Annotated in this window: 36 protein-coding genes (1 of these 36 running past the window's edge); 22 read left to right on the forward strand and 14 right to left on the reverse strand. The window is 51.1% G+C overall.

Annotated features, from left to right (window positions below; translation table 11 throughout):
• Nucleotides 1–643: the 3' end of a sensor histidine kinase gene (locus ABDW72_RS10700; RefSeq protein WP_347158549.1), read on the forward strand. It extends 695 nt beyond the left edge of the window; 643 of the gene's 1,338 nt are visible here — the last part of the coding sequence; the start codon falls outside the window, past its left edge; its stop codon occupies nt 641–643.
• Between the two features lie 72 nt (nt 644–715).
• On the opposite strand, the gene trxA is transcribed toward ABDW72_RS10700, so the two are convergent.
• A complete protein-coding gene (gene trxA / locus ABDW72_RS10705; RefSeq protein ID WP_347158550.1) occupies nt 716–1,024 on the reverse strand; it encodes a thioredoxin in 309 nt (102 codons plus the stop codon).
• Nucleotides 1,025–1,225: 201 nt separating this feature from the next.
• On the opposite strand from trxA, the gene ABDW72_RS10710 reads away from it, so the two are divergent.
• The gene (locus ABDW72_RS10710) at nt 1,226–1,522 is read left to right on the forward strand and encodes an HNH endonuclease (protein WP_347158551.1); all 297 of its coding nucleotides are present in this window, start codon (nt 1,226–1,228) and stop codon (nt 1,520–1,522) included.
• Between the two features lie 26 nt (nt 1,523–1,548).
• Here the strand turns inward: ABDW72_RS10710 and ABDW72_RS10715 are convergent, their stop codons facing one another.
• A complete protein-coding gene (locus ABDW72_RS10715) occupies nt 1,549–3,027 on the reverse strand; it encodes a nicotinate phosphoribosyltransferase (RefSeq protein WP_347158552.1) in 1,479 nt (492 codons plus the stop codon).
• A gap of 207 nt (nt 3,028–3,234) precedes the next feature.
• On the opposite strand from ABDW72_RS10715, the gene ABDW72_RS10720 reads away from it, so the two are divergent.
• Nucleotides 3,235–4,293 (forward strand): DUF6687 family protein, encoded by a 1,059-nt coding sequence (locus tag ABDW72_RS10720; protein WP_347158553.1) that lies wholly within the window; start codon nt 3,235–3,237, stop codon nt 4,291–4,293.
• A 208-nt stretch (nt 4,294–4,501) separates the two neighbouring features.
• Nucleotides 4,502–5,362 (forward strand): universal stress protein, encoded by an 861-nt coding sequence (locus tag ABDW72_RS10725; RefSeq protein ID WP_347158554.1) that lies wholly within the window; start codon nt 4,502–4,504, stop codon nt 5,360–5,362.
• Nucleotides 5,363–5,366: 4 nt separating this feature from the next.
• On the opposite strand, the gene ABDW72_RS10730 is transcribed toward ABDW72_RS10725, so the two are convergent.
• From ABDW72_RS10730 to ABDW72_RS10755, 6 genes are all read right to left on the reverse strand, one after another.
• On the reverse strand, nt 5,367–5,780 hold the full coding sequence (locus tag ABDW72_RS10730) for a hypothetical protein (protein ID WP_347158555.1): 414 nt from the start codon (nt 5,778–5,780) through the stop codon (nt 5,367–5,369).
• Between the two features lie 42 nt (nt 5,781–5,822).
• Nucleotides 5,823–6,677, reverse strand: coding sequence for a thermonuclease family protein (locus ABDW72_RS10735; protein ID WP_347158556.1), 855 nt, complete (start codon nt 6,675–6,677; stop codon nt 5,823–5,825).
• Between the two features lie 146 nt (nt 6,678–6,823).
• Nucleotides 6,824–7,486 (reverse strand): hypothetical protein, encoded by a 663-nt coding sequence (locus ABDW72_RS10740; RefSeq protein ID WP_347158557.1) that lies wholly within the window; start codon nt 7,484–7,486, stop codon nt 6,824–6,826.
• 164 nt (nt 7,487–7,650) lie between these two features.
• On the reverse strand, nt 7,651–11,301 hold the full coding sequence (locus ABDW72_RS10745) for an AAA family ATPase (RefSeq protein ID WP_347158558.1): 3,651 nt from the start codon (nt 11,299–11,301) through the stop codon (nt 7,651–7,653).
• Between the two features lie 183 nt (nt 11,302–11,484).
• The gene (locus tag ABDW72_RS10750) at nt 11,485–12,717 is read right to left on the reverse strand and encodes an exonuclease SbcCD subunit D C-terminal domain-containing protein (protein ID WP_347158559.1); all 1,233 of its coding nucleotides are present in this window, start codon (nt 12,715–12,717) and stop codon (nt 11,485–11,487) included.
• A gap of 206 nt (nt 12,718–12,923) precedes the next feature.
• Nucleotides 12,924–14,354 (reverse strand): dicarboxylate/amino acid:cation symporter, encoded by a 1,431-nt coding sequence (locus tag ABDW72_RS10755; RefSeq protein ID WP_347158560.1) that lies wholly within the window; start codon nt 14,352–14,354, stop codon nt 12,924–12,926.
• A gap of 289 nt (nt 14,355–14,643) precedes the next feature.
• Here ABDW72_RS10755 and ABDW72_RS10760 point away from each other — a divergent pair, with 289 nt between their 5' ends.
• The 4 genes from ABDW72_RS10760 (at nt 14,644) to ABDW72_RS10775 (ending at nt 17,508) form a co-directional block, all read left to right on the forward strand.
• The gene (locus ABDW72_RS10760; RefSeq protein ID WP_347158561.1) at nt 14,644–15,633 is read left to right on the forward strand and encodes a dipeptide epimerase; all 990 of its coding nucleotides are present in this window, start codon (nt 14,644–14,646) and stop codon (nt 15,631–15,633) included.
• A gap of 146 nt (nt 15,634–15,779) precedes the next feature.
• Complete coding sequence (locus ABDW72_RS10765; RefSeq protein ID WP_347158562.1) at nt 15,780–16,232, forward strand: MarR family winged helix-turn-helix transcriptional regulator; 453 nt, start codon at nt 15,780–15,782, stop codon at nt 16,230–16,232.
• A 45-nt stretch (nt 16,233–16,277) separates the two neighbouring features.
• Nucleotides 16,278–16,937 carry a YceI family protein gene (locus ABDW72_RS10770; protein ID WP_347158563.1) on the forward strand — a complete coding sequence of 220 codons (660 nt, stop codon included), beginning with the start codon at nt 16,278–16,280 and terminating at the stop codon, nt 16,935–16,937.
• A gap of 445 nt (nt 16,938–17,382) precedes the next feature.
• A complete protein-coding gene (locus ABDW72_RS10775) occupies nt 17,383–17,508 on the forward strand; it encodes a hypothetical protein (protein ID WP_347158564.1) in 126 nt (41 codons plus the stop codon).
• A 103-nt stretch (nt 17,509–17,611) separates the two neighbouring features.
• Here ABDW72_RS10775 and ABDW72_RS10780 read toward each other — a convergent pair whose 3' ends face one another.
• The 3 genes from ABDW72_RS10780 to ABDW72_RS10790 form a co-directional block, all read right to left on the reverse strand.
• A complete protein-coding gene (locus ABDW72_RS10780) occupies nt 17,612–18,154 on the reverse strand; it encodes a hypothetical protein (protein ID WP_347158565.1) in 543 nt (180 codons plus the stop codon).
• A 3-nt stretch (nt 18,155–18,157) separates the two neighbouring features.
• Complete coding sequence (locus ABDW72_RS10785) at nt 18,158–18,772, reverse strand: hypothetical protein (protein ID WP_347158566.1); 615 nt, start codon at nt 18,770–18,772, stop codon at nt 18,158–18,160.
• Between the two features lie 95 nt (nt 18,773–18,867).
• On the reverse strand, nt 18,868–21,018 hold the full coding sequence (locus ABDW72_RS10790) for a S9 family peptidase (RefSeq protein ID WP_347158567.1): 2,151 nt from the start codon (nt 21,016–21,018) through the stop codon (nt 18,868–18,870).
• A 251-nt stretch (nt 21,019–21,269) separates the two neighbouring features.
• On the opposite strand from ABDW72_RS10790, the gene ABDW72_RS10795 reads away from it, so the two are divergent.
• The 11 genes from ABDW72_RS10795 (at nt 21,270) to ABDW72_RS10845 (ending at nt 36,564) form a co-directional block, all read left to right on the forward strand.
• A complete protein-coding gene (locus tag ABDW72_RS10795; RefSeq protein WP_347158568.1) occupies nt 21,270–21,551 on the forward strand; it encodes an ATP-dependent Clp protease adaptor ClpS in 282 nt (93 codons plus the stop codon).
• A 13-nt stretch (nt 21,552–21,564) separates the two neighbouring features.
• Complete coding sequence (gene recR / locus ABDW72_RS10800; RefSeq protein ID WP_347158569.1) at nt 21,565–22,173, forward strand: recombination mediator RecR; 609 nt, start codon at nt 21,565–21,567, stop codon at nt 22,171–22,173.
• Between the two features lie 229 nt (nt 22,174–22,402).
• Entirely contained in the window at nt 22,403–24,460 is a 2,058-nt protein-coding gene (locus ABDW72_RS10805; protein ID WP_347158570.1) for an Ig-like domain-containing protein, read from the forward strand.
• A 14-nt stretch (nt 24,461–24,474) separates the two neighbouring features.
• Complete coding sequence (locus ABDW72_RS10810) at nt 24,475–25,467, forward strand: PorP/SprF family type IX secretion system membrane protein (protein WP_347158571.1); 993 nt, start codon at nt 24,475–24,477, stop codon at nt 25,465–25,467.
• Between the two features lie 354 nt (nt 25,468–25,821).
• On the forward strand, nt 25,822–27,828 hold the full coding sequence (locus ABDW72_RS10815) for a lectin-like domain-containing protein (RefSeq protein ID WP_347158572.1): 2,007 nt from the start codon (nt 25,822–25,824) through the stop codon (nt 27,826–27,828).
• Nucleotides 27,829–27,831: 3 nt separating this feature from the next.
• Nucleotides 27,832–28,848 carry a PorP/SprF family type IX secretion system membrane protein gene (locus ABDW72_RS10820; RefSeq protein WP_347158573.1) on the forward strand — a complete coding sequence of 339 codons (1,017 nt, stop codon included), beginning with the start codon at nt 27,832–27,834 and terminating at the stop codon, nt 28,846–28,848.
• Between the two features lie 668 nt (nt 28,849–29,516).
• Nucleotides 29,517–31,370, forward strand: a complete 1,854-nt coding sequence (locus ABDW72_RS10825) for a T9SS type B sorting domain-containing protein (protein ID WP_347158574.1) — start codon at nt 29,517–29,519, stop codon at nt 31,368–31,370.
• A 17-nt stretch (nt 31,371–31,387) separates the two neighbouring features.
• Nucleotides 31,388–32,383, forward strand: a complete 996-nt coding sequence (locus ABDW72_RS10830) for a PorP/SprF family type IX secretion system membrane protein (RefSeq protein WP_347158575.1) — start codon at nt 31,388–31,390, stop codon at nt 32,381–32,383.
• A gap of 167 nt (nt 32,384–32,550) precedes the next feature.
• Nucleotides 32,551–33,765: a pyridoxal phosphate-dependent aminotransferase gene (locus ABDW72_RS10835; protein ID WP_347158576.1), complete on the forward strand. Its 1,215-nt coding sequence runs from the start codon at nt 32,551–32,553 to the stop codon at nt 33,763–33,765.
• On the forward strand, nt 33,765–34,784 hold the full coding sequence (locus ABDW72_RS10840; RefSeq protein ID WP_347158577.1) for a bifunctional heptose 7-phosphate kinase/heptose 1-phosphate adenyltransferase: 1,020 nt from the start codon (nt 33,765–33,767) through the stop codon (nt 34,782–34,784). Before ABDW72_RS10835 ends, ABDW72_RS10840 begins: the two co-directional genes overlap by 1 nt.
• A complete protein-coding gene (locus ABDW72_RS10845; RefSeq protein ID WP_347158578.1) occupies nt 34,765–36,564 on the forward strand; it encodes a TrkH family potassium uptake protein in 1,800 nt (599 codons plus the stop codon). The genes ABDW72_RS10840 and ABDW72_RS10845 overlap by 20 nt, the downstream gene beginning before the upstream one ends.
• A gap of 81 nt (nt 36,565–36,645) precedes the next feature.
• Here the strand turns inward: ABDW72_RS10845 and ABDW72_RS10850 are convergent, their stop codons facing one another.
• From ABDW72_RS10850 to hemE, 3 genes are all read right to left on the reverse strand, one after another.
• The gene (locus ABDW72_RS10850; RefSeq protein ID WP_347158579.1) at nt 36,646–38,730 is read right to left on the reverse strand and encodes a potassium transporter Kup; all 2,085 of its coding nucleotides are present in this window, start codon (nt 38,728–38,730) and stop codon (nt 36,646–36,648) included.
• Nucleotides 38,730–39,842 (reverse strand): porin, encoded by a 1,113-nt coding sequence (locus tag ABDW72_RS10855; protein WP_347158587.1) that lies wholly within the window; start codon nt 39,840–39,842, stop codon nt 38,730–38,732. The genes ABDW72_RS10850 and ABDW72_RS10855 overlap by 1 nt, the downstream gene beginning before the upstream one ends.
• A 76-nt stretch (nt 39,843–39,918) precedes the next feature.
• Nucleotides 39,919–40,962, reverse strand: a complete 1,044-nt coding sequence (gene hemE, locus ABDW72_RS10860) for a uroporphyrinogen decarboxylase (protein ID WP_347158580.1) — start codon at nt 40,960–40,962, stop codon at nt 39,919–39,921.
• A 256-nt stretch (nt 40,963–41,218) separates the two neighbouring features.
• On the opposite strand from hemE, the gene ABDW72_RS10865 reads away from it, so the two are divergent.
• The 3 genes from ABDW72_RS10865 (at nt 41,219) to ABDW72_RS10875 (ending at nt 43,098) form a co-directional block, all read left to right on the forward strand.
• Entirely contained in the window at nt 41,219–41,491 is a 273-nt protein-coding gene (locus ABDW72_RS10865) for a hypothetical protein (RefSeq protein WP_347158581.1), read from the forward strand.
• Between the two features lie 59 nt (nt 41,492–41,550).
• Complete coding sequence (locus ABDW72_RS10870; RefSeq protein WP_347158582.1) at nt 41,551–42,483, forward strand: hypothetical protein; 933 nt, start codon at nt 41,551–41,553, stop codon at nt 42,481–42,483.
• Nucleotides 42,484–42,687: 204 nt separating this feature from the next.
• On the forward strand, nt 42,688–43,098 hold the full coding sequence (locus ABDW72_RS10875; protein ID WP_347158583.1) for a hypothetical protein: 411 nt from the start codon (nt 42,688–42,690) through the stop codon (nt 43,096–43,098).
• The last annotated feature ends 356 nt before the right edge of the window (nt 43,099–43,454 follow it).

Below are 43,454 nucleotides of genomic sequence, written 5' to 3' on the forward strand. Positions count from 1 at the left end.
TACCGTAGCCGGCCTGCTGGATTCAGAGATTATTACCAGGTATAAAACAGGTGAGCCGCTGGAGGAGGAGACGCTGGAAGATATGCAGGCGGGTTTGCGCACCATTGAGCGGCGCAGCACCGGCATGCTGCACTTTGTGAAGAATTATCGCCGGTTAATGCGCTTGCCGGCTTCTGAACTGCGACCGGTGAAAGTACAGGAATTGATGCAGAACGTGCGTACCCTGCTGGCTCCTGAATTGGAAACGCACCAGGTGAACCTCTCCATCTACCTGCCCGAAGAGCGTGTGACCCTGCTGGCAGACGCCGAGCAACTCGAGCAGGTACTCATTAACCTGGTGAAGAACGGCATGGAAGCGTGCCAGCAGTCGGCGGAGCCCTGTGTGGAGATAGTGGCGTATATGGATGAGCAAGACAGAGAAAAGCTCCGCATCAACGTAACCGACAACGGCCCCGGCATTCCGGAAGATGTGCTGGATAAAATCTTTATCCCATTCTATACCACAAAAAAGCAAGGCTCCGGCATTGGCCTGAGCCTCTCCAAACAGATCATGCAGCAGCATGGCGGAAGCATCCGCGTCAGCAGTGAGCCGGGCGGCCCCACCACTTTTAGCCTGCAGCTGAAAGTAATGCTGAATGATTGACCTTTGACTAACTGAATAATTGCATGTGAAGCAGCTTTTTTATTCAATATTCAATTATTCAGTCATTCAAAATTAGCCAATCGATTGCTGTATAGCCTGCTTAAGCACATGGGCCGGCATTGCCCCAGACTGCCGCCATACTTGCTTGCCCTGGTGGAAGATGATAAAAGTAGGCACGCCCTGCACCCGGTATTGGGCGGCAGCGGCCTGGTTGTTATCTATGTTTATCTTGATCACTTTTAACTTGCCGTTATACTCGCCGGCTACCTGCTGCACAATCGGGCTCATGGCTTTGCAGGGGCCGCACCAATCAGCATAAAAGTCTACCAGCACCGGCATACCCGGGCTGCTGATCAGTTCCTGAAACGATTTCTTTGCCATAGTTCTGCGTTTGTTTACCTCCTTACATACGCATGGAAGCGGCACAGGTGTTGCTCTAAAGACCGCCCGGCAAGGTAGAAGAGAAGCCCTTTCCTTTATTTTTTCAGTTTTGAAGGTACTTTATACTTGCCCTGACTTGCCACTTAAGTATAAACTCTGCAGCTGGTTTTGATGTTACAGAATTAAAACCTGAGTTGAAAGATGGGGAAAAAGCAAAAGGAACTGGTATGCGAGCTTTGCGGACGGGAGGTGCTGAGCCTGTCTACCCACCACCTGGTGCCGCGCGAGGAGGGAGGCCGCTACGGGGCCACGGCCGAACTGTGCCAGCCTTGCCATAGCACCATTCACCTGCACCTGAGCAACCGGGAACTAGCTGTGTTCTATAATACCTTGGAGGCGCTACGGCAGGCAGAACCGCTGCAGAAGTACCTGCACTGGGTGCGCAATAAGCCCCTGGAGCGCATCTCTAACCGGCGCGGAAAAAACAAGCGGAAGTAGTTGCCGGCTTTTGTAAAATAATAGCGTTATACTTCCGGTGTTTGCTGGCGCAGTTTAAAAATAAGGTCTGTTTTATACTGATGCAAGCTTCCTTCCAGCCCTGCCGGGTAGCTATGCGGATTCAGGTAGCGGCGGATACTCTCGTGCAGGCGGTTTACTTCTTCTTTGGTTTTTGCCTGAATTGTTCGCAGGTCCGGTAAAGTATACACGCATTTTCCCTCTTTAAACACAGGTACCAGCAGCTCTTTTGAAGGAGTGCTGGCAGCAATTGTTTTGCGACGCGTGCTATCCAGCGGGTCCACGATCTGCAGTTTCTGGGGCAGCGGTTCTGCTTCGTTATAGATCATATCAGCCAAAAAGGTGCCGCTGCCGTCGTAAAAGCGCCGCACCTGCAGCAGGCCGGGGTTAGAAGTTTTATCGCGGCGCTCCGAGAGCTTGATCCGGTATTCCCAATCGCCTCCTTCTTTTCGGATAGCAGCCAGTTTGTACACGCCACCTAAGGCTGGCTGGTCGTAGGCTGTGACCATTTTCGTGCCCACGCCCCATACATTTATTTTAGCGCCCTCCTGCTTTAAGCTCGTGATCAGGTGTTCATCCAGGTCGTTGCTGGCAACAATGTTGGTGTTGGTGAAGCCGGCAGCGTCCAGGAGCTTACGCGCCTCCACGCTCAGGTAAGTCAAATCGCCGGAGTCGAGGCGGATGCCGCCAAACTGAAAGCCCTGCGGCTGTAGTTTCTGAGCGACGGCAATGGCATGCTGCACGCCTTCCAAGGTATCATAGGTGTCTACCAGAAAAACAGAGTCGGTCGGAAAAGCTTCGCCGTAAGCCGTAAACGCTTCTTCCTCCGAGTCGAAGGCCTGCACCCAACTGTGGGCATGGGTACCCCGAACGGGAATGCTGAACAACTTGCCAGCCAGCAGGTTGGAGGTCGCATCGGCCCCGCCTATAAAGGAAGCCCGGGTGGCCGAAAGGGCTCCGTCGATGCCCTGCGCACGGCGCATGCCAAACTCCATCAGTTGGTCTCCTTTTACGGCATCCTTTATGCGGGCGGCCTTGGTCGCGATCAGCGTCTGGAAATTGATAATAGTGAGCAGCGGTGTTTCGATGAGTTGCGCCTGCAGCAACGGTCCGCGCACCCGCACCAGCGGCTCGTTAGGAAACACCACTGTACCCTCAGGTATGGCATCTATGGTGCAGGAAAAACGCAGGTCGCGGAGGTAATCCAGGAAAGGCTGCTCAAATAGTGGCTGGCCCTGGCTCCCCTTTAATGAGGCGAGATAAGCGAGGTCTTCCGGCCGGAACTGTAGCTGCTCCAGGTAGTGCACCACATACTCCAGGCCTGCCGCTACAGTATAGCCGCCGCCAAACGGGTTTTTGCGGAAGTTCAGGTGAAATACGGCCTCCTGCTCCGCCATCCCCTGCTTCCAGTAGCCGTACGCCATGGTTACCTGGTATAGATCAGTGAGCAGGGTGAGGGAGGTGGCGTAAATATCTTTCAAGGTCATGGTTGTTGATTTGAGGACACGAGTTACGAAATACGTAGGAGAATCGGAAAAAGGTGGCAGCAGCGCGCTTTTGCCAGGATGTCGTGTTTGGTGCTGATCGCCTGCCAAACAGAAAGCACAGCTTTCCGGCAAGCAGTTTAAGTTGAACCCCGGCCTCAGACACAAAGTATAGCTTCTATACAAGCTTCTGCTTACCTTTAAATCCTTATGAAACGACACTTTATTCCTTTCTCCGAAGTGAAAGACCACAAAGCCCTGGTTGTAGACAGCACCCACGCCAACGGGTTCATGCTTTCGCATTGGCGGGGAGCACCAACGCCAGAAGCAATCCGCGCCGATACAAGTGCGGGCATTGTGCTGAATGCCTTACGTCAGCATTTGCCAGAACTGGAGCTGCCCTATGTCACCGCCAATCACTTTGATATTGACGGCTTTGTAGGCGTATGGGCGCTACTGCACCCGGAGCAGGCGCTGGAGCATGAAGAACTGCTGCGGCAAATGGCGCTGATCGGTGATTTCCGGGAGCTGGACCTGAACAACCCTGTGGCTGGCGAAGCGCTGAAGCTGGTGTGCTGGATCAATGCCAGAGAGCGGGAGCTATTTTATAAGCCCTTTGCCGCCGACGAAATGGAGGAGAAGGAGGCGGCCCAGTGTGCAGGTAAATTCGCTTACTTTTTGCGCGAGTTTGGCCGTGTGCTGCAGGACCCTGACTGGGAGCGCGGCGCCTGGGAAGACGAAGTAGGCGGCGTGCTGCTGGGTTACCGCGACATGTATAAACCGGAAACTAAGCTAACGCGGCACCCTGAGATCGGGCTGGTCGTCATTCAAACGCCCCATCCGCTGCATTATTATGCCTTATTTAGCCGCACCATCGGGTTCGATATTGTGCTGATGTGCTATGACCAGAACCGCTATGAACTGGAGTACAAGTATACCACCTGGGTCGATATTGCCTCACGGCCTACGCTGCCGCGGCTCAGCCTGGCCCCGTTGGCTCAAAGGCTCAACCAACTGGAAACTTCCGGCTACAGCTGGACCTCTGATTCTATAACGGAAACGGGGCCGCTGCTGCGCCTGGAGGGTGATGCCTTGAAACGTGTAGAAACATATGATAACCCCACTGCACGGGAAATTTATACTTCTTCTATACCGCCACAAGTGCTGCAGGAGGAGGTGGTGCAGTATTTCCGAAAGGCTTATGCCAACCTAAAGCCCAAGTATAACTGGACCTGGAAAGAGATAAAAGAACAGGCAACTGCTAGCTAAATAGCTGATAAAGTTGCTGCAGAAGGAGCGGGTGCACAGCATACCGCTCCTTCTGCGTTTATAAGGTTTGTAACGAAGGCCTGTACGTGTACAGAAAGGGGCATCGTTATAAGTTTTGAGTAAAATAATTATATTTTTCTGCCGCCCCACGTATGCAGGTGAAACTGCCCCAACCAGTTCCACAACACACACAACACAACCAATAGTTATGAAAAAAATTCTTTGTCCTACCGACTTCTCCCGGGCATCTGACAGGGCGCTGGAGTATGCGGTTTACATTGCGCAGCATGCCAATGCGCACCTCTCACTCCTGCATGTAGTGCATTTGCCGCTCACCGGCACCACAGCAACAGCCCTGTCTGCCTCGGAGATCCTGGGCGAGCAGATGCGCCTGGCCAGCGAAAATTTAAAAGCCAAATGCTTGTTCCTCGAACATGAATTTAATGCCAACCATGCCGGTAATTTTACCTGCGATTATGTTCTGAAAGAAGCGCTGCTAACTGACCTGGCTGCGCAGCTAACCGAAACGGAAGGCTATGATCTGATTGTAATGGGTACCACCGGCCATGGCAGCACTATAGAAGAGCTGCTGGTAGGCAGCAACACAGCGGCCGTAGCCGAAGAGGTAACATGCCCTTTGCTGTCGGTGCCGGCTACGGCTCCTGCTCCTGTCATCGAGCGGATTGTATATGCCACCGATTATACCCAGGAAGACCAGCGCGCCTTAGAGCAGGTGATTCGCCTCGGGAGCCTGTTTGGGGCAGATATACATGTGGTGCATGCCGTGAAGGAGGAAACGCAGGAAACAAACGTCCGGTCGCAGCAATTCTGGGCGGAGCTGAAGCGGACGTACCCGGATGTGCCGCTCCACTTCCAGGAAATTACCAGCCGCCACCAGGCAGAGGGCCTGAAACACTACTTCGAGAAAATAAACGGGAACACCATGGCTATCCTCCGCAAAGAGAAAAGCTTTTTGAAAGAGTTATTCTCCCAAAGCCTTGCCGAGCGCATGACCTACCAGGCCAAAGTACCCCTGCTGGTATTACATGCCAATAGTAAAGCAGCCTGAGGCGTTACCGCACCAGGTTTTCATCAAAAATGGAGCTCAGCTCTTTGCTGCATACCGGGCAGTTATAGCGGCCATACTCCTCTATAGCACGCTGCAGGGTCACATTGCGGAATGTGCCTTTGCCACGGCATTCCAACAGAACGGGACAATCATTTCTGGTGTGGAAAACGTCTGCTGCCGGGGCATCGCAGAGCCATACGCGCTTGCGGATCAGATCTGGTGGGATGATGTAGAAAGTAGGAGCAGGCCTTTTTTGCACCGTATCTGCGGGTGTGGCGGCACTGCTTACCTGGCTGGTTATTGTAGCTTTGTTTTCTGTTGATGGCTGACAGGAGGCGAGTAGCAGCAGCGTGAAAATTGCTGCGGAAATACAGTTTTGCAAAGGCTTGGCTTGTTTTATCGGGTAGAGGCTGATCATGAAAAAAGTAAATGCACGGATGCTCAAATATACTACTTAAAATTACTGGCCGCAGGACTTATCGGCGCGGCGGTGGTATTCGCGAATAGCTGCGGCTTCGGTTACAGTAACAACTTTTTCTTTGCAATGCTGCAGGTTGGCGCAGTCCTTTTTGTAATAATACACAGTGGCGCTGCCGCTGTTACAAAGGTATACCATGCGCTTGGTGGCTCCCGCCGGAAGCGGAGCTGCGGATGTTGAAGCAGTTGCAGCAGCCGTGTTGCTACCACTCCGTTTCACTTTGCGGTAGTCCCAGGGCGGCGTGGGGTTCGGGTCCTGCCACAGGCCGCGTTTAAAGCGGCGGGCATCGGCCTCCAGGTTCGCCAAATTCTTATCTTTAGAATAAGCGGTATAGTGCCAGGCATAGCCGTTCCGGACCAGCTCCGCGTTTAGGCTGCGGCCGTCAGCAAGTATGATCGTGCCCACGGTGCGGCCATATCGGTCCTTGTTCTTCACGATCAGCTGCACGGTTTTGCCGAATACCATATCAGACGTAAATTGTTTAGCCTTCTGCCCATAAGCCTGTGTCTTTTCGGGTGTGTCTACGCCATATAACCGCACGGTTTCCTCCTCTCCGTTGCGCAGCAGCACAATCGTGTCGCCGTCTTTTACCCCAACTACTTTGTCGCCTGCCGTAGAAGCAGGTTTTTGCGACGCCTTTTCAGCAGGTGGTGTAGCGGTTGTGTCATCTCTTTCGGCAGCAGGGGCAGGTGTAGCTGTAGCTGGTGCTTCTGCTGCCCGCTCCTGTATAGCTTGCTGCCGCTTTCGGAACTCCTCCCGTGCCTGCTCGTGGTTTTGCTTGCAGGCAAAGGTAAAGCAGGTGCTTAGCAGCAGGAATAGGATAAAGAGTCTCTTCATATTTATAAAACGTATGGTAGCCGTATTACAGTGCAACAATAGACAATCCTGTGCTGCCATGCAAAAGAGACAGAAGTTTGAAAGTATAAAAACAGAGAAATCGCCTGCACAGGCACACCGAAAACCTGCATATCAGCCTGGTATACCTATTCTCCGGTCTCCGCCACTTCTTCGCCAGCCTGAATGGTAATGGGATTGTAGCCGCTGTTGCTGATGGTTACAAGGCCGTAAAGCGTTTCGCCCGGCATGAGCTGGCGGTTAGCAATGTTGTAGCTTTGGAGGTCCCGCAGAAGCAGTTTATTCGCCGAACTGGCTCGCACGACATTAAAGAGGGTAAGCCCCGGGCCAAGTATAACGCCTAAAGGAAAGGTGTTCGTTTCGGGGGAAACGCCGTTTAGCCCACCGGTGGTAGTTGTTAACTGCATCGGGGTGAACAGCAGGTACAGCAGGTAGATGGGCACGCCTTGCTTGAGCTGACGTTGTGCCAATTCCGGAGCAATCGGAGCAAACTGGTTCTGGCCTGCGAAGAACTTCAAATCATTTGTGGCATCTATCACGTGATCCGAATTGTTGGTGATCTTCACGGCGACCACCTGCACAAAATGCTGTTTTTCTTTCTTCGCATACTTCTTATTACCCGCTTCGGCCAGCACATCATACTTGTACTGTAGTACAATGTCATTGCTCTCCACTTTAGCACCGTAATTAATGCTCTGCGGATGCACGGCATGGTAGCTGGAGGCACAGCTTGTGCAGCATAAAATAGCCGCCACCAGAAAAGACGCTGTTTTAGTAAAGTTTGTTTTCATCAGTTAAAGGTTGGATTAAGCAGGGAAAATAAGGAAAATTTATACTTGTACAATCTGGGCCGGGAGTAATATTTTATTTACTGTTTTAGTCTTTATCCTGCAGCCACTGAAACGCGTTTCTGCAACTGAGGCCGCAGTTTGTCCGATAGCCAGCAGGCCAGGTTTCAGCCTGTCACTTCTACTTTGCTTATACCACCCGCCTGTTTCTGCACTTTTATCTGTGTGCTGATGCGTTCTTTCAGCGCCTCTACGTGCGAGATGATGCCAATCATTTTGCCACCGGCCTGCAGGTTTTCCAAAGTGGAGATCGCTGCATCCAGCGTTTCGGCATCCAGTGTACCAAAGCCTTCGTCAATAAACAGCGAGTTGATCTGCGTGCGACGGCCGGCCAGGTCGGAGAGGCCCAGCGCCAGCGCCAGGCTCACCAGGAAACTCTCGCCGCCCGAAAGGGTGTTCATCGGGCGCACCGCCTCCGCCTGGTAGGTGTCCACGATCAGCAGCTCCAGATCTTCGTCAGCCGACTTGAGAATGCGGTAGCGGTCGTTGAGCTGGTGCAGGTGGCGGTTGGCCAGTTCTACCAGGCGCGCCAGCGTGAGCCCCTGTGCAAACCGGCTGAATTTGTTGCCATCTGCTGACCCGATCAGGTCAGAGAGCTGCGCCCAGCGGTGGTAAACCTGCTGCTGCACTCGCAGCTGCTCAGCCAAGGTTTTGTTCTTTTCACGCTGTTGCGTATCCTGCTCCAGCAGCTGCTCATGGCGGGCACGCTGTGCGATCAGCTCCCGTTGGCGCGTTATTTTCTCCTGCTGCTGCTGCTGCAGGCTGTCCATACTAGCTTGGGTGAGCTGCTTTGCCTGCACCTGCGCCAGTTCCTGCTGCGCATCACTGCAGCTTTTGCGCAACTCGGTCAGGTGCTTTTCGGCCTGCGCCTTGAGGTTGGCGAGGCGGTCGGCTTCGTCGCGCTCCAGCAACATTTGGCTCAATGCTTCTACGGTGGCAATGCCTTTTTGCTGCAGCACGCGCAGTAATCCTTCGCGCAACTCGTCCAGCACAGATTTATTTTGCTGATGACGGGCCAGGTACTCCGCTTGCCGTGTGCGGGCTTCCTGCAGCTCCTGTTGCTTTTGTTGCTGCCTGGTACGGGCTTCTTCGGCCTGGGTGGCGCATGCTTTTACCTCCTGGCGGGTGCGCAGCCGCTCCTGCTCCGGATCTTTCGCGCCAAACAGCTGCTGACGTTCTGCCTTTAGGGCGAGGAGCTGTTCGTGTGCTTCCTGCAGTGCCTGCCGGCGCTCCAGTAACTCCTTTGCTTTTTCCTGTACGCGCTCCTGCAGGTTTTTTACCTGCTCCCGCAACGCAGCATATTGCTCGCGCATGTTCTCCAGCGCCTGCTGCTTTTGCGTGTAATCATTTGCCAGTTGCTCCAGTTTTTGCTGCAACTGCCGCCGCTCCTCAGGCTTATACTTGAGTCCAAAGGTGGCGGCAAACGATTCGGCAGTTTCAGTGTGTGCCTGCTGTTGCTCCTGTTCATCAGCCAGCAAGTCATTCAGCTTCTGCAGTTGGGTTTGCCGGAGCTTTTCACTTTGCTGCAGCTGGTTATACCTGGCTTGCGCCTGTATCTGCTCCTCCCGAAGTTGTTGCAAGGTCTGTTTTATACTTTCCAGTTCCCGGCTTAATGCCCGTGCCTGCGCTAGTTGCTGCTGCAAAGCATTAGCCGCTGCCTGCTGCACCTGCAGCAGGGCCGTTAATTGTGCTGTTTCAGTAATGGCGACTTGTTGCGGCAGTCCTTCCAACAGTTGGGCATATGCCTGCTTCAGGCGCCCGGACTCTGTTTCCGTTTCTGTTTTAGCAGTGGTGGCCAGCTGTTGCTGTTGTGCCAGCGTGTTTAGCGTTACCTGCAGTTGTTGTATGCGGCTCTCCAGCGCTTTTACCTGGACCTGCTGCCTGTCGCGCTTCTGCACTTCTTCCGGCAGGTTAAAGGTATAGCCGTTTTCAACAAAAGGGTGATGGGTGGAGCCGCACAAGGGGCAGGGCTCGTCCTGTGTTAAAGTATGGCGCGCCTCCTCATATTGCTGCATCTGCTGCTGGAGTAACACTAATTTCTGGAGTGCTTCCAGGTGATCGAGTGCCTGCTTATACTTATGCTGGGTTTCCTGAAGCTGGTGTTGTGCCGCTGTTGTTTGCGTGGCGTGCTGCGCCAGTTGCCGGTGGATACTCTGCAGTTTTTGCTCATATCCGGCATACTGCTGTGCCAGTTCGTGCATGCGCTCATACCTGGCTACCAGCGCAGGTTGTGTCTGCGCCGCCTGCTCCAACTCCTCCATACTTCTGTCAGCAAGTATGGCCTGCAACTGCGTAAGTTTTTCTTCTTTCTTTTTGCTGAGTGACTCCTGGCGATGTTGCTGTTGCGCCTGCTCCTGTTGCAGTGTTGCCACTTGCGTTGCCTCCTGGCGGTGTTGCTGTTGCAGTTCTTGTTGCTCGTACTTAGTACGTTTGATACGCAATTCAACTTGTTCAATATCTTCAATTGAACGCTCAAATCGGGGCAGTACATTGGGCAGCTCATACAGCCGCTCGTTTTGTGCCAGCCAACCTTTTATACTTGTCGCCTCTTGCGTCAGCTTGTCAAGTTCCTGCTGTTTACGCTGCAGAAATGCCTGTTCCTGCTGCAGCTGTTCATCCAAAGAAACATAGGCTGCTTTATCCTTGCCATACCCTTCGCGGCTGCTGTGGAGCTGGTGGTCCAGTTTGCTAACCTGCGCCAGCAGCGGTTCCAGCTTCTGCAGCGCCTCCTCCTGTTGCTGGTGTGTCCGGGTTGCTTCGGTGGCTATGTTGCCGGCCAACTCCAGTTCCGCCTCCAAAGCAGGAAGCCGACTGGTGAGGGTTTGTAGCTGTTCCTGCACCTCCGTTACTTTCCCGGTCGCGTTGCGGATCTCGGCCATTTCACCGGCAAACTGATGCGCCTGTTCATGCTGGTACAACTTCCGGAACTCGGGCTGCAGCGCTGTAAGCTTGTGCTCCTGCACCTGCAAAGCAGCTTGTTGCTGCTGTTGTTTAGCCTGCAGCTGCGCCACCTGTTGCAGCCACTGCACTTTCTCCTGCAGCTGTTGAATCGCTCCGGCAAGTATAGCTTCCTCGCCGGCGAGTTCCTTTATACTTGCCTGATACGCCTGCCGCTGCTCCTCGGGCAGCAGTTCGGTATCCTGCAGGCGGCGCTCCAATTCTTCCCGCTTCTGGCGCTCAGCTTTGGTTTTTTCGTAGGCAAACTGCGAGATCTGGGAGTAAATACCTGTGTCGGTGATCTTCTCCAGCAGGCTGCTGCGTTCATTGGGGCTGGCTTTCAGGAAACGGGCAAAATCACCCTGCGAGAGCATCACCGAGCGCAGGAATTGGCTGTAGTCCAGGCCGCAAAGCTCCGCTACTTTTTCCGGCACCTGGCTTGGTTTCAGGTCAAAGGGCTCATTGTCGGCCATATCGCAGAGCTCCATGTGCACCGGTTGAATGTTGCCCTCTGCTTTGCCCCGGCTGCGGCGGATGTGCCATTTAGAACGGTAGCGCCTGCCATTGGCTTCAAACTCCACCTCCGAAGCGCTTTCGGCCGTGTGGCGCGTCATCAGTTCCAGCGGCTTATCACTGCTGTGGCGGTGCACCAGGCCATATAATCCCACCGTAATTGCATCCAGAATGGATGTTTTGCCTGCGCCGGTGGGGCCGGTGATGGCAAACAGCCCCGCCTCTGCCAGTGGGCTCTGGTCAAAGCGGATCTCATGTTCCCCTTTTAAGGAATTGAGGTTCTGGAAGCGTACGGAGAGAATCTTCATGGGTATTCTAAATTTTATACAGCAGTGGTGCAGTCTAACTGCTTTTGTAGTATGCTTTGGAGGAGAAGCTTATACTTGCAGTAGAGTATTGTAAATTTATGAAGTAGAAGCCTTGTAGCTTTTCCTTTGTGGCCTGCCCGACGTTCAAAGCTGCTGCGCACACTGCAAGATCATACCAACTTTCTAATTTTCTAACTCTCCTTGTGCCATCAGCTCCAACAGTTCCGAGAAAGTAGCTGCAAGTTCCGTGTGGTCGCTATCCGGAAAGGCGCTTTCGCAGCGTTTCCGGAAGACATCCTGCTCCCGGAGTGCGTGCAGGTCTGTTGCTTCCTGCATCTGCTGTTCCAGCGATTGAGGCGATTTTCTGAGGATAGGCGGCCGGTGAATGAGCAGTTGCAGCTCCTCTCGTTTCAACTCTAAAATGGCTTCTAACTGCTGGTGCAGGTCTGGGAGCGGTGCGTCCAGTTCCAACTGCACTTCAGCCCAGGCGGTTAGTGTGTAGGCGCTGTTGTTGTAGGTGGTGAGCTGTTGCTTAACCTTTTCCAGCGGCCCTTTAAACCGCACCAGCTTGCGGCAGCAGGGTATCTCCAGTTCGTGCAGGTCCTGCAGTTTGCCATCGGCAAAATCAAGTATAAAAATAACTTTGGTATCCGTTACTTCGCTAAAGCTAAGCGGGATAGGGGAGCCTGAATAGCGGATATGGTGGGTGTTGTTCACCTGCTGCGGCCGGTGCAGGTGCCCAAGTGCAACATAGTCGAACTCTTTGGGGAACTGCTCCGCACCGATCTGGCCCAGATTGCCGACGTGTATCTCTTTTTCGCTATCGGAGGCGGTGCCACCGGCTGCAAACAAATGGCCCATGGCCACCACCGGTATACCTTGGGCTTTATACGGTTGCACGTGGGGCACAAAAGCGGCGTAATGCGCTGCTATGCCTTGTTTGATGCGCTGCTCGCGTTCTTCAAAGGTTTCGCCGGGGATGGATAAACGCACGTCACGGTCGCGGAGGAACGGCACGGCGCAGACCACCAGTTGGAGCTGGCCAGCTTCATCATTTAAGGGGATGAGCTCCTCCAGCGGGTCTGACGAGGCGCCGCCAACCACGTAAATGTTGAAGCACTCCAGCAGTTCTTTCGGGGCATTGAGCGTGGAAACGGAATCGTGGTTGCCGCCGGTGATAATGATATGGCGGCAGCAGGTAGCGCAGATCCGGCGCAAAAAATCATAGTATAACTTCAGGGCTGTGTTGGAGGGAGCGCCGTTATCGAACACATCGCCGGACATAAGCAGCACTTCTACCTGCTCCCGGGCGATAGTTTGCAGCAGCCAGTCCAGGAAGTGCTGGTGTTCTTCTGTCCGGTCGAGGTTTACGAGCCGCTGACCCAGGTGCCAGTCTGAGGTATGTAATATGCGCATAATTCTTCTTCTCCAATTCCGCTTCAAGATACCACTTCGCCTTTAAATATAGCAAGAAGCAAAGAGAAGAAAGTTATCGCTTCCTTGTAGACCAGCACAGAGCAGCTGCAGCGGATAGTATGGCAGGTATTGCCTGCACATAAGCACAACAGCCCACCTCGTTTGGGTGGGCTGTTGTGCTTGATAATTGTGGTTTACGGTGAATCCTAAATAGATATTTGTTCTGATTTTACGTCCGCATCGCGTAGTTTCGGGTTTGTTGTTTCTGCCAGTCCGACTTCCCGCTCCGGGTGAAACTCGCCTTCCCAGCGGGCTACGACGGCGGTGGCCAGGCAGTTACCGGTTACGTTGATGGAGGTGCGGGCCATGTCCATCAGCTCATCTATACCCAGTATGGCAAATACTGGCCATACCGGCAGGTTGAAAGAAGCTACTGTTCCCAAAAGTATCACCAGCGAGGCGCGCGGTACGCCGGCCACGCCTTTACTCGTCAGCATAAGGGTGAAAACCATCACCAGCTGCTGCTCCCAACTCATGGAAATTCCGGCTGCCTGCGCTACAAATACTGAGGCCAGGGCTAAGTATAACGTGGTACCATCCAGGTTAAAGCTGTAACCGGTTGGCATTACAAAAGCTACGATGCGACGCGGTACACCCAGCTTTTCCATTTCTTCCATGGCACGCGGCAGGGCCGCCTCAGAACTGGTAGTAGCGAAGGCGATGGAAACCGGCCCGGACACCGCCTTGATAAAACGCTTCACCGGCACCTTGGCGATCAGGGCCACCGGCAGCAGCACCAACACGGCAAAAGCAATCAGCGACGCATAGAGCGTAGCCAGCAGTTGGAACAGGTTCAGCAGAATGCCAAAGCCCATGTGGCCCACGGTATAAGCAATTGCAGCACCCACGCCAATAGGGGCGAAGTACATGATCACATTGGTGAATTTAAACATCACCTCAGAAAGACTTTCGCAGAAGTCGAGCATCGGCTTGCGTTTGTCCTCGCTTACCATGGCCAGACCAATGGCAAACAGCACACTAAAGATCACGATCTGCAGCACCTGTCCCTCGGCCACAGATTTGGCGACGTTCTCGGGGAACACGTGCAGGATGATGTCAGCAGCTGTCTGTTTTTCCGGTGCCACAATCTCCTCGTGTCCTGCCGCCAGTTTCGGGTCGATACCTTCGCCAGCTTTGCTGATGTTGATGGCGGCAAGGCCGATGAACAGGGCGAGCGTGGTGACGATCTCAAAGTATAAAATCGCTTTCCAGCCCATACTGCCCACCTGTTTGAGGTTGGAGTGACCGGCAATACCCACCACCAGCGTACCAAAGATCAGCGGTGCAATAATGGTTTTGATCAGCTTGAGGAACACTTTGCTGAGCACGCTCAGGTCCTGGGCAATGGCCGGGAAGTCATAGCCGATCTCGGCACCAACAGCCATACTAACCAGTATCCAGGTGGTAAGGGAGCGTTTCTGCAGACCATAGGCCAGCAAAAAGCCAAGGCAAATCCAGCGCACCACACGCAAAGCATCATCCGAGAGGGCCAGCAGCATGTAATGGTCCAGCACACTCAGGATAACAGCCAGCGTAATGCAGACTAGGGTAATAAGGGGTAAAAAAGATTTCTTCATACGAGTAGGTTGAGAGGGTGCGCCCGTGCACAGATTCCTAGTGGTAGCCGCGGTAAAAGACAGCTGTTTTGCCTTCTGTTTGCGGCCATTCCGATGGGGCACGACTACAAAAACGTAGCAAATATAAGTTTTTAGCGCACATTGGCAAAGCGGGGCACTGCTAAATGCGGGGAAGAACACTGTGCTGAAACTTTACAGGTGCTGTTCGTTCGTATAAAATGGGATTAGGTAGTTTCGCCGGAAAAGCGCAACTTCATCTTTAAAATCATCAAACAAAATACATTTACTTATGTTGAACTGGCGGATTGAAGCGCTACACTTAAAGCTAAAGTATACCTGGAAAATTGCCCGCAGTGCCAGCGACGAGAAAATTAACTTTTTGGTGCAGGTGTCAGACGGCACTTACAGCGGTTTTGGAGAGGCGGCGCCCAACGTGCGCTACGGCGAAACCCCGGAGCTGCTGCTGCAACAGTACCAGGTATTGCTGGTGTCGGGGCTGGCCACTGTTAAAAGTATGGAGGAGCTGTTGGAGTTGCTACAAGAGTATGCACCGGCTAATTCGCTCCGTTTTGCTATCGAGTCGGCGTATTTACATTATTTCTGCCAGCACAAAAGTATAGCCGTGCACCAGTTGCTGGGCCAGGCACCGCCCAAAGCACAAGCCACCTGCTTCACTATACCGATTATGGAGCCGGGGCAGGTACAGGAGTTTATCTCCAAGTACCAGCTACAGCGTTTCAGCAGCCTGAAAGTAAAGGTAAACCGCGAAGGCGCAACGGACCTGGTGCGGGAAGTGCTGCGCGTTGCCGAAACGCCTGTGGTGATAGATGGCAACGAAAGCTGGCAGGAACCGGAGGAATTGCTGGCGTTTTTGGCACAACTGGACCGCGACCGAGTCTTGTTTGTGGAGCAGCCAATGCCCGCTTCCTGCGCAGCAGCTTATGCGCACCTGAAGCCGTTGAGCCCGGTGCCACTGATTGCAGATGAGTCGGTAACGGATGCAGCTGATTTCGAACTGCTGCGGGAGCAATTCCACGGCATCAACATAAAACTGATGAAAGCTGGCGGCTACTTAAATGCGGTACGCTTGTTGCAGTTAGCACGGCAGCACCACCTCACCACCATGATTGGCTGTATGGTAGAGACAAGCCTAGGCATCTGGTCGGCCATGCAGCTGAGCCAGGCCTTTGATTTTGCCGACCTGGATACTTTTATGATGGTGGAGGAGGAGCCGTTTAAATTAGTGCTTGAAAAAGACGGACTATTGTATCTGAAATAACATTGCTTTTTCTTATAATTGACTTAATTTCTGTTTGTTGGTTGTGAAAACCAGCTGTTTTAAGAAACTTTTTTTCTAATAATTTGCTTAATATGTTTGTACATTAAATGTATGTACATATATTTGCATCGACAATGCGTATATCTATGAAGATAGAGGAGGAGATTCAGCAAAGTGCCTTTAAAAGTGAGTACCACAAAGCCTACATCAACCTGATTTATACTTCGGGTTGGTTGCAGCAGGCACAGGCAGCCTTGTTTAAACCTTATGGACTTACTTTGCCGCAGTTTAACATTTTGCGCATTCTGCGGGGGCAGCACCCGAAACCAGCTACCATTAGCTTGTTGATTGAGCGGATGCTGGATAAAACCTCTAATGCTTCCCGCATTGTGGATAAACTGGAGGCCAAGGGGTTAGTAACCCGCAAGCAATGTCCGGAAGACCGCCGCACGGTAGATGTGCTGATCACTGAAAAAGGGTTAGCCTTGCTACAGCAGATGGACGGCTTGGAAGGAGGGAGCTTAAAAGCTGGCATTACGCAGTTATCAGAGCAGGAGGCAAAGGAGTTGAACCGCTTGCTGAATAAGATCAGAGGTTAAAGCATAAACAACCGCATTATTCCAAACAGAGATAAATTTATAAAAATGAAAAAGTTTACCATCCTAGCGTCACTTGCCGGCTCCCTGTTCTTTACAGCTTATGCCGGCTCTCCTTCAGGTTCTGCTACGTCTGCCGGCACTAGCGAGGTGGCGGCGCTTACAAAAGGCAAAGCCTACAGTGTTGTAGCTGATAAAAGTGAGCTCAAGTGGCACGCCAAGAAGGTTACCGGAGAGCATTTCGGCAACATAAAACTGCAAAGCGGCGCCCTGCACATCAACAACAACAAGTTAACAGGCGGCAACTTTGTGATAGACATGAGCTCTATCTCTAACACCGATATCAAGGACGATGAGTATCGGGGCAAACTGCTGGGCCACCTGAAGTCAGACGACTTTTTTGGTGTAGAGAAGTTCCCGACTGCAACGTTCAAGATCACCAACGTGAAGCCGATTGCCAACGCAGCGGCCGGCCAGCCCAACTATACTGTAACAGGCGACCTGACGATCAAAGGAATCACTAACCCGATCACTTTCCCGGCTGTTGTAACTGTTAAAAACGGAGTAGCCACTGCCAAAGCTGATGTAACTGTGAACCGCGCCAAGTATGATGTGCGCTACGGCTCTGAAAGCTTCTTCGGCAACCTGGGCGACAAAGCCATTTATGATGATTTCGTAGTATCGCTGAACGTGACAGCGCAGCAATAAATACAAGATTTTCTTATAGTTTCAATTTCCGCTCTGGCTTCGCAATAGGTCAGAGCGGTTTTCGTTTCTGAAGGCCGTGAAAAACATACATCAAATCGCCCTACTGCTGTAAAGCTACGGTTTAGGGAAGCTGTAGAAAGTAGTGGAAGTAGCAGAGGACTAATGCGGTACCTGTTGCTAAGCCGGGTCCAACCACCCCTGCCCCTCCTTAACTAAGGAGGGGAGTCTGTTATAGCTTTGGAGAAGTATACGTGTTATAGTATAAGTTTCGCTCAAGTATAAGCAGTAGCTAATGGAAAGGATTCCAGTCCTTGGGTTGAGCGCCTCGAGAGTTTCCGGTGACGAGCTTTTTAGCGAGGCAGCCTGAGGCACGAGGGCAGGAAACGAAAGCAGCGCGATGCCCGAGGACGTGCCCTCGCGGGCTTAGAGCGCTCCAATACCAAAGATGAAACAAGACAAGTATAAAACTGAGGATGAAAAAGCTGCTAGTAAGTATAGCCTGTCAGATAAAGTAGCAAACAGTAGCTATCAAGTTAAGCCAGAAGTATCTCTAAGAGATAGTCGTGAATAAGTATAGCTGGTTAAGTAAAGTATAAAATTACTGTCAGGAAAAGAGCCTTATCAAGCCTAAGAACAGCAGGCAAGATGTACACTTGCTAAACCTCCTCCTCCCGTTACTCCACCTCAAACTCCTTTGGCAACACCACCGGCAGCGGCTTATTGCGGCTGTGGATCTGCTCCAGAAAGCTATCCAACTCCGGTTTATACTCCAGGTAGTAGTCTTCGTGCAGGTTTTTCCGGATGAGCTGCAGGGTGCGCAGCAACAGACGGGCCGTGGCGGTATAAAAGCCTTTGTAGTAGCTGTCGAACTGGCCGGTGAAGTTGTCGAAGATCAGGCGCAGAACGTAGAGGTGCAGGTCTATCTCGGCCTTGGGGTCTTTGGTGATGCGCTTAAAGCGAGCCACCTCTTTGAGAGCTTTACGCAAGGCTTTGGTGAGCGCCTTGGCCAGGCTGCGGCCATTGGCGGTGAGCAGCAGTTCGTGAATGGTGTCTTTGCTCTGCTCGTATACTTCGTCCAGCGTCAGTTCGCCCAGCTCGTATTGCAGCAGGTCGTACAGCTCCGCGTCGCGGCGGGCCGCCTTTAGGATGATCGCTTCTTTCTCTTTTTCGCTTAGCTGCTTGACAGCTTTGCGGAAGGCGGCAGAAATGGCAGGCATAAACTATTCCGGCAGGTTTTCCAGGTCCAGCAGGTCCTGCTGGCGGGCCGTGGCTTTTTTGTTGCGCTTCAGGTCTTGCAGGCTGATAAAGTTGGTTGCCACTTCCCCGAAAGCCAGTTTTACCCGGTTCTCCCAGCAGGTCTCAAAATGCACGCCGGCCAGGCCAGTGGCCAGGTCGATGCGGTTGGGCGGATAACCCAGCTGCACCACGATATCGGCCGTGGTCAGGTCCTCCAGGTTTACTTCCTGCTCGGTATAGCCAAACTGCTGCACAGCTTCCAGCACTTTTTCAGCATTCTTGGGGGTGGGGTTGATCCAGATGTCGATGTCGCCGGTATAGCGGGGGTAGCCATACACGGCCACCGCAAAGCCACCGGTGATGATGTACTCGGCATCGCAGGCGTTCAGCGCTTGAATGAACTTTTGAAAATCGTTTGTCAGCTCCATTTTTACTAATAAGCTATACAGGTGCCGCAAGTGTTCCAGGGCGGCAAGGCGTGCCGACGGAGACTTGCTTAACCAGTATGTCAGGTCTTTGTTGCTGTCCGACAATCTTTTTTTATTAACCGCTCTGCTTGCCGGGCGGGGCAGAGGGGCGCTGACTTCCTTTTTCACCATGAGGTCCGTTTGATGGCATGAAAGCCTACGGGAAAAGCAGCAAAAAGTATGTGTGGCCGCGGCAAAAACAGCGGCCACACACAAAAGTATAAATTTTACAGGTTATCTTCAAAGTAATTCGTCACCTTCTGCATCAGGTGCACGCGGTCTTTGCCCCGCACGTTGTGCGGATGGCCCGGGTACACGAAGTAGTCGAGCTGCACGCCCAGGTCCACGGCTTTCTTGATGTACTGCAGGCTGTGCTGCCACACCACGGTGGGGTCGGAGGTGCCGTGGATGAGCAGGAGCTTGCCCTTCAGGTTCTGCACGTAGTTGAGCAAATTGGCCTTGTCGTAGCCTTCGGGGTTCTGCTGGGGCGTGTCCATGTAGCGTTCCGTGTACATGATCTCGTACAGTTTCCAGTCAATCACCGGGCCGCCGGCCACGCCCACTTTAAACACATCCGGGGTGCGCGTCATCAGCGAGGTGGTCATAAAGCCGCCGAAGCTCCAGCCGTGCACGCCCAGACGGCTTGCGTCTACAAAAGGCAGCGACTTGAGGTACTCCACGCCTTTCAGTTGGTCGGCGATCTCCACGGTGCCCAACTGGCGATAGGTGGCCTGCTCGAAGGCCAGCCCGCGGTTGCCGGAGCCGCGCGAGTCCACAGTAAACATCACGTAGCCTTTCTGGGCCATCAGCTGCATCCACAGGTTGGAGCCGCCCAGCCAGCTGTTGGTCACCAGCTGCACGTGCGGGCCGCCGTACACGTACACCACCGCCGGATACTTCTTGCTCTTGTCCAGGTTCGGCGGCGTGATCATGCGGGCATACAGCGTGGTGCCGTCGTCGGCCTTGATGGGGAAGACGGTGGTGGTGCCCAGGTTATACTCCGTGAGCGGGTTTTTTGCCGTCAGTAGCGTTTGCAGCACCTTGCCATCGTTGCTCAAGAGCCAAATCTTGCGCGGCACGTCAAAGCTGCTGAAGTTATCGAGCACATACTGGCGACTGGGGCTCAGGGTCGGGTTGTGCGTGCCGCTGCCCTGCGTGATTTTCTCGGATTTGCCGTTGCGCAGGTTTACTTTGTAGAGCTGGTGCTCCAGCGGGCTCTCTTTGGTAGAGGTATAGTAGAGTTCCTTGCCCTTGCTGTCGAAGCCAAGAATGTCCGTCACCATCCAATCGCCGCTGGTGAGCTGGCGCAGCAGTTTGCCGCTGGTGTTATACAAGTATAAATGGTCGAAGCCGCTGCGCTCGCTCACCCACACAAACTGGTCGGCCTTGCCGGGCACAAAGTAGAGGCCGTGCTCGGGCTCCACATACTTCTCGTTCCGCTCCTCAAACAGCGTTTTCACGAATTCGCCGGTGAGGGCGTCGTACTGGTTCAGCTTCAGGTAATTCTGGTCGCGGTTCAGCACAGCAATGTAGATGTACTTCTCGTCGGGGCTCCAGGTCACGTTGGTCAGGTACTGCTCGGCCGGCTCGCCTGTTTTCAGGTAAATGGTGTTGCGGGAGGCCAGGTTATACACGCCGATGGTGGCGTGGTGGCTCTTGCTGCCGGCCATCGGGTACTTGATGTTATTGAGTTTGGCCGGTGTTTCGTTGATGTCCACGAGCGGGTAGTCGGTCACCATGGTCTGGTCCATGCGGTAAAAGGCCAGCTGTTTGCCGCTAGGCGCCCAGAAGGTGCCTTTGGTGATGCCGAACTCCGAGCGGTGCGCCGCCTGTCCGTACACGATCGCCACATTGGCCTCGTGTGAGACAGCTACATCCGGCGCGCCCGGGACGGAGATATAGAGGTTGTTGTTTTTGGTGTAGGCGATGCGCTGCTTGGTCGGGTCCAGGTCGATGGCCTCGGCCGAGTCGGAGAAGGTGGTGATCACATTGGCCTGCCCGGTTTGCAGGTCGTAGCGGTATACTTTGTTTTGGGTCACGGCCACAAAAGAGTTGGCATCCGCCCACTGCAGCTCCGGGAAGCTTTTTAATTCCTGCCCGCCAGCCGCCTGCAGGGCGCTGCTGAGTTTGTCGAGCGTCAGGATCGGGCTGGTTTTGGGTGACCGGGCGCTACCGCGTACCAGCGCCTTGTCCTGGATGAAAGTATAGTCATCGGTGCCGGCCACCCAGCTCAGCTGGTCCAGGTTCTCGGGCTGCAGGGCCGGGTTGATGATGGCATCCTGCATAGAGAGGGTTTTGCTCTGCGCCTGCAGCTGAAGCGAGGACGCGATCAGCACAAACAGCAGCAATACCTTTTTGTAAGAAGCGGGTATAGTCATGTTAACAAATAGTTGAGGTGTATGTTAGCTAATAAATCTTTCTGCAAGAAAGCAGGATTATTGGTGTAGAACAAAAATGGGGCCTTTTTGGCATTGCTACCGGAGAGGCAAAATACCGGGGCCGGCGGAATTATCCCCCGGCGCGTTTTGTTAAAAATTATGCTGCTGCTGCAGGTAAAAGGAAGCGTTTGGCGGGCAGATATAATGCCGGGCAGCTTCCGGAAGTACTTATTTTTTCGTAATTTTGTGCTATGGATTGGGATAGAGAAATTTTACATCAAGAGGACGTAGCGGTGCTGGAAGAGAGCACCGACCTGCGCAACCTGGTAGTATACAACGACGACGTGAACACCTTTGACCATGTGATCGACACGCTGATTAAAGTGTGCCGCCACACCGCAGAGCAGGCCGAGCAGTGTACGCTGCTCATTCATTACAAAGGCAAGTGCACCGTAAAAGTTGGCTCCTACGAAGAGTTGGAGGGCATGTGTACCGCCCTGCACGACAAGTCTCTTTCGGCCAACATAGAGTAATTTAGGAGGTTAGATGAATTTCCCATCAAAGCTGATAGAGAACGCCGTTGAGGAACTGGCCAAACTCCCCGGTGTTGGAAGAAAAACGGCCCTGCGCCTGGCGCTGCATTTACTCAAAGAGGAGTCGGAAGAATCATTTTCGCTGGCCGAGGCGCTGGTGAAGATGCGCACCGAGGTGAAGCACTGCAAGGAGTGCCACAACATCTCGGACACGGAAGTGTGCAGCATCTGTGCCAACCCGCTCCGCGACCGCAGCCTGCTGTGCGTGGTCAGCGACATCCGCGACGTGATCGCCATTGAGAACACGGCGCAGTACAAGGGCCTGTACCACGTGCTGGGCGGGGTGATTTCGCCGCTGGAAGGCGTGGGTCCTTCGGACCTGCACATCGAGTCGTTGCTGGAGCGCCTGCCAAATTCCGAAGTAAAGGAAGTGCTGCTGGCCATCAGCCCCACCATGGAGGGAGACACCACGGCCTTTTACCTCACCCGCAAGCTCCGCGATAGCGAAGTGCGCATCACCACCATTGCCCGCGGCGTGCCGGTGGGCGGCGAGTTGGAGTACACCGACGAGATCACGCTGGGCCGCAGCATCGTGGAGCGGACGGCTTACGGCAAAGTGTAACATCGGCTACAAAGTCATTACAAATAAAAAAGCCCGGGCAAACTGCCCGGGCTTTTTTATTTCTCAAACAGCACTATCGCACTAGGGTAAATACGGCTATAGAAGGCTTAAATCGGATGTTACTTATAATTAATTGTATTCATGTATGTTTTGCATGAAACTTTATTTATATTTAGCTGTATTTAAATCCTTTAATATACCATTGGATAAATTTACTCTGATTTGCTTTATGCCTTCTTTCGTTGAAAAGTCTTTATACAAGCTGTTTATAGCTGCTTTCCTCCTCTTTAGAATACCAACAGCAGTATGGGCGCAAACGATAGCGGGTACCAGCCAGAGCTATACTATGCATGCGTGTGTATCGGCGGTTGCGCCAACCATAAAAGCGACAGGACCTACCATGTTGTGCCCTGGGGGGAGTGTGATGCTGACAGCCTCAAAAGGGGTTAGCTACTTATGGAGTAACGGCGCGACGGATGAATACATAAACGTGTCGGAAGCGGGCAAGTATTATGTGACTGTAACGGACGTGAATGGCTGTGTGGGTACATCCAACACCATCGAAGTATTAGTTAGTAAGAAGCTGACTCCGCCGAAGATCATTGCATCCGAGCCATTGCAGTTCTGTAGCAGTGGCAGTGTTACCATGACGGTGCCCGATATAATAGGGACATCTTATTACTGGAAGAAAGATGGTGTGGTGGTATTTAGAGGGCCTAACACCTATACGGCTACCAAGGCCGGAACCTACACCGTAGAACTCTCAAATTTCTGTGGCTATATCAAGAGCTCGAATGCCATTACCATCCGAATAGATGAGCCTGTTGCTGCCTTTGCGATTGATGTAGACGGACCTGTAACTTTCTGCCCCGGCGAACAGGCCACCTTGCATGTGCCGGCTGTACCGTATGCCACCTATACCTGGAAGAAGGATGGAGTGGTCTTCGGAGGAAAGCAACAAACACAGGTAGTAACGGAAGCAGGCACCTATATGGCTGAGATAACTAATTTATGTGGTCCCTTTACCAGCTCAAATGTTGTTAAAGTTACTGTTCTGCCGGCTCCTGTTAAACCTGTGGCAGTAGGTGCTGAAGGGTGCAGTAACGAAAGCCTGACCCTCACGGCCTCTGGCGGTACGGATGGGGCTTACAGGTGGTATACCACAGCGAAAGGGGGCGCAGCTATTTCTGGATTTGAGAACGGAAAGCTCATCACCCCAGTGCTGAAAAGTACAACGACCTATTTTGTAGCCACTACAAATGGCAAGTGCGAAAGCGAGCGCACCATGGTAGCGGCCACCATTCATACAGCTCCTGCAGCACCCCAAATTATTGCCCAGGGAGCGCTGCAGACCTGCAACGGCGGCAACGTAGTGTTGACGCGTACCAGCGTTGCAGGGGTGCACTATCAATGGCTGAAAGATGGCGTGCCGGTCGGAGCTGGAGAAGAGAACTTCGCTGCAAAGGAAAGCGGGACTTATGCCGTACAGGCAAGCAACACCTGTGGTGTCACAGCATCATCCAACACGCTTAAAGTAAGTATACTTGCCCCTCTTGCGCCGCCAGTAGTGCAGGATGGAAGCGCATGCGGTGCCGCAAACATTGTGCTAACGGCGCAAGGCGCGGAGGCAGGCAACTACAGATGGTATGATCAGCCTTCCGGCGGGAGCCCGATAGCGAAAGCCACTGGCAGCACTTATGTAACCCCTGTGCTGGAGCACTCGCGCACGTATTATGTAGCTGTGGTAAAACAGGGCTGCGAGAGCGAACGAATACCCGTTCAGGCAATCGTGGAGCCGGTGCCTGTGGCTGATGCCGGTACACGGGTCTTAATCGATGCCGGGCAAAGTATAGCACTGCAGGGCAGCGGCGGTGGAACGTATCTGTGGACGCCGGCGACAGGCCTGGATAATCCAACACTTCAAAACCCTGCAGCCAACCCGACGGAAACGACCACTTACACACTGACTGTAACCAACGAGCAGGGGTGCCAGGACACAGCGCAGGTAGTTGTGCAGGTCCGAAAGCCACTTAGTATACCCAATGCCTTCTCTCCAAACGGTGATGGCGTAAATGACACCTGGGTAATAGAAAACATCGCCGAGTTTAAGGGCGTGCAAATAGAAATATTCAACCGCTGGGGCAACCGCATATTTGAAAGTATGAGCTATCAGAATGAATGGGATGGCATCTATAGAGGCAAGCCGCTACCTGTCAGCACCTACTTTTATGTGCTTACCATGCCTGATAAAAAGCAGCTGGCAGGGCACGTGGACATAATCCAATAATAAAAGAGGTACTTATGAAGTCAATTCTACTTTTCATTTTCTGTTGTATGTATGCCTTCGCTGCTTCAGCGCAGCAAAAGCCGCAGTACAGCCAGTACATGATCAATAATTACCTCATCAACCCGGCCATATCGGGTATAGAGGAGTATGCCGATGTGAAGTTAGGAAGCCGGCAGCAATGGGCTGGGATAGACGGCGCACCTTTTACCATGTATGCCAGCGTGCATGCCCCGATTGGCTACAGTTCAGGTGGCAAACGGAGCCGCTCAGCCACAGCGCCTTCGTTCGGAAGACAGAATCAGCGGCCAGCCACAAGAGTTAAGCCGCACCATGGCATCGGCCTGATGGTGATGCGCGATAAAGTTGGCTCGTTTTCCAGAACAGAAGTAAGTTTTTCATACGCCTATCATTTACTGCTGAATGATGAAATTAAGCTGGCGGCTGGTACATCGTTGGGTATTATTCAGCAAAGCTTACAGGCGAACGAACTTAAACTGGCGGACCCATCTGATAATGCAGCGGTAAGTTGGAGCGCTACCAAACCAAACCTTTCTGTGGGCCTGTGGCTCTATAGCAGTACCTTTTATGTCGGCTTATCTGGCTCACAGCTCTTTGCCAATGATGTGCATTTTGATAACAACATAGAAGAACGTAATTACTTGTATAAACATTTCTTCTTAACAGCGGCCTATAAGTTCGACGTCACGGATAGATTTAGTGTTATCCCTTCGGTAATGGCGACGTGGTCGCAGCCGCTGCCGGGCGCGCTGGATTACAACCTTCGGGTAATATATGAAAACCGCGTCTGGGTGGGAGGATCATACCGGCAAAACGATAGCTTCGCCGTATTGGCAGGAGTTACCCTCAACCATATTTTTGATGTAAGCTATGCTTATGACACCGGTATCAGCGATTTGGGCGGCATGAGCAGTGGCAGCCATGAAGTGGTACTGGGGATGCGGCTTTTCAATAAACGGAAAGTACTTTGCCCTTCTAACCTATGGTAGCACTGCTCGTGGGCTGCACCATCATAGCGGGCCCACAATGATGCTTTGATAACTTCAATCCTACGATCTTTCTTGGCAGGTTATGAGTAGCTCTCGGGCTAATTAAGTCCGCTTGCTTTTTCTGATAATTGCATGAGTGTAAACAATGCGACGGCTCCCTTCAGTTCTGCAATCGGTAATCTTGCTCCATTTTCAAGGTTGGTTTTGAATAAATAGTGTCCTTAATCTTTATAGCATAGAGGATTATACTTTCCGAAGGTCTCTAGCTAAGCACAGAGAGGTGGGCAGCAAGTATAATGGGAAAGAGTATGCTTATACTTTTCTTATGCTATTTTTTATTGCTAAAATAGCTTTATGAACATACCGCTACTGCTTGGGTGCATTTTTTACTTTTTAGACAAAAAGTGGGCTTCTGTTGTGCTTTGCTGCATTTTTACTGCTCTGGCTATCCCTTATGTTGCTAATGCACAGTTCGTAACCCGGGGCGATGCTGTGAAATTATCAGGCCAGTGCTTCAAAATAACGGAAGATCAGCAGTTCCGCTACGGCTCCATCTGGTCACAAAATAAAATAGACCTGTCTAAACCGGTAGAGCTGGAATTTATCATTTATATGGGAACGAAAGATGCGGACGGTGCCGATGGGATCGCCTTTCTCTTCCATAATGATCCAAGAGGGTTTAATGCGACGGGAAATACAGGGCATGATCTTGGGTTTGCAGGCGGAGGCGGAATCAAGCCTTCCGTAGCAGTTGAATTTGATACCTGGCAGAACCAGGATGATCCGGCTGACATTCCTGCCGATCATACAGCCGTGAGTTACAATGGCGACATCTTACACCCTGTTGTTGCAGCTTTGCAAATAGATCCGGGGAGTGCAGATGTCGAAAATAACCAGTGCCATACTTATAAGATTTCGTGGGACCCTGTTACAAAGGAGCTGAAGCTTTTCTTTGACGGGCAGCAGCGTTTCAGCCACACCGATGACATTGTGAAAAACGTGTTTAAAGGCACTACAGAAGTATACTATGGTTTTACCGGTTCTACAGGCGGCAGTTCGAATGAGCAGACCATCTGCGTACTGCATGACAGCAAACTGGTGGCAAACGACGATGTGGTGGAAGCGGAACCAGGCAAGCCGATTCAGATAGATGTGCTGGCAAATGATACCGGAGGCGGCGACTCCTTGATCCTGACACGTATCCGGCACCAGGTAGGCAAAGGCGTGGCAACGATTGTAGGGAACAAGCTGCTCTATACGCCGGATGCCTGGATAGCGGATGTGGACGATGTGGTGACCTATGAGATCAGTGATGTCGGGACGGACCAGTGTTATGCTAAAACAGCCACAGCAAATGTGCGGATCAAAGTCAGGTGTAAGTCGTTGCAGGCACCGGTGCAGATTACGGCCTCTGGCAGTACTACTTTCTGCGCTGGCGAAAGCGTAACACTAAGTATGCCGGGAGGAGTAGCTGGACCAAAGTACCAGTGGAAACGGGACGGAGTCGCGATTGGCGAGAACAGGCCTGAACTTGTCGCCACTGCTTCGGGGAGCTATACCCTTGCTGTCACAACTGTATGCGGCACCACAACTGCGAGTCCTATACTTGTTAAGGCTGTGCCGGTGCCCTTAGCACCTGTTGTGCCTGATGTGGAGCGGTGCGGCCCGGGCGAAGTCAGTATCACCGCGACGGGCGCTAAAGCAGGGGAGTACCGCTGGTATTCGGCGGCTGTGGGTGGTGCTCCGCTTCCTGAAACTGGCAGCAGGTATACGACGCCTGCGCTTACAGCTACTGCTACCTACTATGTCTCTGTGTTGCGGAATGACTGTGAGAGCCCCCGGGTACCGGTTAAAGCGGTTATAAACCCTGTTCCGGATGTAGCCCCATATGCCGAAATAATTGTGGAGAAAGGAAGTAGTGTAACTTTGCAAAGCACCGCTGGAGGAGCTGCTTACCAGTGGTCGCCTGCCACAGGGCTCAGCAATACTGCCATCGAAAGTCCGGTGGCGCAGCCGGAGCAAACGACCCTCTATACCGTGGTGGTAACCACGGCAGCTGGCTGCCAGACAACCGGGCAGACGAAGGTGATCGTGCGAAAAGAGCTCGTTATACCCAATGCTTTTTCGCCCAATGGCGATGGGGTGAACGAGACTTGGGAAATTGCTACGCTGGAAGGCTACCCCGATGCCCGGGTAGAAATCTTTGACCGCTGGGGAAGCAGGATCTATGAAAAGACAAACTATAACAACGAATGGGATGGTACCTCGCACGGCAAAGCCCTGCCCGTTAGCACTTATTTTTATGTGATCACGCTGAAAGAAGGTCGTAAGCTTACCGGCTCTGTCAGTATCATTCATTAACCTATGGCTATGACAAAATGGATGCTATTGGCTCTCATACTTATTCTGCCCCTGCTAGCGGCTGGGCAACAGAAGCCGCAATACAGCCAGTACATGTTAAACAATTACCTGCTTAACCCGGCTATAGCAGGCATTGAGGATTATGCAGACATCAAGATTGGAGCGCGCAACCAATGGTCGGGTATGGAAGATGCACCCAATACTTTTTACCTGAGTGCCCATACACGGCTTACTAAAAAGAACATTGGCACAAGTAGCAGCTCCATCGAACGTAAAACGCCTGCATTTGCGGCAGAGCGCGAGCAGCGCAGCACTTACCGCAACGAAAATTTCAAGCCGCGCCACGGAGTAGGGTTGTTAGTAATGCATGATCAGCTGGGTCCCTTTGTGCGCACCGAAGCCAGTTTTTCCTATGCCTATCATATGCCCCTGACCAAAGATATAAAGGTTGCGGCTGGCGTTGCAGTAGGCGTAACGCAGTTGAACCTGGCAGGCAGCAGCCTTCATTTTGCGAATCCTGCCGATGCGGCAGCATCAGACAGAAGCTCCTGGCGGCCGAATCTTTCCAGCGGACTGTGGCTATACTCAAGCGAATTTTATGTGGGTGTTTCAGCGGCAGAGCTTCTGGGTAACTCGCTATTGTTTGATGGCGAAAACGGGGCGGCAGGCGAAGGGCGCACGCACCTGTTTGTGACAGGAGCCTACAAGCTTGCTGTAAGCGAAAGATTTGCTTTAATTCCCTCGCTGATGGTAAAATGGCTGCGGCCTTTGCCCGTTTCAGTTGACTATAACCTGCGGGCGCTCTACAACAACCGGATCTGGGCAGGAGTATCTTACAGGCAAAAAGATAGTATGGCCTTTCTGGCAGGACTGACGCTAACCCATACCTTTGATCTGGGTTATGCTTATGACGCTGGCATCAGCGATCTGAGCAGCATCAGCGGCGGGAGCCACGAAGTGGTATTGGGTATACGCCTGCTCAACAAGCGGAAAGTACTTTGCCCTTCTAATCTGTGGTAACATCGTTGGAAGCCGGTTTGCCTCTCATCCTGTGCTTTTTTTTCACTCACTACAAGCAACCTGTATAGCAAGAGCGCATGCGCTTTCTGGATTGTCTTTATATACGTCTTTCTATCAGCCGCTACTATAAAAGGGTCTTTCAGCACTAGCATCCCTCTCAAGTTCAGATAAAATTCTTGCATCATTTCGAAAGAGACAAGTTTAGTGAAAGTACATACTACAGATTTCTGCTAACTGGATTATACTTATAAATTTTATTATTTATTGCTAAATTTCTAGTCTTTAACTAATAATCTATATAGCTCTATATTTAATAAACTTATTAAAACTTTTTTAATCGAAAACGGGTATTGCATAGTTGATGATACTAAAAATATAAGGAAAATACGTGTCCGTCGTTTTATCACCCTATGCTCCCCAATCTACTTAAGAAGCACTATATCACGCTAACGCTCTTATTATGGTTTAGCCTTGTAGTGGCATGCGGTCACGTGTCAGCGCAGGAAATCTCAACTTCTGGCAGTACTGCTGCCAAAGCTGCCTGCACGCCACAGATACTGCCAAAAATACAGGCTGCGGCACCTTTCCCTGCCGATAGCAAAGAAATCTATATCTGTAAGGGAGGAAGTGTCATTCTCAACCTTGTTACAAAAGACATGACTCCACCCATGATAAGTTTTGAGTGGAGCAATGGCAATACCACTTCCACTTCTATTAACGTGACCAGATCCGGTACCTACTACGCCAAGGTGACGGATGCCGATGGTTGTGTAGGTACTTCTAACAAGATCAAGGTTATTGTTAATGACAAACTGATTGCACCGGTTATTCAGGTGTCAGGCCCTACTACGTACTGCGAAAGCGGAAGCGTTACCTTTTCTGTTACGCCTATAGAAGGTACCAGCTATTACTGGCGAAAGGATGGGCAAACAATTAATGAATTTAAGGGGATGACCAGTATTACCGTGACAGAGCCCGGCGTGTATTCCATACTTGAAACGAATTCCTGCGGACCGGCCTACAGCCAAAACCCCACAGAGTTTGTGATCGATCACCCCATACCTTCCTTTTCTATTGTAGCTAGGAACAATCTGGAGTTCTGCGAAGGAGATAGCCTGGTGCTTACGGCTCCGGATATACCCCATGTAAAATATGTCTGGAAAAAGAACGGCATACCATTCGGAAAAGACAGCCTGGTGCAGGTTACGAAAGAGTCGGGGTTGTATACGGTAGATTTAATTAACACCTGCGGCGCCTATACCAGCTCCAATACGTTGAAAGGTACGCTGCTTGCTACTCCGAAGATAACCGAAGTTATAGATGGCCGGGGGTGTGTAAATACTAAAATCACGCTTACGGCTAAAGGAGGCACCAACGGTAGCTACCGTTGGTACACCAGCAAAGAGAGTATTGCTATTTCAGGAGCTGTAAATGAAACATTTACGACAGATGCGCTGAGCAAAACAACCACCTTTTATGTAGCTACAACCAACGGCCAGTGTGAAAGCCCTCGAACGCCGGTGCAGGCGATTGTTGAAACTCCTCCTACGGCTCCCAAGATTTCTTTTACAGGCCCCACTACCGTATGCAGTGGCGAGAGCGTACGCCTGCACACCAAAGCCATAGAAGGAATGCTCTACCAGTGGAAAAAAGACGGAAAGGTGATCTCGGCTGCTCAGGATACGGTGTATGATGCGGTAGAAAGCGGTACCTATACTTTAGACATCAACAACAGCTGTAATGTTACCGCTACCTCTAACGCGGTGAAAGTAGAGGTACGTGCGCCGGTAGAACCCCCAATGGTACAGGGCAGTGGCTCCTGCGAACCGACGAGCCTGACCCTGGTAGCTTACGGCGGGGACAGCAACGGCTACCGCTGGTATGATGATGCCGAAAGCCTGATTCCGATACCAAATGCCACCGGCAGCACCTTTGTCACCCCAAAGCTTACGGCTACTAAAACATACTATGTATCAGTGGTGCGGGGCGCTTGTGAAAGTACCAGAGTACCGGTACAGGCGCTTATTATACCATTTCCGGAGGCTGATGCGGGAGAAACTGTAATTATTGAACAAGGAAAGAGTGCCGTGCTGCAGGGCAGCGGCGGAGTAACCTATCATTGGGAGCCGGCTACCGACCTCAGCGACCCGGAAATTGCCAACCCGGTTGCCAGCCCGAAAGAAACGATTACGTATACCCTTACAGTAACCAACGAAGCTGGTTGCCAGGATACGGATGAGGTACTGGTATTAGTTGAAAAAGTACTGCAGATACCAAATGCTTTCTCCCCGAATGGCGATGGCGTAAACGACAACTGGAAAATTGGCAATATTCTAGAGTTTCCGGGAGTACAGTTGAAGGTGTTTGACCGCTGGGGAAACAAAATATACCAAAACGACAGCTATCAGAATGAATGGGACGGCACTTACAGGGGCCGTGTAGTGCCTGTTGGAACTTACTTCTACATTTTTACACTGCCCAGCAAGCGGCAGCTAACCGGCTACCTGAACGTGGTTCAGTAGTATGACACAATGTGTTTATGAGAGCAGTTTTAGCCTTTATGTATATTATGTGTTGTGCAGTCGTGGCCTTTGCTCAGCAAAAGCCGCAGTACAACCTGTACATCATGAACAACTACCTGCTGAACCCGGCTATTTCAGGTATAGAAGAGTACACGGATGTGAAACTGGGAAGTCGGCAGCAGTTCTCAGGAATGGAGGGCTCGCCATCTACAGTGTACCTCAGCGTGCATGCCCCGATCGGGTACAGCTCTGTGGCACGCAATGCCCAGCGAACAGAGTCAACGCCATCTTTCAACACACTGCCGCAAAATCGGATGATAAAACCTAAGCCGCACCACGGGGTGGGGCTGATGGTGATGCACGACAAGATAGGCGCCTTTTCGCGGACCGAGGCAAGTTTATCGTATGCTTACCACCTGCTGCTGAGCGACGAAGTAAAATTGTCGGCAGGTGCCGCTGCCGGTATCATGCAACAAAACCTGCGCTCGGATAAGCTTACGTTTTATGACCCCGTTGATAATGCCAAAGTAGACTGGAATACGATCAAGCCTAACTTGTCGATGGGGCTCTGGCTTTATAGCAGCAATTTTTACCTGGGCATGTCTGCTACACAACTGCTGGCTAACAGAGAGAACTTTGATGACGTAACAATGGAGAAGAACGGCCAGTATGTACATTACTTTGCCACAGGCGCCTATAAGTATGATGTGTCCGACCGGTTGAGCCTGATTCCTTCGGTGATGGTGATGTGGCTGAAACCGCTGCCCGGCTCCATTGATTTTAACCTGCGGGCTTTGTATGAAAACCGGATGTGGGTAGGAGGCTCGGTTCGTCAGAACGGCAGTTTTGCTGTGCTGGCAGGTTTAACCCTGAGCAACACGTTTGATGTGGGCTATGCCTACGATACCGGTTTACAGGAGCTAAATGGCTTCGGCGGTGGCAGCCACGAGGTGGTGGTGGGCGCACGGCTGTTTAACCTGCGCAAAGTGTTCTGCCCTTCCAATCTGTGGTAACTTCTAACCCGTAAAATTCTCTTCATTCCGCCCTGCTATACTTAGTAATTACCCGGTCTTGCCGGGTAAACTGCGTTAAGTTTTCGTGCGAACACCAGAATAATCCTGCCAAGGGTGTGGAAAGTCTGTAGCTTTCTAAGTAAATTGCTGGCTAAACGACTAACCACATGTACAAACTAGACGAGGAACGCCATATCTTATCTGACAGAATTTCTGCACTGGCAGAGTCGCAAACTATCGCTATGGCTAAAAAAGGCCGGGAGCTGGCAGCACAAGGGTTCGATGTGATTAACCTGAGCTTTGGTGAGCCTGACTTCCAAACGCCGCAATATATAAAAGATGCCGCCAAAAAGGCGATCGACGATGGCTTTACTTTCTATACGCCGGTACCTGGTTACCTGGACCTGCGGCAGGAAATAGCTGCAAAATTCAAGCGCGATAACAACCTGGACTATAAGCCGGATCAGATTGTCGTGTCTACGGGGGCCAAGCAAAGTATAGCCAACGCCGTACTTTGCCTTGTCAATCCGGGTGATGAAGTATTGATCTTCTCACCTTATTGGGTGTCGTATGAAGAGATTGTGAAACTGGCAGAAGGCATTCCGGTACAGGTGCAGGGCCGCCTGGAGAACGACTATAAAGTAACGCCGGAGCAGTTGGAGAAAGCCATCACCTCTAATACCAAATTGGTAATGTACTCCTCGCCCTGCAACCCAACAGGCGCCGTGTTTGATGAAGATGAATTAATGGCCTTGGCTAAAGTGTTGGAGAAGCATCCGCAGGTATACGTAATGGCCGACGAAATTTACGAGTACATCAACTTCGAGGGCAAGCACGCAAGTATGGCCAGCATCGATTTTATGTATGACCGCGTGATTACCGTAAACGGATTCTCGAAAGGATATGCCATGACTGGCTGGCGCGTAGGCTACCTGGCCGCCAACAAAGAAATTGCCTCCGCCTGTGATAAAATGCAGAGCCAGATGACCTCCGGTACCTGCTCTATAGCTCAGAAAGCAGCAGCAGCAGCCTTGCAGGGCGGCAAAGCCTCGGCCCTGGAAATGACAGAGGCATACCGCCGCCGCCGTGATCTGGTGCTGCAACTGATGGATGATATCCCCGGTTTTAAAACATACCTGCCGAATGGTGCTTTCTACATCTTCCCGGATGTGAGCTACTACTTTGGTAAAAGTGTGGATGGAAAAACCATCAATTCAGCCGAAGACCTGAGTATGTTCCTGCTAACCGATGCGCATGTAGCCCTGGTGAGCGGCGAAGCTTTCGGCGCACCGCAATGTATCCGCTTTTCATATGCTATCTCCGACGACAGGCTCACTGAGGCATTAGGCCGCATCAAGAACAGCCTGGCAAAACTGCAGTAATGGATCAAATAGCAAGCCTGGAAGAGCTGTTTGCAGCCTTCGACAAGCTACGCGTGCTGGTGGTGGGCGATGTAATGATTGACTCCTACTTATGGGGCAAGTCAACGCGCCTATCACCGGAAGCGCCCGTACCAATAGTGAATGTGCTGAAGCGCGAGTTGCGCCTTGGTGGTGCTGCCAATGTGGCCCTGAATGTGCAGGCAATGGGCGCGTTGCCACTGCTTTGTTCCGTTGTTGGCGACGACCAGGACGGGGCTGCTTACCTGCGCCTGATGGAGGAGAAGGGGCTGCCCACCGAAGGAATTGTGCAAAGCCCTGAACGGGTAACTACCATTAAGCACCGCATTTTAGCCGGAGCACAGCAGTTGCTGCGCATCGATTCGGAGATAGAACACAACCTTACCGCCTACGAGGAGCAGTACCTGGAAGAGCGTTTTCTGCAGTTGCTGGAGCAGGCTGACGTGGTGGTGTTCGAAGATTATGACAAAGGCGTGCTGTCTGGCCACAATATCCGGCGTTTTCTGGATTTGGCAAATGCGCGGGGCATTCCGACCGTTGTCGATCCTAAAAAGAAAAACTTTCTGAGTTACAGCGGCTGCACCTTGTTCAAGCCAAACCTAAAGGAGCTGAAGGAGGGTCTAAAACTGGACTTTGCCGATGATAACCTGCCGGCTTTTGAAGAAGCAGTAGAAGCACTGCAGCAACAATTGCAGACAAGCCAAGTGCTGGTAACACTCTCGGAGCGGGGCGTATTTGTAGCCGATAAGGCTGATAAAACATACATTCAGGCACACCGCAGGGCTATTTCTGATGTATCCGGCGCCGGTGATACGGTGATAAGTATAGCGGCATTATGTGTAGCACTGCATACGTCTATGCCGTTTATGGCTGGGCTCAGTAACCTGGGGGGCGGCCTGGTTTGTGAGCAGGTGGGCGTAGTGCCGATAGATAAAGAGCACCTTTTTGCCGAGGCGCACCGGATAGGGCTGATGGAAGCGCATGAACATAGAATCTCTTAACAGACGTTTGTATGGCAGCAAGTTGCTGGTGTATACCCTTATGCGCCGGACAACGTATGGGCTGACCATTTTGTCTGTTGGCTTGCTGCTGTATGCGCATGGCGTGGTAGAAAGCCCCGTACGCCTGCAGAAGCTATACTATGCCATTGACGGCATTCTCGCTGTTTTTGTCTTCATATACCTGCTGCGCATCCTGTATACGTTTGAACGGATCCGCTTTTTGAGGCGCACCTGGTTTGAAGGACTCCTGATGGCTATCATCTTCATCAACGAGTTTTGTACCTACCTGCTTGGCTTTCCTGTCATCTATACCGTTTTTGAAAGTATAGGCATTCCGCTTTCGGTGGAGTTTTACCGGGTGCTCATATCGCTGTACATGCTGGTGCTGCTGATGATCGAGCTCTTTGAAACACGGGTGCACCTGCTGACACTACAGCTAAAACCGTCCGTTACCTTTATCTTCAGCTTCATTTTTCTGATATTGGGAGGGGCCGCTTTGCTGATGCTACCTAAAATGACAAATGCGCCCGAAGGCATTCGGTTTGTGGATGCCGTCTTTATGTCGGCTAGTGCGGCCTGCGTTACCGGTCTGGCCGTTGTCGATCCGGGGACATACCTCACTTTCTCAGGACAGGTGGTGTTGCTTTTGCTGATACAACTGGGCGGCCTGGGCATTCTGACGTTTGCGACCTTTTTTGCCTCCTGGATGAAGCTGGGCCTGGGCATGAAGCAGCACGTGGCCATGCATGAGATACTGGAAAGTGAATCTCTTTTCCATACCAAAGGGCTTCTGCCGAAGCTTATTTTTCTTACGTTCTTTATAGAGGGAGTCGGGGCAATGGTTGTTTTTTCAACCTGGGGGCCGGACGCACAGTTTACGAACCTTGGCAGTAAGATATTCTTTTCTGTTTTCCACTCCATTTCAGCATTCTGTAATGCCGGGTTCTCACTCTACCCCGAGGGGCTTTATACCGATCCTATCCGCAGCTCATATGTGCTACACGTTGTAATTGCCATCCTGATTATACTTGGGGGGCTCGGTTTTCCGACCATACTCGATGTGCTTTCGCCGAGCAACATGCGGCGGCGGCTGGAGGCCCCTTGGAAAGAATGGAAAATGCTCTCGAAAGTGACTATTTATACTTCCGCTGCCCTGATTATCGTCGGAATGATCGGCTTCTTTCTACTGGAATACTTCAACACACTCTCACACCTCAACTTTGCCGAATCGCTGGTAGCTTCGTTCTTCCAGTCCGTTACCACGCGTACGGCCGGTTTTAATACCGTAGATATTTCAGAGCTAAATGTACCTACCCTGTTGCTGATGATGGTGCTGATGTTTATTGGCGGCTCTCCGGGTTCTACAGCGGGCGGTATCAAAACAACTACCTTCACTGTCATTCTGCTGTCCGTTTGGACGACTATCCGCAACAAGCGCAACCTCGAGATCGGCAAGCGCACCATTCCGCATTCTATTGCCTACAAAGCTTTTTCAGTGCTGGCCTTTGCCGTGATGATCAATATTGTAAGCATCTTTATCTTATCCATTACGGATGCCCAATTCGATATTCTGAAGCTCGCTTTTGAGCAGGTATCGGCCTTTGCTACTGTTGGCCTGAGCACAGGTATAACGGCCGGCCTGTCGGATGCGGGCAAAGCGGTGATCATCATGTCGATGTTTATTGGCCGGGTAGGCACCCTAACACTAGCGGTGGCACTGAGTACACGCAACTCCTTCACAAATTATAAATACCCGGAAACACACCTGGTAGTAGGATAATAGCACCCCTAAAGAAAGCAACCGCAAAAGTCAGTTATACTTGAAGAAATGGATTTTTGCGGTTGCTCCTGAACTTATACCTTATATTTTGATCTGGGTGCCGACCTCAAACACCCTTCTGGATGGAATGTTGAAGTATTTGGTGGCTCGTTGCGAGCTCATGGTCAGAATCGTGAAAAGCTTTGATTGCCATTTATGTAGGCCCACATCTTTGGAAGGGATGAGGGTTTCGCGCCCGATAAAGTAGGTGGTATCGATCAATTGCAGCGGCGTTTTCATTTGCTGCAGGGCTTTCACAGATTGCTGCATGTCTACTTTATCCATGTAGCCGTAGCACTCGACCACCTTAAAGAAGCCAGGCGCTATTTCCTCTACCCGGTACTTGGCTCCAGCCGCTACATGAGGCACTTTCTCTACTTTGAGGCTGTAGATCACCACCTGGGTGTGGAGTATTTTGTTGTGATGCAGGTTCAAGGCCAATGCCGGGGGCGTTACTTTGGGATTTCCGGTCATGTAAACGGCTGTCCCTTCCACCACATGCGGCGGGTGCTGCTCCAGGCCTTTGATAAATGATGTAAGCGGGGGAGTAAGCGTGCGTAAGGTGCTGCGCAGCACCCGCCGTCCTGCCATCCAGGTGCGCATCATCAGGAAGATGATGGTCGCGATCATGAGCGGGAACCAGCCGCCTTCGGCCACTTTGAGAATGTTAGCACCAAAAAAGGAGAAGTCGATGATCAGAAAGAAGATTGTCAGCCCGATAGCAAAGGGCAAGGGCCACTTCCACAGCTTGCGCATGGCAATAAAGCCCAGCACACTGGTGATGACCATCGTGGTAGTCACGGCCACCCCATAAGCGGCAGCCAGGTTGCTGGAGCTGCCAAAGCCGACTACAAGGCTCACCGTGGCTGCAAAGATGATCCAGTTGATTTGAGGAATGTAGATCTGGCCCCGCTCCCGCTCAGAAGTATGCAGGACCGATACTCTGGGGAAGTAGCCCAGGTTTAGGGCCTGGTACGTGAGCGAAAAAGCCCCCGAGATTACGGCCTGCGAGGCAATGACTGTAGCGAAGGCAGAAAGAATGACCAGTGGGTATAGGGCCCATGCAGGGGCCAGGTGAAAGAAGGGGTTCACGGCCAGCTCAGGATGATCGAGCAGCAAAGCGCCCTGCCCGAAGTAGTTGCACAGCAGGCAAGGCAGCACCACGCAAAACCAGGCCAGGCGAATGGGAAACCGGCCGAAGTGGCCCATATCAGCGTAGAGAGCTTCACCGCCCGTTACAACCAGGAACACCGCACCCAGCACCAGCAGCCCATGAAAACCGTGCTGTTCGAAAAAGATAGCGGCATAGTAGGGGTTTAGGGCTTTGAGTACCACCGGATCTTTGATGATCGCAGAAATGCCCAGCGCAGCCAGCACCAGAAACCAGAACAGCACGATAGGGCCGAAGATCTTACCCACGCCGCCGGTGCCTTTGCTTTGCAACAGGAACAGGCCCAGCAGGATGGCTATGGTAATGGGAATCACATAGGGCTCGAAGAGTGGCGTGGCCACGTTTAGCCCTTCCACGGCACTGAGCACGGAGATGGCCGGAGTGATCATGCCATCGCCATAAAGCAAGGCTGCTCCGAACAAACCCATCACCAGTACCATGCTGTAGTACCACTTCTTACTGGAAGGCAGCACTAGCTCCATCAGCGCCAGAATACCGCCTTCTCCCTCGTTATCGGCCCGCATCACCACAATTAGGTACTTAAAGGAGATGACCAGGATGAGGGACCAGAACACCAGCGAGAGCACACCCAGGATGTTATCGTGAATGGGAGGCACGCCATACTCGCCGTAGAAGCACTCTCGGATAGCATACAAGGGGCTGGTGCCGATGTCACCATACACCACACCTAAGGCGCTGAGAGAAAGTAATAACAGGTATTTGGTGCTTCGCTTGTGAGGGAGCTGTTCTGTCATATTGGAGGGGTCGTGTTGTTCCATTAAGGTGTATTCTATTACTAAAATTGTTTTATTTACGGTAAAAGTATAGTCAGGGTCAAATAGATGCTTTAGCTGGTTGGCCTCTAGTATGTAACTGCCTCTACGGCCGCAATGTTTGGCTTTGCTGTCAGAAGGTGTAGCACCGGCATAGGCAGGGCTATCAACAAAGCAGATCATTATCTGCTGAGCTTCACAGCAATAGAGCCAACCAGTGCTACATTGTCGCCAACATACCTGCCATCGCGCAGAAACAAAGAGTTTGGGCTTGTAAACCACCTGCTCTCCAGGCGGCACATAATGGCGGGCGCAGGCATATAATCCAGATTTGCAGAGAAGCCGGCCGTTTTGAAAGGAATATTATTGGGCTGTGCCACGATGACGTTATACTTGTCAGCGTAATATTCTGCCCGCAAGCCAATTGCCCATTCCCGATCAAAAGTATAGCGGGTGATCAGGATGGGACTGTACCAGGTATTGTAGGAGTTGCTACCTTTTTGCTTCTGCTCAAATCCAACATCAAACCCAGCGATAAAGTGGAGCCGGTCTGCTAAAGCGAACTTGGCATAGAAATCGTTGAAGTAGCGCATTTTTCGGGCCGCATCCGGGGAGTCTGTGCCGATAAAGGTGCTCCAGTTCAGCAGGGTGCTAGCAGTGGGGCTATAACTGAGTTGCGTTCCGAAGCTGAGGAGCGAGTTGCCGGGTACCCTTTGGATACGCTGCCAGCCGTTAGACACAAGTGCTGCCACATACCATTTACTATCCGGCGCATACGACAGCCGGGCACCAGCCAGAAAGTAAGGCGAGTTCTCTGCCAGTAAAGAGCGCGTCAGGGTAGGATTTTCGGTAGAGATAGCGCTTTCAAACCCCAAGTTAGAAGGGAGAATGCCTGCATCCAGCCAGAGGGTACTCCCTTGGTTAAGGGCAACGCCTGCATGCGCTTCATAAACAGGCTTTAGCATATCCTGTTCAGCTGCATAATTGTCCTGGGCATAGGTGCCGGCCTGCAAAGCCAATGTCGCCCTATACTTGGCATGCTCCACTTCTACCTTTAGCAGCCCCAGGTTGAGGTTGAATTCGTTGTGGCGGTTGTGGTTGTAGATAAAAGGCAGCCGGTAATCTCTTGCGGGTTTGTTGAAGTCGTAAGCATAGTAGGTATCCACAAAGCCGGTTAAGGTTATCTTAGGCGCTGCTTGTAACGTCGTGTCGGATTGCGCGGAGGTGGTGCGGGAGAAAAATAGAAGAAAGAGAAAAAGTAAAGTAAATAGTTTTTTTATAGAGAGGGTATAAATTAAAACCTGCCGGCTATAACCTTATACTTGGTTATAGCCGGCAGGTTTAACTGTGGCAAGGCAGCCTTGTTTATACTTACTGGTCTCCCATAATGCTGCCGTACTCTTTTATCGTCTGCACAAAGCATTTTACTTTTTCCGGGTCAGTGTCGGGGTAAACGCCATGGCCGAGGTTAGCAATGTGGCGTTGCGGGCCAAATTCTTTCAGCATCTTAATTGTCTCGTGCTGTATAGTGTCGAAAGAGCTGTAGAGAAGGCAGGGGTCCATGTTGCCTTGCAGCGTTTTATTAGGGCCGACCTGCTGGCGGGCTTTTTTCACTTCCATGTTCCAGTCCAGGCCAATGGTTTCGCAGTTAAGGTGTGCAAAATCCTCCAGCGCAAAGAAAGCACCTTTGGCAAACACCGTTACCGGTACCTCTGTAATGGCGTTGCAGATCTCGGAAATATAAGGCAGGGCAAACACGCGGTACTGCGCCGGCGACAGGATGCCCGCCCAGGAATCAAACACCTGGATGAGGTTGGCGCCGGCTTCTACCTGCGCCTGCAGGTAGGCAATGGTCGTATCGGTAATCATGCGCAACAATTGATGCGCCAGCCGCGGGTTGGTGTATAATATGCCCCGTGCATGCGAAAAGGTCTTGGAGCCGCTGCCCTCCACCATGTAGGCCAGGATGGTCCAGGGGGCACCGGCAAAACCGATGAGGGGTACGCGGCCATTCAGGGCACGCTTGGTAACTTTTATCGCCTCCAGCACATAATGCAGGTGCTCGTGCGGGTCGGCTACGCGCAAATGTTTGAGGTCTTCTTCGGTACGAATAGTTTTTGGGAAGAGCGGCCCGCGCTTTTCCACCATTTCATAGGTGCAGCCCATCGCTTCGGGCACTACCAGTATATCCGAAAAGATAATAGCCGCATCCACGTCCAGTATATCTACGGGCTGAATGGTTACTTCGGCAGCAAACTCTGGCGTCTCCACCAGCTCTTTAAAGCCGCTCAGGCTGTTGCGCACCGCACGGTATTCAGGTAAAATGCGGCCGGCCTGGCGCATGAGCCACACCGGCGTGCGTTCCACCACCTCGCCTCTGGCAGCTCTTATCAGCAGATCATTTTTCAGTTGCATGCGGCAAAGATAAGGTTAAATGTGCTAATTTTTGAATGTGCGGGTGTGATTACAAAAGCTTTAGATGGGTAAACTCAATATAAAATGTTCTCAAATGCTACTACTTTTAACTATAAAGTATAGAAAAATAGTAGAGAGCATCTCCATTATCGAGCGTATTACCGTTGCGTTTACTAAAATAAACTTATGGGCTTCTTGATTATTTATTATAAATTTATAAATATACATATATTAATTTATAATAAACAAAATATCTATGAAACACTTAAACCCTTTACTACTTCTAGTGCTATTTTTGCTACTCTCGTGCAGCGAGCATGTAGAAGATGTCGCGCCTGCTACAGTCGCAGCAGACACATTTCAAGAAGAAGCGAGGCAGTATTTTGAGAATGAAGTGCTGGCACAGCAGAAAGAGCCGAATAAACACTCACAAGCAAACACCCAAAACAATAATCCTCGCCGCAACCTGATAAAAGTGCCGACTGGTCTCGGGCTTATTCCAAGCCATGGCCTACAGGTGAGGCGGTAGTGGTGCCCCTGGTTTATACCTAGCAACTTTACGCCGGATACAATAATGGTAAAAAGCGATTGCCTCTAAATGCGCTTTCTTACCTGCTGCTCTATAAAGATGGGGACAGGCAGTGGCAGGCGGAGGTAGTGACTGCGGTGCCGGATGAGGAAAGCTTGTTTGGCGCAGACCCCGCCAGACTGTTTACAGGCACGGTGCTGGTAGAAGACTGGCAGGGCAACTTTGTGAAGGGCTTCCGTTACAGCCAGCATAGCATTGAACCCTTATCTCCTCCGCAGGTTGTAAATTTGATTCTTTCCAATTATATCAATTCATTATTCATCATACATAGTATACCACAGCCGAATTTTTTATGCAAGAATGAAGGCTCGGATTATCAAAAATTAACCTACATTTTTATGAAACATATATTTTCCTTTCAAATTATAGGTTTTATAGCTCTTCCTTTATGTGTTTCTTGTATAAATTTTAAAGAAAATAAACAAGAGCATAACAAAGTAGTTTTTGTCAATGAAGGCTATCGGGAATATGGATGGAAGGAGTATGATAAAGACTCTATCCAATTTAGAAAACCAATGCGAGTCATTCTTGATTTATATACAGTTGAATATCATCTAAACAACCGGGGGCTAATAATATACAAAGTAAAAAAAAACAAAAATTACGTGACAAGGAAAGTTATGTATAAACAAACCCTTAATAGGGAGCAGATGCGAGAGTTCAAAAAGCTTTTTACAGAAATTAAGCTGGATTCTATTAGCCATGTAAGCTCATCTTTAGGCGTAGATGATGGATTTGGGGTAAATGTTATTATTAGCAAGAATAAGCAGAAAAAAGAAATTTATTGGAGTAACATGTATGTGCCTGATCTTGTGAAGTTGCTCTCTATTGTAAACCGCCTATCACCGAAGAAGTATAAATTTTACGTCAATGAGGAGCAGTTTATTGAGGAGCTTAAGAAGCTATCACCAAAAGAATCAAGGTTCAGATAGAAGGGTTATAACCTGGGTCAATAGTTTTACCAAGATATGGCTTGGGGTGGTCTTCAAGGCACAACAACATTTTCTAACTTACCTTCAACAGATAAGACTAGGATTTTGAATATTAGTGCTATTGAACTTACAGGAAAAGACACTACTGGCAATAGCCAGCCTCAGAAAGGGAAAAAAGCTGGATGCTAATAACTATTGATTATCATGAATAAAATCGTTTTAAACTTTGGGTTATTACTGTTAGTAAGTGGTTGTTGTAATTTGAACAGCCCGATGAAGCCTACCTACAACAATGGAGGCTACACCTTCAAAAAATATAAAACTAAAAGCCTTTTAGCAGAAGACAGTGTCATAATTAGTGGAAAAATAACTGATTTGAACACAAATAAACCTCTTGTGTTTTCGACTTTAAAGCTTGGATGTATATCTCAACAGACTACTTCGGGCGGATATAAGCTAAACATTAGGCCTTTTAATGTTAAAAGCCAACTACAGGCTATTCCTCTTGGTTATTTAAGTGTTGAGACAGAACCATTTGTCAGTCATTCAGGAGATTCAATTGTAATAGACTTTTATGTTGTGAAAGATGAAAGTATGATTATTGATTGTAATTGAGGTATCTTAAACTAATTCAAAAGACAAATAACTATAGTTTATAGTCAAATAGAATATCGACCAGCACAATCTGATAGCCGATAATCTTATCACGGATCTGGCCGAGGGGATCAGGGACTTTGTGGAGGCCAACACGCCTGATATTAAGAATTACTCGGACATCTCCTTGGATACGTATAAAGCCATTGCTTGGAATGGGTTAGAGAGCACAGATGCATATGAGAACCTCTCTGATGATGAGAAAAGTGCTATCGGAATGAAAAGAACATTACTAAAACAAACGTGAACTCGGAAATTAGGCATTGATTCTGGCAGGTTTGAATTTACTGTTCTGCTCCAAGAAAGTGTAAGCTGTG

Source organism: Pontibacter chitinilyticus, assembly GCF_039748935.1.
Taxonomy (GTDB): Bacteria; Bacteroidota; Bacteroidia; order Cytophagales; family Hymenobacteraceae; genus Pontibacter; species Pontibacter chitinilyticus.

Bases quoted from the DNA above. Each gene is read 5' to 3' on its own strand.
- ABDW72_RS10830 (WP_347158575.1), top strand. From the start codon at position 31,388: ATGAGAGCAGTTTTAGCCTTTATGTATATTATGTGTTGTGCAGTCGTG.
- ABDW72_RS10810 (WP_347158571.1), top strand. From the start codon at position 24,475: ATGAAGTCAATTCTACTTTTCATTTTCTGTTGTATGTATGCCTTCGCT.
- ABDW72_RS10875 (WP_347158583.1), top strand. From the start codon at position 42,688: ATGAATAAAATCGTTTTAAACTTTGGGTTATTACTGTTAGTAAGTGGT.
- ABDW72_RS10755 (WP_347158560.1), bottom strand. From the start codon at position 14,354: ATGAAGAAATCTTTTTTACCCCTTATTACCCTAGTCTGCATTACGCTG.
- ABDW72_RS10845 (WP_347158578.1), top strand. From the start codon at position 34,765: ATGAACATAGAATCTCTTAACAGACGTTTGTATGGCAGCAAGTTGCTG.
- ABDW72_RS10725 (WP_347158554.1), top strand. From the start codon at position 4,502: ATGAAAAAAATTCTTTGTCCTACCGACTTCTCCCGGGCATCTGACAGG.
- ABDW72_RS10825 (WP_347158574.1), top strand. From the start codon at position 29,517: ATGATAAGTTTTGAGTGGAGCAATGGCAATACCACTTCCACTTCTATT.
- ABDW72_RS10740 (WP_347158557.1), bottom strand. From the start codon at position 7,486: ATGAAAACAAACTTTACTAAAACAGCGTCTTTTCTGGTGGCGGCTATT.
- ABDW72_RS10765 (WP_347158562.1), top strand. From the start codon at position 15,780: ATGAAGATAGAGGAGGAGATTCAGCAAAGTGCCTTTAAAAGTGAGTAC.
- trxA (WP_347158550.1), bottom strand. From the start codon at position 1,024: ATGGCAAAGAAATCGTTTCAGGAACTGATCAGCAGCCCGGGTATGCCG.
- ABDW72_RS10795 (WP_347158568.1), top strand. From the start codon at position 21,270: ATGGATTGGGATAGAGAAATTTTACATCAAGAGGACGTAGCGGTGCTG.
- ABDW72_RS10865 (WP_347158581.1), top strand. From the start codon at position 41,219: ATGAAACACTTAAACCCTTTACTACTTCTAGTGCTATTTTTGCTACTC.
- ABDW72_RS10780 (WP_347158565.1), bottom strand. From the start codon at position 18,154: ATGCCTGCCATTTCTGCCGCCTTCCGCAAAGCTGTCAAGCAGCTAAGC.
- ABDW72_RS10805 (WP_347158570.1), top strand. From the start codon at position 22,403: ATGCCTTCTTTCGTTGAAAAGTCTTTATACAAGCTGTTTATAGCTGCT.
- ABDW72_RS10775 (WP_347158564.1), top strand. From the start codon at position 17,383: ATGAAACAAGACAAGTATAAAACTGAGGATGAAAAAGCTGCTAGTAAG.
- ABDW72_RS10785 (WP_347158566.1), bottom strand. From the start codon at position 18,772: ATGGTGAAAAAGGAAGTCAGCGCCCCTCTGCCCCGCCCGGCAAGCAGA.
- ABDW72_RS10715 (WP_347158552.1), bottom strand. From the start codon at position 3,027: ATGACCTTGAAAGATATTTACGCCACCTCCCTCACCCTGCTCACTGAT.
- ABDW72_RS10790 (WP_347158567.1), bottom strand. From the start codon at position 21,018: ATGACTATACCCGCTTCTTACAAAAAGGTATTGCTGCTGTTTGTGCTG.
- ABDW72_RS10770 (WP_347158563.1), top strand. From the start codon at position 16,278: ATGAAAAAGTTTACCATCCTAGCGTCACTTGCCGGCTCCCTGTTCTTT.
- ABDW72_RS10760 (WP_347158561.1), top strand. From the start codon at position 14,644: ATGTTGAACTGGCGGATTGAAGCGCTACACTTAAAGCTAAAGTATACC.
- ABDW72_RS10735 (WP_347158556.1), bottom strand. From the start codon at position 6,677: ATGAAGAGACTCTTTATCCTATTCCTGCTGCTAAGCACCTGCTTTACC.
- ABDW72_RS10850 (WP_347158579.1), bottom strand. From the start codon at position 38,730: ATGATCTGCTTTGTTGATAGCCCTGCCTATGCCGGTGCTACACCTTCT.
- ABDW72_RS10820 (WP_347158573.1), top strand. From the start codon at position 27,832: ATGGCTATGACAAAATGGATGCTATTGGCTCTCATACTTATTCTGCCC.
- ABDW72_RS10710 (WP_347158551.1), top strand. From the start codon at position 1,226: ATGGGGAAAAAGCAAAAGGAACTGGTATGCGAGCTTTGCGGACGGGAG.
- ABDW72_RS10730 (WP_347158555.1), bottom strand. From the start codon at position 5,780: ATGATCAGCCTCTACCCGATAAAACAAGCCAAGCCTTTGCAAAACTGT.
- ABDW72_RS10835 (WP_347158576.1), top strand. From the start codon at position 32,551: ATGTACAAACTAGACGAGGAACGCCATATCTTATCTGACAGAATTTCT.
- ABDW72_RS10745 (WP_347158558.1), bottom strand. From the start codon at position 11,301: ATGAAGATTCTCTCCGTACGCTTCCAGAACCTCAATTCCTTAAAAGGG.
- ABDW72_RS10720 (WP_347158553.1), top strand. From the start codon at position 3,235: ATGAAACGACACTTTATTCCTTTCTCCGAAGTGAAAGACCACAAAGCC.
- ABDW72_RS10840 (WP_347158577.1), top strand. From the start codon at position 33,765: ATGGATCAAATAGCAAGCCTGGAAGAGCTGTTTGCAGCCTTCGACAAG.
- recR (WP_347158569.1), top strand. From the start codon at position 21,565: ATGAATTTCCCATCAAAGCTGATAGAGAACGCCGTTGAGGAACTGGCC.
- ABDW72_RS10815 (WP_347158572.1), top strand. From the start codon at position 25,822: ATGAACATACCGCTACTGCTTGGGTGCATTTTTTACTTTTTAGACAAA.
- ABDW72_RS10750 (WP_347158559.1), bottom strand. From the start codon at position 12,717: ATGCGCATATTACATACCTCAGACTGGCACCTGGGTCAGCGGCTCGTA.
- hemE (WP_347158580.1), bottom strand. From the start codon at position 40,962: ATGCAACTGAAAAATGATCTGCTGATAAGAGCTGCCAGAGGCGAGGTG.